Annotated in this window: 35 protein-coding genes; 12 read left to right on the top strand and 23 right to left on the bottom strand. The window is 69.8% G+C overall.

Annotation, left to right across the window (positions count from 1 at the left end):
• The 3 genes from VKZ50_03260 to VKZ50_03250 all read left to right on the top strand — a co-directional run.
• Positions 1–221 (top strand): peptide ABC transporter (locus VKZ50_03260; protein HLJ58731.1); only part of this gene is annotated, 221 nt, incomplete at its 5' end.
• A gap of 23 nt (positions 222–244) precedes the next feature.
• Entirely contained in the window at positions 245–1,162 is a 918-nt protein-coding gene (locus VKZ50_03255) for an ABC transporter permease (protein HLJ58730.1), read from the top strand.
• Positions 1,163–1,169: 7 nt separating this feature from the next.
• Entirely contained in the window at positions 1,170–2,015 is an 846-nt protein-coding gene (locus VKZ50_03250) for an ABC transporter permease (protein ID HLJ58729.1), read from the top strand.
• Positions 2,016–2,034: 19 nt separating this feature from the next.
• On the opposite strand, the gene VKZ50_03245 is transcribed toward VKZ50_03250, so the two are convergent.
• The 6 genes from VKZ50_03245 to VKZ50_03220 form a co-directional block, all read right to left on the bottom strand.
• Positions 2,035–3,411 (bottom strand): cytochrome b N-terminal domain-containing protein, encoded by a 1,377-nt coding sequence (locus VKZ50_03245; protein ID HLJ58728.1) that lies wholly within the window; start codon positions 3,409–3,411, stop codon positions 2,035–2,037.
• Positions 3,412–3,413: 2 nt separating this feature from the next.
• The gene (locus VKZ50_03240; GenBank protein HLJ58727.1) at positions 3,414–3,965 is read right to left on the bottom strand and encodes a ubiquinol-cytochrome c reductase iron-sulfur subunit; all 552 of its coding nucleotides are present in this window, start codon (positions 3,963–3,965) and stop codon (positions 3,414–3,416) included.
• A gap of 80 nt (positions 3,966–4,045) precedes the next feature.
• Entirely contained in the window at positions 4,046–4,750 is a 705-nt protein-coding gene (locus VKZ50_03235; GenBank protein ID HLJ58726.1) for a hypothetical protein, read from the bottom strand.
• A gap of 51 nt (positions 4,751–4,801) precedes the next feature.
• A complete protein-coding gene (locus tag VKZ50_03230) occupies positions 4,802–5,509 on the bottom strand; it encodes a molecular chaperone TorD family protein (protein HLJ58725.1) in 708 nt (235 codons plus the stop codon).
• 17 nt (positions 5,510–5,526) lie between these two features.
• The gene (locus tag VKZ50_03225; protein ID HLJ58724.1) at positions 5,527–7,929 is read right to left on the bottom strand and encodes a molybdopterin-dependent oxidoreductase; all 2,403 of its coding nucleotides are present in this window, start codon (positions 7,927–7,929) and stop codon (positions 5,527–5,529) included.
• 175 nt (positions 7,930–8,104) lie between these two features.
• Entirely contained in the window at positions 8,105–10,504 is a 2,400-nt protein-coding gene (locus tag VKZ50_03220; GenBank protein ID HLJ58723.1) for a molybdopterin-dependent oxidoreductase, read from the bottom strand.
• A gap of 237 nt (positions 10,505–10,741) precedes the next feature.
• Between VKZ50_03220 and VKZ50_03215 the strand changes: the two genes are divergently transcribed.
• Positions 10,742–11,065: a carboxymuconolactone decarboxylase family protein gene (locus VKZ50_03215; protein HLJ58722.1), complete on the top strand. Its 324-nt coding sequence runs from the start codon at positions 10,742–10,744 to the stop codon at positions 11,063–11,065.
• 167 nt (positions 11,066–11,232) lie between these two features.
• Here the strand turns inward: VKZ50_03215 and VKZ50_03210 are convergent, their stop codons facing one another.
• From VKZ50_03210 to VKZ50_03200, 3 genes are all read right to left on the bottom strand, one after another.
• Positions 11,233–11,643: a cupin domain-containing protein gene (locus VKZ50_03210; GenBank protein HLJ58721.1), complete on the bottom strand. Its 411-nt coding sequence runs from the start codon at positions 11,641–11,643 to the stop codon at positions 11,233–11,235.
• A gap of 213 nt (positions 11,644–11,856) precedes the next feature.
• Complete coding sequence (locus VKZ50_03205) at positions 11,857–12,834, bottom strand: dienelactone hydrolase family protein (protein HLJ58720.1); 978 nt, start codon at positions 12,832–12,834, stop codon at positions 11,857–11,859.
• 210 nt (positions 12,835–13,044) lie between these two features.
• Positions 13,045–14,256 (bottom strand): helix-turn-helix transcriptional regulator, encoded by a 1,212-nt coding sequence (locus tag VKZ50_03200; GenBank protein ID HLJ58719.1) that lies wholly within the window; start codon positions 14,254–14,256, stop codon positions 13,045–13,047.
• Positions 14,257–14,969: 713 nt separating this feature from the next.
• On the opposite strand from VKZ50_03200, the gene VKZ50_03195 reads away from it, so the two are divergent.
• From VKZ50_03195 to VKZ50_03185, 3 genes are all read left to right on the top strand, one after another.
• Positions 14,970–16,046 carry a helix-turn-helix transcriptional regulator gene (locus VKZ50_03195; protein ID HLJ58718.1) on the top strand — a complete coding sequence of 359 codons (1,077 nt, stop codon included), beginning with the start codon at positions 14,970–14,972 and terminating at the stop codon, positions 16,044–16,046.
• A gap of 372 nt (positions 16,047–16,418) precedes the next feature.
• Positions 16,419–17,423, top strand: coding sequence for a VWA domain-containing protein (locus VKZ50_03190; protein ID HLJ58717.1), 1,005 nt, complete (start codon positions 16,419–16,421; stop codon positions 17,421–17,423).
• Between the two features lie 283 nt (positions 17,424–17,706).
• Positions 17,707–18,228, top strand: a complete 522-nt coding sequence (locus VKZ50_03185; GenBank protein ID HLJ58716.1) for a cation transporter — start codon at positions 17,707–17,709, stop codon at positions 18,226–18,228.
• A 137-nt stretch (positions 18,229–18,365) separates the two neighbouring features.
• On the opposite strand, the gene VKZ50_03180 is transcribed toward VKZ50_03185, so the two are convergent.
• Positions 18,366–19,208, bottom strand: a complete 843-nt coding sequence (locus tag VKZ50_03180; GenBank protein HLJ58715.1) for a hypothetical protein — start codon at positions 19,206–19,208, stop codon at positions 18,366–18,368.
• A gap of 186 nt (positions 19,209–19,394) precedes the next feature.
• Between VKZ50_03180 and VKZ50_03175 the strand changes: the two genes are divergently transcribed.
• Both VKZ50_03175 and lexA read left to right on the top strand, forming a co-directional pair.
• Positions 19,395–20,123 (top strand): SDR family oxidoreductase, encoded by a 729-nt coding sequence (locus VKZ50_03175; protein HLJ58714.1) that lies wholly within the window; start codon positions 19,395–19,397, stop codon positions 20,121–20,123.
• Positions 20,124–20,314: 191 nt separating this feature from the next.
• Positions 20,315–20,929, top strand: coding sequence for a transcriptional repressor LexA (gene lexA, locus VKZ50_03170; protein ID HLJ58713.1), 615 nt, complete (start codon positions 20,315–20,317; stop codon positions 20,927–20,929).
• Between the two features lie 54 nt (positions 20,930–20,983).
• On the opposite strand, the gene hflX is transcribed toward lexA, so the two are convergent.
• From hflX to VKZ50_03150, 4 genes are all read right to left on the bottom strand, one after another.
• Positions 20,984–22,243 carry a GTPase HflX gene (gene hflX, locus VKZ50_03165; protein HLJ58712.1) on the bottom strand — a complete coding sequence of 420 codons (1,260 nt, stop codon included), beginning with the start codon at positions 22,241–22,243 and terminating at the stop codon, positions 20,984–20,986.
• 109 nt (positions 22,244–22,352) lie between these two features.
• Positions 22,353–23,537, bottom strand: coding sequence for an LL-diaminopimelate aminotransferase (locus tag VKZ50_03160; GenBank protein ID HLJ58711.1), 1,185 nt, complete (start codon positions 23,535–23,537; stop codon positions 22,353–22,355).
• Between the two features lie 15 nt (positions 23,538–23,552).
• Entirely contained in the window at positions 23,553–24,587 is a 1,035-nt protein-coding gene (miaA, locus tag VKZ50_03155) for a tRNA (adenosine(37)-N6)-dimethylallyltransferase MiaA (protein HLJ58710.1), read from the bottom strand.
• A gap of 69 nt (positions 24,588–24,656) precedes the next feature.
• Positions 24,657–25,457, bottom strand: a complete 801-nt coding sequence (locus tag VKZ50_03150; GenBank protein ID HLJ58709.1) for a hypothetical protein — start codon at positions 25,455–25,457, stop codon at positions 24,657–24,659.
• Between the two features lie 498 nt (positions 25,458–25,955).
• On the opposite strand from VKZ50_03150, the gene mutS reads away from it, so the two are divergent.
• Entirely contained in the window at positions 25,956–28,634 is a 2,679-nt protein-coding gene (mutS, locus tag VKZ50_03145) for a DNA mismatch repair protein MutS (protein HLJ58708.1), read from the top strand.
• Positions 28,631–30,394, top strand: coding sequence for a DNA mismatch repair endonuclease MutL (gene mutL / locus VKZ50_03140; protein ID HLJ58707.1), 1,764 nt, complete (start codon positions 28,631–28,633; stop codon positions 30,392–30,394). The genes mutS and mutL overlap by 4 nt, the downstream gene beginning before the upstream one ends.
• Before the next feature lie 64 nt (positions 30,395–30,458).
• Here mutL and iolB read toward each other — a convergent pair whose 3' ends face one another.
• Entirely contained in the window at positions 30,459–31,292 is an 834-nt protein-coding gene (iolB, locus tag VKZ50_03135) for a 5-deoxy-glucuronate isomerase (GenBank protein ID HLJ58706.1), read from the bottom strand.
• 232 nt (positions 31,293–31,524) lie between these two features.
• Here iolB and VKZ50_03130 point away from each other — a divergent pair, with 232 nt between their 5' ends.
• The gene (locus VKZ50_03130; GenBank protein ID HLJ58705.1) at positions 31,525–32,142 is read left to right on the top strand and encodes a GNAT family N-acetyltransferase; all 618 of its coding nucleotides are present in this window, start codon (positions 31,525–31,527) and stop codon (positions 32,140–32,142) included.
• Here the strand turns inward: VKZ50_03130 and miaB are convergent.
• From miaB to VKZ50_03090, 8 genes are all read right to left on the bottom strand, one after another.
• Positions 32,139–33,473 carry a tRNA (N6-isopentenyl adenosine(37)-C2)-methylthiotransferase MiaB gene (miaB, locus tag VKZ50_03125; protein ID HLJ58704.1) on the bottom strand — a complete coding sequence of 445 codons (1,335 nt, stop codon included), beginning with the start codon at positions 33,471–33,473 and terminating at the stop codon, positions 32,139–32,141. The genes VKZ50_03130 and miaB overlap by 4 nt on opposite strands.
• Before the next feature lie 104 nt (positions 33,474–33,577).
• Positions 33,578–34,051 carry a hypothetical protein gene (locus VKZ50_03120; protein ID HLJ58703.1) on the bottom strand — a complete coding sequence of 158 codons (474 nt, stop codon included), beginning with the start codon at positions 34,049–34,051 and terminating at the stop codon, positions 33,578–33,580.
• Positions 34,052–34,115: 64 nt separating this feature from the next.
• Positions 34,116–35,495, bottom strand: coding sequence for an MFS transporter (locus VKZ50_03115; GenBank protein HLJ58702.1), 1,380 nt, complete (start codon positions 35,493–35,495; stop codon positions 34,116–34,118).
• The gene (gene solA, locus VKZ50_03110) at positions 35,492–36,676 is read right to left on the bottom strand and encodes an N-methyl-L-tryptophan oxidase (GenBank protein HLJ58701.1); all 1,185 of its coding nucleotides are present in this window, start codon (positions 36,674–36,676) and stop codon (positions 35,492–35,494) included. The genes VKZ50_03115 and solA overlap by 4 nt, the downstream gene beginning before the upstream one ends.
• Positions 36,673–37,857, bottom strand: a complete 1,185-nt coding sequence (locus VKZ50_03105; GenBank protein ID HLJ58700.1) for an acyl-CoA dehydrogenase family protein — start codon at positions 37,855–37,857, stop codon at positions 36,673–36,675. The genes solA and VKZ50_03105 overlap by 4 nt, the downstream gene beginning before the upstream one ends.
• 160 nt (positions 37,858–38,017) lie before the next feature.
• Positions 38,018–39,229 carry an MFS transporter gene (locus tag VKZ50_03100; protein ID HLJ58699.1) on the bottom strand — a complete coding sequence of 404 codons (1,212 nt, stop codon included), beginning with the start codon at positions 39,227–39,229 and terminating at the stop codon, positions 38,018–38,020.
• 11 nt (positions 39,230–39,240) lie between these two features.
• Positions 39,241–40,482 carry a divalent metal cation transporter gene (locus VKZ50_03095; GenBank protein HLJ58698.1) on the bottom strand — a complete coding sequence of 414 codons (1,242 nt, stop codon included), beginning with the start codon at positions 40,480–40,482 and terminating at the stop codon, positions 39,241–39,243.
• A gap of 597 nt (positions 40,483–41,079) precedes the next feature.
• A partial coding sequence (locus VKZ50_03090; protein HLJ58697.1) for a hypothetical protein occupies positions 41,080–41,486 on the bottom strand: 407 nt, incomplete at its 5' end.

The raw sequence follows: 41,486 nt of genomic DNA, 5'->3' as shown, positions 1-41,486 counted from the left end.
CCAACCCCGCGTTCGACAAGCTGGCCGACGCCGCGCGGACCGCCCTCGACCCGGCCGCGCGCACCGGCTTGTACGCTCAGGCGCAGGCGATCCTCCAGACGGACGTGCCGGCGGTGGCGCTGTGGCAGGTGTACGCGTTGTACGGCGCGCGCAAGGACTTGCACTGGCAGCCGACGCCAGACCAGCAGATGTTCGTCTCCCAGATGCACCTCGCCAAGTGAACTCCTGCGCGTAGCGGCCGGGGATGGCGAGGTTCCTGCTCGTTCGCGTGGCCCACGCCGTCCTCGTGGTCTGGGGGGTCGCCACCCTCGTGTTTGTCGTCCTGCACCTCTCCGGCGACCCGACGCTGCTCATGGTCCCGCAGGGATCGCCGCTCTCAGCGATCACTCGGCTCCGCCACGAGCTGGGCTTCGATCAGCCGCTGTCCACGCAGTATGCCCGGTTCGTATCGAACCTCGTCCGCGGCGATCTCGGCGACTCGCTGTGGCAGGAGCGGCCGGCGATGAGCATCATTGAAGAGCGGCTTCCGGCCACAGCGGAACTCGCCGGCGCGGCGCTCGCCGTGGCGTTGGTGGCCGGCCTCGGCGTCGGTGTTCCCGCCGCGCTCTGGCGCGGCGGGTGGTTGGACCGGGCCGCGATGACGCTCGCGCTCCTGGGCCAGGCGATGCCCGCGTTCTGGCTCGGCTTGCTGCTGATCATGCTGTTCGCCGTCCGGCTCCACTGGCTGCCGCCGTCGGGGGCCGGCGGCTGGCCGCATCTCGTGCTCCCCGCGCTGACGTTGGGCTCCCTGCCGACGGCGACGTTCGCACGCATGACGCGCGCCGCGGTGCTCGAGGAAACGGGACAGGACTATGTTCGCACCGCCCGCGCCAAGGGCGCGTCGCGCCGCCGCGTCATCGCGGCGCATCTGGCCCGCAACGCCGCGATCCCGATCATCACGGTCGTCGCCCTGGAGATCGCCAATCTCCTCGGCGGCGCGGTCATCACGGAGAGCATCTTCGCTTGGCCGGGGCTCGGCCGGCTCGTGCTCGATGCGATCGCCGCTCGGGACTACACGGTCGTCCAGGCGGCGGTGTTCGTCGGCGCGGTCGTCTTCGTCTCCACGAGCCTCGTCGCGGACGTCCTGTACAGCGTGGCGGATCCCCGCATCCGGCTCGGGTAGGCCGTCGGTGCGACGACTTCGCCGCCATCCACAGGGGCTTGCCGGGCTCGCCGTGCTCCTCGCGGTCGCGGTGAGCGCCGTCGCGGCGCCCATCCTCGCGCCGCACGATCCCGTGCAGCAGGATCTGCTGCGACGCCTGCTACCTCCTGGCACGGCGCGGGATGGCGCGGCGTACCTGCTTGGGACCGACTCGCTCGGCCGCGACGTATTGTCGCGAATCATCTACGGCGCGAGAGTTTCGCTCACGGTGGCGATCGTCGCCGTCGGGATCGCTGGCCTCACCGGCGTCTCCGCCGGGGTGCTCAGCGCCTACTACGGGGGCGTGGTCGACGCCGGGTTGATGCGGCTGGCGGACGTGATTCTCTCCGTGCCGTTTCTGCTGTTGGCGATCGCCACCGTTGCGGTGCTGGGCCCCAACTTCCTCGACCTGATCTTCGTCCTGGGGTTGACCCGATGGCCGCGTTACGCGCGGGTCACGTACGCGCAGGCGCGCGCGCTGCGCGAGCGCGAGTTCGTTCAGGCGGAGGTCGCGGTGGGCGCGGGCGATGGGCGCATTCTGTTCCGCCACATCCTGCCGAACGTGCTCTCGCCGGTCATCGTGATCGCCACGCTCGAGGTCGGGCTGGTCATCATCTTCGAGGCGGCGCTGAGCTTCCTCGGGCTCGGGGTGCAGCCGCCGGTCCCGAGCTGGGGCGCCATGCTGAGCGAAGGGCGGGACTACCTCGCGAACGCCTGGTGGCTCGCGACGTTCCCTGGGCTTGCTATCATGCTGACGGTCCTCGCCGCGAACCTGCTCGGCGACGCCGCCCGGGATGCCCTCGATCCGCGCGGGCTCTCGGGGGCCGCGTTCTAGCCCGCCGCCCCCGCGTCGATCATTTCAGGGACTCGAGATAGTTCAGTAAGGCGTTTAGGGCCTCCGGGCTGATGTGCGAAAACGCCGGCATCCCAGTTGCGCCGTTCAGAATCGTCGTCTGCAGCTGCGCCCGCGTGAGGAGGCCGCCGATGTGGGACAGGTTGGGTCCGGCCGTGCCCCCCACCCCCGCGATCGTGTGGCAGCCGGCGCACCCCTGGGTTTGGAACTCGCGCGCGCCCGGGGGAACCGCTGCGCCGCCCGCCGCCGCAGGCGCCGGGGCCGACCCGGGCGAGCGCGCGCCGAGGTACGTGAGCCCCATCACCGCGACGATGGCGATCACCGCGGACGCCATTGCGATCGGCCGGCGGACCGGATGTCGCTCCGGCGAGCGATCGTAGAACGGCAGCAGCAACAACACCAGCACGACCCCGAGCACGATGAGGAAGATCCCGAGCGGTTCCCACTGCCCTTGCAGATACCAGAGCAGCTGGAAGAAGTCGAGGAAATACCACTCCGGGCGCGGCACGTACGTCGTCGCATTGGGATTGGCGGGCGGCTCCAGCGGGGTGCCGAGGGTCAGCGCCAGGGCCGAGACCGCAAGAAACAGCAAGAGGGCAAACACCGCGTCCTTCAGGATCGAGACGTAGAATGGGTGCCCGGCCTGCTTCTCCATCGCGTACTGCCGCTCGTACACCTCTCGCCGAGGCAGCCCGGCCGCGTCGGCGCCGAGGTCGAGCGGCCGACGGCGCGGAGGAGCGGCGATGCCCTGACGGATCACCATGAAGAGGTGCGCCGCCACGAAGAGCGCGAGTGCCGCCGGCAGCAGCCAGATGTGAAATGCGTAGAAGCGCTGCAGCGTGAGCGCGCCGACCGCCGTCCCGCCGCGCAGCACGCGCAGCGCCCAGTCGCCGACGAACGGCCCGGCACCGGCGATGTTCGTGCCGACGACGGTCGCCCAATACGCCTTCTGATCATACGGCAGCAGATACCCAGTAAACGCAAAGGCCAGCACCAGGAACAGCAGCACCACGCCGGTGATCCACGTGGTTTCGCGCGGGTACTTGTAGGCGCCGTAGGCGAACGTCCGGAGCATGTGCACGCCGATGACGACGACGAGTATGCTGGCGGACCACAGGTGGATGCCGGCCACGTACTTGCCGAACGGGACCTGCTCGTTGATGAACTTGATGCTCTCGTACGCGTGCTCGGTGGACGGTGCGTAGTAGACCGTCAGAAAGATCCCGGTCGCGAACTGGAGCACGAGAAGGAACAACGTCGCACTGCCGAAGACATGGAACCATCCGATGCCTTTCGGCACCTTCCGGTCAAGGAAGCCGTGCCACAGCGGCATCACGTTCAACCGCTCGTCCACCCACGCGACCGCTCGACGCCACATCGCTAGGTCCCCGGCAGTTCGAGGGCGCCCATGTACAGCACGCCTGCGTCCACCTTGACCGCGTAGCGGTCCAAGGGGCGTGGCGGAGGCCCCGAGAGAACGTGCCCGTCACCGTCAAACACGCCGCCGTGACAGGGGCACAGGAACCGCCCCGCGGCTTGATTCCAGCGCACCGGGCACCCCATGTGCGTGCAGTGGATGTCATAGATCGTGGCGCTGTCCGGTCCGGACCGCCGGACGTAGACGGTCACCGGCATGTCCGATTGGATCCATCCTTCCTGCACCGGCAGGCGCACGGTCGTGAGGACCGCGTCGCCCTGCGGCATCGGTCCGAGGTCGCCGACGCGCACCCACGGCTCGCGCGACCGCGGGGTCGGCGGAATGGACCGCCCCAATAGCCCCCACGACGACTTGCCGCGAACGGCGGGACCGAACAGGAAGACGACCAGGGGGACGACGAGCGCGGCCGAGATAAATCCCACGATCGCACCGAGCGCCGTCATCACAGCCTGACGCCGAGTCGATCGACCCTCCTGGGGCTCATCCTGCGCCATGCAATCCCGCCTCCTCGTTGCCCAAATCTCGCGCGCGGCCGGCCCGACGCCCGCCAGGTCTGCCCGAGGCGCGTAGCCCGCTACTGCGCTTTCGCGTGTGTTTGCAAATACTTCAACACGAGGGAGAGATCATCCCCGCTCAGCCCCGCGCGATCGGCCATGTTCTGAATATTGCCGGGCCATTGGTTGGCGGTGTATTGGTCCGTGGCGTAGAGCGAGTGACACGTGCTGCAGTGCGCCTCGTACACCTGGCGCCCGTGTGTCCACACCGTCTGCACGTCCGCGGTGAGCGCGTTGGCAGCCACCCACCCGCTGATTGTGACCTGCGTCCAGACGGTTCCGTAACTGTCCTTCGTCTGCGAACCGGTCTGCCGCTGCGCCTGATCGGGCGCGCTCAAATTGGCCAGCGCGATGCGCACGCCGACTGCGGCCACGACGGTGTTGCTGCCCGCCGCTGACCACCCCTGCACACTCACGTGCGCGTCGGTTCCCCGGCTTTCGGTCACCGACACCGGCGTGCCGGGAGTCAGCGTGCCGACGACGGCCCCGCCGGGGTCCTTTCGGAGTTGGGCCGTTCCGGCAGTGTAGGCCGTCTTCCCCGCCGCAGCGGGCGCCGCTGCCGCCAGGAGCGGCGCGGCCGTGGCAACCGGCGTCGCTCCCGTCGCATTGGCGCGAGCAGAGGCGTCCGCCCTTCCGGCCGACTCCATCCACCCCGCGCTTGACCCCACGAGCCCGACCGCGGCCACGACCATCGTCAGAACGGCCCATCGCTTCCCTACCGTCATGCGCACGGCTCCCTTCACGTAGTGTCGCCCCTCCGCGCTCCGGTGATGCGCTTACCCGTCGACGTGTTGCCCCGCGGGACCAGCGAGCGCACGACGAAGCCAGGTCTGATCACGCCGGAGATAACCCTCGAGCATCCCGGCGGCGGCGCGGTAGAAGTCCGTTGCGCCGGCGCGCTCAACATCCGCCGCCCACCGGGGCACCCACGGCAGCAGGTGCCCCTCGAGAAACTCCAGCTGGCGCCGCCATTCCGCAGCCTGAACCGGGTCGCGCTCCCCGCCGCGCGCCTCGCCCCGTTCGACCAGATACCGCATGATCGCCAACTCGACCGCGAGGTGGTCCGCCGGCGCGCCGAACTCTTCCCCGACCTGGATGCCCTCGCTCCGCAGCAACTCGGAAATCTGGGACAGTGCTTCCCCGTAGAATCGGCGGGTCGGGGTAGTGTAGACGGACTCATACGGCGGCGCGAGCCCCGGCCCAGGTCCGATGAACAGCCGGGCGTAGTCCACCGCGAGCTCCTCCACCGTCGCCGCGGGATCCTGACCGTCGGCCGCCGCAAGGCACTGCAGCAGCGCCGTGGCCTCCGCCTCGATGCCGCAGTCGACCGCGAGCTCCCGTAACGACTCTCGCGTACTCGTATTACACAGGCGCGCCCACCCTTCCTGGGTGAGTTCGCGCGCAAAGACCCCGGACAGCGTGGCGTAGAGCGCCGCCCGCTCCTCCGTCCCGGGAGCGCCGGCGTCCTGCAGGTCACGACTCATCTGGCCCCTCCGCGCTGTCACGCTCCCGGCGGCGGCGTGAATGCCGTCACCGCTGGCGGGGCGCCCACGTACTTCTCCACCTGAACGAGCGAAGAGTTCGACGGGTTCCCATCGGCCAACCGGGAGCTCGGCGCGTCGGTCGTGACCATGTTCACATTGCCGTGGCGGTCCAGCGTCCCCACCTGACCGGGCGTGAGCGGATCGTACCACCCTCCCTCCCGCATGGCCGCGACCCCACGACGCGTTCTCGCCGTGACCACCGCCCCGGCCAGTGTCTGCCCCCGATCGTTGAACACGCGCACGATGTCGCCGTTTGCGATGCCGCGCGACGCCGCGTCCGCCGGGTTGATCCAGATCGGCTCACGGCCGCTCACCTCGTATTGGCGACGCAGCCCGGTCTCGTTCAGTTGCGAATGCAGCCGGTCTTTCGGATGCGGCGTCACCAAGTGCAGCGGGTATCGGGCCGCCAGCGGGCTGCCCAGCCATTCGGCCCGCGGGATCCACGCCGGGTGCGGCGGGACATCATCGTACTTGAACGACGCGATCGTCTCCGAGTAGATCTCGATCTTGCCGGACGGGGTCGAGAGCGGTCGGTTGACGGGATCGGCGCGGAACCCCGCGTATGCGACCGCCTGGTTCGAGCTATCCGGCACCGCGAACTCGAGATAGCCGCGCTGCCAGAACGCGTCAAAATCGGGCAGCGTGAGCCCCCGGGCTTTCCCCGCCTGTTGTGCCGCGCCGTAGAACTGCCGCAGCCAGGCGATCTCGTCCTTGCCCTCGGTGAACTGCGGTCCGATGCCCAACCGTGTCGCCAGCGCCGCACAGATGTCGAAATCGTTGCGGGCCTCGAACAGCGGCGGCACGACCTGCTGCATCGCGATGATGAACTTGTCCGTCCCCACAAGGTCGTTGCGCTCGAGCGTCGTCGTGGCGGGGAGCACGATGTCCGCGTGTTTCGCCGTCGCCGTCCAGACGAAGTCGTGGACGATCGTAACCTCCGGGCGCTGCCACGCCTGGACCAGGCGGTTGGTATTCTGCGAGTGGTGGAACGGATTGCCGCCGGCCCAGTACACCAGCTTGATGTCCGGGTACGTGATCTGCCGCCCGTCGTAGTCGATCGTCTTACCGGGGTTCAGCAGGAGGTCCACCCACATGCTGACCGGCACGATGTCCTTGACCGGGTTCGCGCCCGCGGCGAGCCCGGGCACGCCGGGGGCGCTGCCGATCGGGGCCCCCAAACCGCTCGGGAAGTTGACCTGGGCGCCTCCGCCCGGCAGCCCAAACTGCCCGAGCATGGCCGAGAGGGTGATCATCATCCACACCGGCTGTTCACCGTAGGCGGCCCGCTGCAGGGAAAACCCGCCGACGAGCGCGGTGCGCGACTTCGCCATCCGGCGCGCGAGCGTCCTGATCGTTGCGGCCGGCACCTCCGCAATCGCGGCGGCCCACTCCGGCGACTTCGGCTCGTTGTCGGCCTTACCGGTCAGGTAGTCGGCGAACCGGTCGAATCCCACCGTGTACTTCGCGAGGAAGTCCTTGTCGTAGAGATTCTCCGTGTACAGGACGTGCGCAAGCCCCAGCATGAGTGCCGTGTCCGTGTTCGGACGAATCGCGATCCGCTCGGTCTTCAGGTACTGGTCCGTGTCGCTCTCCAGGGGATTCACCGACACCACGGGAGTCCGCTTGTCCCGCAACTGTGTCAGCCACCCCTTGTCGAGGTGCCGACCGTCCCCGGACACGATCTCGGCCGTGACTAGCGGATCGGTGGCGAACAGGACGACGAGGGTGCTGTTCTGCACGATCGTCGTCCATGCCGACGCGAGCGGACGGGGATCGCCCAGCACGTGCGGGGTGATCACCGGCAGCACCGGTGCGCTGTAGGTGTTCACATACGAGACATACCCGCCGAACAGGCCGAGCAAGCGCTGCAGCGTTTGGGTGGCGCCATTGAACTTGCCGGGGCTCTGCCACCCGTAACTGCCGCCATAGATCGCACGGTTGCCGTACTGGCTCTTCACCCGGCGCAGCTCACCCGCCACGAGATCCAGCGCGTCGTCCCACGACACGCGGACGAACGGCTCAGCCCCCCGCTTGGTGGTGTCGCTCCGCGACCGGTCCCGGTAGAACCCCTGCCGGATCATCGGATATTTGATACGGTTCGGCGCATAGAGGATGTCCGGGATCGCGGCGACCATGCGGTTCGGGTTGGAATCCCCCGCAAACGGCATCGTCCGCACCACGCGTCCGTTGACGACGTCTGCGGTGAACACCCCCCAGTGCGCGGCGTTCAGGCGCGTCACGGTGGTGCCCCCCGAAGCGGCCGCGGCCCCGGGCACGAGCCGAATCAGCGGCGCCGCCACGAGCCCGCCCACGGCGATGCCGCCCTGCTTCAGTAGTGCCCGTCTTGTCAACGTCTGCATGTCCGTCCTCCCCTATGGCGATCAGATTTGCGATCAGGTCGAGTGCGCCGCATGCTCTGGCCCGGCGCCAGGCCCGCTGGTAGTCCTGTTCGCGCACGAGGCGGGCCACCCGGCGCAGGGCGGCCCGCGGTGGTGCAGCGCCCCATCGACACCCTCCGCGCGTATTATGCCCGGGCTAGGCTCCCCGCGGCGGCGCAAACGCCGTCACCGCCGGCGGCGCGCCCGTGTACTTCTCGATCTGCACCAAGATCGAGTTGCTGGGGTTGCCGCCGGACATCCGCGAGCTTGGGGCGTCCGTGCTCACCGCATTCACGTCTCCATGCCCGTCCAGCGTACCTGGCAGGCCGGCCGTCAGCGGATCGTACCATCCCCCCTCGTTCAGCACGACGACGCCGCGACGCGTCCGGGCCGTCACGACCGCACCGGCCAGAGTCTGACCGCGGCCGTTGAACACCCGCACGATGTCGCCGTTCGCGATCCCACGCGCCGCGGCGTCCGCCGGGCTGATCCAGACCGGCTCGCGCGCCCCGACCTCGTACCGCTGCCGCAGCCGAGTCTCGTCCAGTTGCGAGTGCAGCCGGTCCTTCGGATGACTGGACAGGAGATGCAGCGGATACTGCGCGGCCTGCGGGCTGCCGAGCCACTCCGACGGCGGAAGCCAGGTCGCATGTCCGGGCACGTCGTCGTACTTGAACGACGCGACCGTGTCGGAGTAGATCTCAATCTTGCCCGACGGGGTGCCGAGCGCGTGATTGGCCGGGTCCGCCCGGAAGTCCGCGTACGCGACGACCTGGTTGGCCTGATCCGGCACCGGGAACTCGATGTACCCGCCCCGCCAGAACGTGTCGAAGTCGGGCAGGTCGAGTCCTCGGGCGTTCCCCTGCTGTTGAACCGCCGCGTAGAACTGCCGGAGCCACGCCATCTCGTCCTTCCCCTCGGTGAACTGCGACCCAAACCCGAGGCGCTCGGCCAACGCGGCGCAGATCGCGAAATCGTCGCGCGCCTCGAACAGCGGCGGCACGACCTGCTGCATCGCCATGATGAAGCGATCCGTGCCGAGGATATCGTTGCGCTCGAGCGTCGTCGTCGCCGGCAGCACGATGTCGGCGTGTTTCGCGGTCGATGTCCAGACGTAATCGTGCACGATCGTGACTTCGGGGCGGCGCCACGCCTGGATCACGCGGTTCGTGTACTGCGCCTGGTTAAAGTGGTTCGACCCCGCCAAGTACACGAGCCGGATGTCGGGATAGGTGATCTTCCGCCCGTCGTAGTCGACGGTCTTGCCCGGGCTGGCCAGCAGGTCGATCCACTGGTTCAGCGGCACATAGTCCTTCACCGGGTTCGTCCCCGTGGGCAGCCCCGGGACCGCGGGGGCGCTGCCGAGCGGCACGCCGAGCGCGCCGGGGAAGTCACACTGCAGGCCTCCCCCGGGCAACCCGATCTGCCCGAGCATCGCCGCCAGCGTGATCAGCATCCACACCGGTTGTTCCCCGTGCGAGGCTCGCTGCAGGGAATACCCGCCCATCAACATCGTCCGCGACTTGGCCATGCGCCGCGCGAGGGTCCGGATCGTGGCGGCCGGGACATCCGTGAGCGGCGCCGCCCACTCCGGCGACTTGGGTTGACCGTCCGCCTTGCCGGTCAGGTACTCGGCGAACCGGTCGAACCCCACCGTATACTTCGCGAGGAAGTCCTTGTCGTGAAGATTCTCCGTGTACAGGACGTGCGCAAGCCCCAGCATGAGCGCCGTGTCCGTGTTTGGACGAATGGCGATCCGCTCGGGCCGGAGGTACTGATCCGTGTCGCCCTCGACCGGATTGACCGAGACGACCGGAATCTTCGAGTCACGGAGCCGCGCTATCCACTCCATGTCGAAGTGGCCGACGTTTCCGCCGGAGCGCATCTCAGCATTGCGAAGCGGATCGTACCCGAAGCACACCACCAGCGTGCTGTTCTTGATGATCACCGGCCACACCGACGCCCTTGGCGCCGCGTCGCCCAACACATGCGGGGTGATCACCGGCAACACCGGAGCGCTGTACGAATTGATGCGATAGACGTACCCGCCGAACAGCGTGAGGAGACGCTGGACCGCGGAGCCCGCGGGGTGAAAATTGCCGGGGCTCTGCCAGCCCTGCGCGGAATAGATGGCACGGTTCCCGTACTGGCTCTTCACCCGGCGCAACTCGGCCGCTGTGATGTCGAGCGCCTCGTCCCACGACACGCGGACGAACGGTTCGACGCCCCGCTTGTTTGTGTCGCTCCGCGACCGGTCCCGGTAGAACCCCTGCCGGATCATCGGGTACTTGATGCGGTTCGGGGCGTACAGCACGTCCGGCATCGCCGTGATCATGCGATTCGGATACGGATCCTTCGCGAACGGCAGCGCACGCACGAACCGGCCGTTTGCCACCTCAGCCGTGAACGATCCCCAGTGCGCGACGCTCAGGCGCGTGCCGGCAGACGCCGGGACCGCCGCGTTCCCCGGCACCGCTCGGACGAGCGGCGCAGCCACCAATCCGCCGACCGTCACCCCGCTCTGCCAGAGGAACCTGCGCCTCGTGATTGTCTGCACGGTGCATCCCCCTTTCGGGCGCGCACTCGTGGGCGCACCCGCTCCTACGCCGAATGCTATCAACGCCTCCCCCTGACCGAGTATCCGTCCGGGACCCGATTTCCCGTCGAATCCCGGGCCGCCCGCCGGCGGCGGGTCGGCCCAACTGCGCGAAGAAGAGGCTCGCGCCGGGTTCGCGACGAACGCATGACCGCGTGGAGCGTGATACGTCGGCGCTCCCCGAAGAGGAGGTCAGCGATGGCGTTACCGAACGCGTACGAGGAGTTCAAGCATGCCTATCCCGCGGTCTGGCAGGCCTACGACCGGCTGGGAGCGGCGGCGCACGCCGCCGGGCCGCTCGACGAGAAGACCAGGGCGTTCGTGAAGCTCGCGATGGCGATCGGCCGGCAGATGGAGGGCGCCACGCATGCGCACGTGAGGCTGGCGCTCCGGGCCGGCGCCACGCCGGATGAGATCCGCCACGTGGTCCTGCTCGCGGTCACCACACTCGGCTTCCCGGCGATGATGACCGTGCGCACGTGGGTGGAGGAGTCGCTCGCCGCCGGAGCCGGGTCGAGGTAAGACGGTCACCTCGAACGTTTCTGGCACCCGGAATCTGGCACCGTGAGCCGGCGGCGTCGAGCGCCCCCGAGCCGTCCGCAGATGTCGCGTCACAACGACAACAAGGCGCGTATCGATTCCGCCGCCGTGCGGGCCCAGTCGGGAGATCCCGGGCCTGTGGCGGCGCCCTACTCCCTTGGAGCGCCCTTGCCTGGCGTGTCGTACGGCACCACGGTCTCCTGATCGTTCGGGTCCGTGCGCGCGAGAATACCTCGCACCGTGGCATGGTCGCTCGGATTGTACGCAAGGTGGGGCACGCCGGCCGGAATGTACAGGAATTGCCCGGCCTTCACCGTCACGTGCTCGCGGAGGCCTTCCCCGTACCACATCCCCGCTTCCCCTTCGAGGACGTAGATCGCGGTTTCGTGTGTATGGCTATGGGCCTTCGACGTGACACCCGGCGGAATCACCACCGTGTGCATGCAGATCCCTTTCGAGTCGGCCGTCTGCGCCGAGATTCCGGCGACGTAATCGAAACCCTGCTTGCCGTGGTACCCCTCGTTGGGAGAGATCACGACGCACGTCGGGGGCCGGAGCATCGCGAGCGTCCTCCTGTCGACTTGTCCTCGTGTCCTTCTTTCCCCATCCGGCGCCGCGGGGCCTGGTGACCCTCCACCGGACCCTGCGCGGCTCGCTCGCGAGCGTCACGTGGCCCGACCAAGGCCGCGCCTCACGCGTGGCGCGTGTGACCGTCGTGGGGCTGCGATCGGAAGATCACGGCGCGGGTCGAACCCCGGCGGTGACGAGCGTTTCTAGCTGCCCAGGTACTTCGCAAACCACGCGATGGTCTTGGGCCACGCGTCCGTGGCCGCCGCGGCGTTGTACGCGGGGCCGGTGTCGTTGAAGAACGCGTGGCCTGCGTTCGGCTCGACGACGATCTCGTACGTGACGTGGGCCTGCCCGAGCGCCGCGCGCATCGCGGGAATACCGGCGTCTACTCGCTCGTCGAGCGCGCCGTAGAACGCCAGCACCGCCGCCCGGATGTGGGCGACACCGTCGAGCGACGGTGGGTTCGGTCCGTAGAACGGGACGACCGCCTTCAGGTCGCCGTTCTGCATGGCGAGCTGCCACGTCAGCCCGCCGCCGAAGCAGAACCCCATGGCCCCGACTCGATCTCGCCGCACCGCCGCGAGGCGTTGCAGGTGACGCACGCCAGCGTCCAACATCGCGACGAGTTGCGCCGGGGGCGTCTGTCCGAGAAACGCGGTCACCTGCGCGAGGTCCTGGTACTTCGCGGTCCCGCCGATCGGCGACGCGAGATCGGGCGCCAGGGCGACGTAGCCGGCCTTGGCCACCCGCCTCGCAACGTCCATGTGGTGATCGAGCAGACCGCGATTCTCGTGGGTGATGACCACGCCCGGCGCCACGGACTTGCCGACCGGCTGGACCAGGTACCCGATCACGGAAGCACTCCCCGACGGGTAGCTGATCAACTGCGCGCGCACCGCGGGATCATCCGGCGGCACCATGGGCGCCTGTGCAACGAGCCTGGCGGGCGCGGGGGAAGCGGCGGCAGCCGCCAACTCTTCCGGGGATGCCTGCACGCCCACCGCGGCGAGCACCGTGCCGGCGAGCGCGGCCCCACCGGAAAACACCCCGATTCGTCTGAGGAACTCCCGCCGACTGAGGTGCCCGTGATGGTACTCTTCCGCCCACTCCTCCAGGACGTACTGCCCAAGATGCGTGAGTGCCGCCGCCGGACGGTCGCGGCGGTTCGAGATCCCATCCATTCGTCATGGCCTCCTGATGCGGAGTTCGCGCAGGCGTCGTGCGGCCTGTGTGTGCGTGCGTTTTCGGCCTGTCCGCGAGCCCACCCTGCCCGGGATCCACGACGTACGGAAAAACTCACACGACTGTTACGAGGCGCGCGAACGCAAGAGACGCGAGGGCGCCGGGTCGAGATCCGGCGGGACGCGCGCCGCGAGGTCACGGGAAGCGAACTAGTCCATCTGGTCTAGCGTCTCACCGGACGGTGTGTCGAAGCGGTCCCTCGGGTCTCCCGCAGCGGCCGGCGGTTCGACGTTCGATGCTGGGTGGTAGTCGAGAAACGACCGGCCGGTGTCCAGGCCCGAGGTGCCGTGGCCCGGCGCACCGGGCCGCGTGCAAGGGTCCGCGACGCGGAGAAACACCATACGCGCCTCCTCAAGGACCTGGGCGGCCTCTCCGATCCGACCCGCTCGCGAATGGAGTCCTCCGAGACTCACCAGGCTTTGGACCTCTGTGAGGTAGTCGCCCACACCTCGGGCGAGCGCGCACGCTCTCGTGAGTTCGGCGACGGCGTCCTCGGTGCGACCGGACCGGCGGGCGAGTTGGGCGAGCTGATAGCGCGCGGTCGCCTCGTGGGTCTTCGCCGCGATCAACCGTCTGAAGGCGAGGGCGTGCCGTGCCGCCTCCAGCGCGATGCGAACCTCTCCGGAGGCGTAGGTGCGCTCCGCTTGAGTCTCGTACGCGTGCACGACGCTGCGCGGGTCGCAGGCGCGCCCCAGCCCACCGAGGAGACGACTGAGTCCCTGCGCGTCCCCGCCCCACGCGGCGGTCAGCCGGGCGAGGGCGGCGACAAACAAGACGCCGACCTCAGGCCAGCGCCCGTTCAGCGCCTTCCACCCGGCTTCGAGCGCTGCGCGCGCCCGCTCGATGAGACCGTCGTCCTGGAGCGCCGCTGCGAGCGCGTAGTGGCTCCTTGCAATGGCCTCGGCGTGTCCAAACTGCTCGGCTTCAGCCCGCGCACGTGCGAGCTCGGCCTCGGCCTCGGGCGTCCGGGTTCGACCGATGCGAACGCTCAGCTGCTCCAGCCGCGCAAGCGCCAGACGCGCGGGGTCGTCGGCGCTCGACGCCAATTCGACCGCCCTCGCGAAGAGACGCTCCGCGCCCTCTTGATCTCCGGCGAGCTGCCGGAGCCCTGCGCGAGCCAGCACGTAGTCCACTTCGTGTTCGTCCGGCACGGCGTCCCCAACGAAGTACCGAAGCGGACGCCCAAGGCGTTGCGCGATGTGGAGCAGCACCCGGCGAGACGGACGCACATGCCCCCGCTCGATGCGGGAGATAGTGCGAGCTGCAACTTCCTTCCCGGCCAATTGCGCCTGTGTCAACCCAGCCGCCAGACGCGCCCGCCGGACGCGGTCCGCGAGCGGAAACGGTGCTGAAACGGTCACAGGTCACCCCCTCAGGTGGTTGGAGGTCGCGTTCGGTACCGATGGCCGATTGCCGTGAGCCTCGTGTCGCTGGGGATGACGGTGAGAACATATCGATGCGCCGACGGTGCGGCGCGACTGACGACGAGCTGCAGTCCGAGCTTCCGACGTACCGCCTATGCGCGCTCTCTCCGCCGGCGTGCTGACGTCGACTCCGACGAAGGCGCGGACGCGGTCGAAACAGGTACGGCCTGAGTTACCTGCATGGGCGCACAGCACCCCTTGAGACACGACAATGTCCTGACACCCAGCGTGATATGCAACACGACACCGAACATCCCCCCACCCAAGATATCAACCGGGGTGAAAACGCAAAGAGGGGATCGATTTTCAGCAGTCTTGGACCACGTAAGACGGCGGCCCCCGGGAGAATTGCGGACATGTTCGGACAACCGTGCCACACTTTGGAACGCTTCGGTCGCCTTTGCGCCTGCTGAGGTACAGTCAACTCTCGGCAATACTTGGGACAAGTTTACGGAGAATCTTCATCCTTGCCCCTACGGATCGGCGCAGCCCGTTGGAACCCGCCGCACACCAGCGAAGTGGTGGCGGGGCGGAGAGGGCGAAGATAATGTAACGTTGGCGGCTGTCCATATCCATGCAACAAATGTCCGAAAGACGACACCGCCGCTTGACCTGCGGCCTTCGCAATAATACTACGATGTTGGACGGAGATGTTAACGCACGTTTGGGGGACCGGGTCGGCGGTCGCCCTGGGGCCTTGCTCGTGTTTCATTGTCAGCGCGGCCCTTGTGTGGGTACGCGGGACGCGGCTGCATCGTGTCCGCCTCGCACGTGGCCTCCGCCTCGTCGACGTCACTGTCCCCGGATTGAGCGCGGCGTCGCTCAGCCGGATCGAACGGAGCGCGCGGTACCGCATGCCGCTCACGCGCGTCGTCGTCATCGCGCGCCGTCTCGGCGTAGAGGTCGACGACGCGGTCACCGAGCCCACCTGGGGCCGCCATGTCATCAACCTGGGATGGGCGCTCATGATTCAAAGCCGCGTCACGGACGCGCTCCTGGCGGCACGGTTGTGGGATGCGGTCATCGCGCCAAGCGTGTCTGCCGGGCTCGCGCTGGAGGCCGAACTATTGCAAGCGTGGGCCGAGGCGAACAGCGGGCTCGACACGTCGGCCGAAGCGTTTCGTCAGTTGGCCTCGAACGCCCAGCAGACCGGGATCCCCGGCCTGTCGATGAAGGCGGCGCTCTATGAGGGGATGATCCTCGACCGGGCCGGTGACGTCCCGAACGCGATCGAATTGCTGTCTAGCGTCTCGGGACGGGCAAGGGCCCAAGGCTACTACGACATCGCGGCAACCGCGAGTGGCGCCATCGGGCAGATCTGGCTTCGCCTCGGAGACATCGAACGGGGCCTCGAAGCTACCTCGATCGATCTCCCGGATCTGCAGCCGTTTCCCAAAGCGTATCTGGCGACGGCGCGCGGCACGCTGCTCGAGCGGCACGGACAGCTCGACGAGGCGGAGGCCACGCTGCTCGCCGCCACGGAAGCGGCAGCGGAAGTTCCGAATCCGGTGCTCGGAGCCGAAGCCCAGGAGGCACTGGGACGCCTGTACGCCACGCGCGGAGACCTGATCAAGGCGGACTCCGCGCTCCTCATGGCCATCGCCCTGTACACCCACGCCGGCCGCACGGCGGAGGCGATGAAGCTCCTCGCGGCCGCGATCCGGCGAATCACCGGCGCCGGATTGATGCTGCCGGCGCCGCGGCTGAGTCCCGAGGCCTCCGGGTAACCCAGAGCCGCCGCCAGCCTCGTCCCGGCGGCGCCCGAGCCTGATCGCACCATGCACGCAAGGCCAGCGGCGAGGACACCCGGTGCGGGTCCACACTCGTTGGAACTGGTCGCAATCCTACCGCACCGGGCGCTCCGTCGGCGCGGAGCACACCAGGGGATTCCGCCCCGCCCGCCGAACGTCGGCTCAACACCAGCAGTCAAGACCTCGGACGTGGGTTGTGTGGAACCGTAGCATGCGTCTCGAACAGACCAGTCGCGGATCGGGAACGGAGGCACGCCGTCCCCTCGCCGGGGACCCGCGTGCTCGGCACGTGAACCGATGGGCGCACGGCCACAGCTGCCAGCCGTCGCGGGGCTCGGAGCCACCGCCATGAGCTTCCTGTGGCCGAGCGCCCTGGTGCTGTATACACTGGTGCCGGTGCTGGTCGCTGCGTACGTGCGGATGCTGCGCCGCCCGTCGCGGGAACGGGTGACCTACTCAAGCCTCGATTTGATCGCGCAGGCCGCCGCGGCGGGCGGGCGCTGGCGCCGACACCTGCCGGCCGCGTTCTACCTTGTCACCCTCTGTGCCGTGATCTTCACGGTGGCCAGGCCGATGGCCGTGCTGCCGGTGCCCGACAACCGAACCGTCGTCATGATGAGTATCGACATCAGCCGGAGCATGAGGGCGACCGACGTCACCCCGAGCCGGCTCGATGCCGCCAAAGCCGCGGCCGTGAAGTTCGTCCGCGCGTTGCCCAAGGACACCAAGGTCGGGCTGGTATCGTTCAGCAGCTACGCGACGCTCATCACCCCACCCACCGCCGAGCACGATCAGGTGGTCCAGTCGATCAACAGCCTGCAGTTGGAGTTCGCGACGGCGATCGGGGACGGCCTGCTGGAAGCGGTGTATGCGCTGCCGGGGCGCCCGCGTTTGACCGACCGCAGCAACCCGTACGCGTCTCCGTCGCTTCCCACTGCACCGCCGGCGGACGCGGAGCGCTTGACGCCGGCCACCATCGTGCTCTTGAGCGACGGCCAAAGCAATCGCGGGGTCCCGCCGATGGAGGCCGCGGTGGTGGCGAAGCAGCTCAAGGTGAAAGTGTACACCATCGGGCTCGGCCGTCCCGAGGGAACGTTCCTGGAGCTCGGCGGGCGGAGCATGTTCGTACGGCTCGACGAGGAGACGCTGAAGGCCCTCGCCAGCGCGACCGGCGGGACGTACCGGCGGGTCACCACGGGCGGCGACCTGGACCGCGTCTATACGGATCTCGGGCGCATCATCGGCTGGGAACGGCGGCCGGTCGAGGTCAGCAGTCTGGCCGCCCTCGGCGTAACCGCGTTGTTCGTCGGCACGGTCGCGGTGTCGCTGCTCTGGATGCACCGGCTCGGGTAACTCCCTCAGAGGCCCGCGGCTTATGGGATTGCGAAGGGGTACCGCTCCTTCCGTTCCATCCTCCCATCGCGCCGTTTTGTCGACCGCGCGGCGGCGGGAGGTCTTTCACGAAGGCAGCGACGCCCTCGCGGGTACGAACGTCACCGGCTCGAGCGGAGTTGAGCAGAGTTGAATGGACGGTCCGGGGTGCGCTCGCATGGTTGAATCGATAAGCCCTGCCAACCGCGGTCGGTCGATAGCGCGAGGGTTGCTGTTGGAATACGCAACCCTAGGGTGGAATGTCGTGGGTACCGTCGTCGTGGTCGCGGCGGCGGTCGCCGCGCATTCCGTTGCCCTGATTGGCTTTGGCATTGATTCGCTCATCGAAATCTTCGCCTCCGTAGTCGTGGTCTGGCAACTCCAGGATGCCGGCCACGAGCGGGAACGGCCCGCCCTCCGGCTCATCGGCGGGGCATTCTTCGCGCTTGCCCTCTACATCTTGGTCCAGGCGACCCGCGTCCTCGTCCTGCGCGCGCACCCCCACACCTCGCTTCCCGGTGTTGCCTGGCTCGCCGCAACGTGTGTCGCGATGCTCCTGCTCGCCTGGGGGAAGCGGATCACGGGAACGCAACTGAACAATCCGGTCCTGAAAACCGAGGCGCACGTCACTCTCATCGACGCCTACCTCGCCTTCGCGGTCCTCGTTGGATTGCTGCTCAACGTGGTGGCTGGATGGTGGTGGGCCGATCCCGTTGCCGGGTTGGTCATTGTCTACTACGGGTTCACGGCAGGGCGCGACGCTTGGGTCCACAGCCACTCGACGTAGCGGGCACTGCCCCGGGTGCCCGGCCAATGTCGCGTGGCTCCGCCAAGTGTGTCTGGCGATGTGTCGCGCAGAAACCGGCCGGTTCCCGCCTCACCAGAAGAAGAGCGGGCCGCCCGGGCGTGGCTCGGCTGAGCGCGCTACCCGCCGCCCGGGGCTTCGAACCACCGCAGCCTCGTCCACCTCAAGTATCTGTCCGAGAGAAGCTCGAGCGATTTTCGCGCCGTAGAGAACTCCTCCGCCAGCGCCTCCAGCACGCGCCCCTCCTCTCCCGCCTCCGGCTGCGACGCCGCGAGCCGGTAGAATCGCCGTCCGTGCGCCTCGTACGTTTCCAGTGTCGGTGGCACGGCGCGCAGCTTCGCTGCCGGTCCGGAGAGCGCCCGGGCCCGCCGCAGCGAATCGGGGAACACGCCGCTCTGAAACAGCGCAATGTCCGCGATGCGCCTGAACAACCACGGCGCCTCGTCGCGGTCCACCCGCTCGGCGAGCACCAGCATATCCTCAAGACTTGAGGTACTGAAGCGGCGGCGAACGTAGCGGTCATGCCGGCGGACGAGCAGTGTGACGAACTCGTTCCGGACGAACGATGTGAGCAACCCGACGAGATAGTTCCACATCGCCGGCTCCGCGATGAAGCGCCGCACGCGCGGGGCGTCGAACACGGCCACGGTCTCGGCGGGCGTCCGCTCAAGCGTATACGGTCGCCCATGCAGGTCGCGGACGACGCGGCGGAGCAGGATCGTGAAAACGAAGCGCGGCGAGACCCGCAGGAGCACCTGCTCGTCCCCGAGCAGGCGCTCCACCAGACGATCGTCCTCCAGCATGACGTCGAGCAGCTCCGGTCGCGCACGCAGCGCGGCCGGAGTGTCCGCCGGGTCGCATCGCCCCCCCTCAACAGTTTCCCCGACGAATCGCAGATCCTCGTCCGTCAGTCCAAGGGTCTCCCGCATCTCGATGCCCCTCAGTCCTCCGACGCCCGCCATGGTACCGGTCCACCGGCACCTCCCTGCTCTTACGATTCCCTCCGCTGTCGAGTTTCGCGCACCTCCGCGTGCGACTCCTTCCGCGGATGGCGCCGGCTCACTCCCGCGCGGCCGAGTCCGGTGGGGCCGCCGCTCGAGAGGGACCCTGCGCCCCGCCAGCGTATCTTCTCGGACATGAGCCACGCGTTGGACAATCGGGTAGCCCTCGTCACCGGAGGCGGCACCGGCATCGGCCGTGCCATCGCCCTCGCCTTCGCCGGCAGCGGCGCCACCGTTGCGGTCAACTACAGCCGCTCGGAGGCCGACGCGGACGCGACGGCGCGGGAGATCCGCTCGCGCGGCGGCCGCGCGATCACCGTGCAAGCGGACATCGCGCGGTTGGGCGAGGTCGAGGCGATGATTGCGCACGTTGTCCGCGATCTTGGCAGGCTCGACATTCTCGTCAACAACGCGGGCACGACGACGTTCGTCGACCACGCGAACCTCGACGGCCTGACCGAGGACGTCTGGGATCGGATCCTGGCCGTCAACGTCAAAGGCACGTTCTTCGTGACGCGCGCCGCTGCAAAGGTCATGAACGAGGGCCGCATCATCAACATCGGCTCCGTCGCGGGCGTGAACGGGGCCGGCAGCTCGATCGCCTACGCGGCCAGCAAGGGTGCGATTCACGTGATGACCCGCTCGCTCGCGCGCGTGCTCGCACCGCGGATCACGGTCAACACGATCGCGCCCGGCCTGATCGAAACCCGCTGGCACGCGGGCCGGGAGACGACGAACGCCTACCGCGTGCCATCGTTTCCCTCCAAGCGCATCGGCCGCCCCGACGACATCGCCCACATCGCGCTGGCGCTGGCCACGGCCGACAACTTCATCACGGGGCAAGTCATCGTCGTTGACGGCGGAGCCACGGTCTAAGCACGGCACCACCAACAAACGATCGCATAGTCGTGAGGGCAGATGTGCGTCCACGCATCGGCCGCTCGCGCGACTTGGCTCAGACGCGGTTATCCACACCAATCCACAGCCGGCGAACATCTGTTTGCATTTGTCATCCGCCATGTGCTATAATCCGTGCGCCTGTACACGGGAGACCGGGGGGAGCGCACGTGGGCAAAGGGCTAACGAAACGCCAACGGGAGATCCTGACCTACGTCCTGGACAGCATGCAACAGCGGGGATACCCGCCGTCGGTTCGTGAGATCGGGACCGCGCTCGGACTGACCAGTAGCTCGACCGTCCACAGTCACCTCGCCGCGCTCGAGAAGAAGGGCTTTATTCACCGAGATCCGAGTAAGCCGCGGGCGATCGAAATCCTCAAGGACGGCGCGAGCCAGCCGCCCAAGCGCGTGGTCAATGTGCCGGTGCTGGGCCGGATCGCGGCCGGGCAGCCGATCCTCGCCGAGGAGAACGTCGAAGATGTGTTCCCGCTCCCCAAGGACTTCGTCCGCGAGGATGCGTCGTTCATCCTGCGGGTCCGCGGCGACAGCATGATCGACGCCGGGATCTACGAAGGCGACTATTTGGTCGTGCGCCAACAGGCCACCGCGAACAACGGCGAGATCGTGGCCGCGATGATCGGCGACGAAGCGACGGTCAAGCGCTTCTACCGGGAACGCGACCACATCCGGCTGCAGCCGGAGAACAGCGCGATGTCACCGATCATCGCGCGGGACGTGACCGTGCTCGGGAAAGCGATCGCGCTGATCCGCCGCCTGCCCTAGCCTCGGCACCCGGAAGATCCGACGCCGGCCACGCGCCGCAGGGAGTGCCGGGGGTCACAACGCGTCGGACACCAGCGGGTCCACCAGGTACCGCCGGAGCCGGCGAATCGTCGTCGACGGCAGGTCCACGTCCACGGCAACCCCGTCGCCCCGATCCTCTCGCGCGACCACACGCCCGCCTTCATAGATCGTCGCCAGCACGCCAGCATCGGCGTGGGGCACCAGCAGCTTCACGCGCCGCACGGGGTCCGGCAGGTGCCGCGAGATCGCGCGCAGGAGATTCAACAGCCCGACCCCTCGGAGGCCGGAGATCGGAATGCCATCAGGCACCTCGGCCACGATGTCCCGCAGCGCCTCAGACGACAACCGATCCGCTTTGTTGAGCGCGATGACGGTCGGGCGCCCCTCCGCCCCGAGCTCCCGGAGCACCTGCTCAACCGCCGCCCGCTGCTCCATCCACCGCGGATGCCCGGCGTCGATCACGTGCACCAGCATGTCGGCCTCCGTAACCTCCTCCAGCGTGGCCCGGAACGCAGCCACCAGGTCGTGGGGCAGTTTCTGGATGAACCCGACAGTGTCCACGAGGAGGATCGGCCGGTGGTTTGGCAGCACGACGCGGCGCGTCGTCGGGTCGAGCGTCGCAAACAGCTTGTCCGCGGTATACACGCCGGCGTGGGTGAGCGTGTTCAGCAACGTCGATTTGCCTGCGTTGGTGTAGCCCACGAGCGCGACCACGGGCAGCGCCGCGTCCCGGCGCGACTGCCGCTGTTGATGGCGGTGGCGGCCGAGCGCGGCGATCTCCCCGCGCAGTTCGGTGATCCGGGTCCGGATCCGGCGGCGATCCACCTCGAGCTTGGTTTCGCCGGGGCCCCGGGTCCCGATCCCTCCGCCCAAGCGCGACAGCAGCACGCCCCGTCCGGCAAGCCGCGGCAGGAGGTAGGTCATCTGCGCCAGTTCCACCTGGAGGCGGCCCTCGCGGGTTCGGGCGCGCTGCGCGAAGATGTCGAGCACGAGCGCCGTCCGATCGAGCACCTTCGTCTCGAGCGCTCGCTCGAGGTTGCGTTGCTGGGCGTGCGATAGTTCGTGGTCGAAGATCACGACCCCGGCACCGGCCGTCCGCGCGCGCGCTCGGACTTCCTCGATCTTGCCGGCGCCCACCCACGTGGCGGGGTCCGGGCGGGTGCGCCGCTGCACGACGGTATCGGCGACGACCGCGCCGGCTGTTTCGGTCAGCCGCGCGAGTTCCTGCAGGGTCTCCGCATCATCCTCGGCTCGCCCGGCGAGCCCGACGAGCACCGCGCGCTCCGGACCCACGCCATCGACGTCCGCAACCGCCCCGCCCGCGTCCAGATCGCGGTCGGCGCGGTCGAGGCCGCGACGAAGCTTGTGCCCGAGCGGTGCGCCGGTGGTTCGCGTGGCGGGCTTACCGACGACCGCGGGACTCGACCGGACGGCCCTCGGGCGCAGGGCCCAACGCCATCCCGATCCGGCGGATCGCCTCCACGAATCGATCGTCGGGCGCCGTGAGCGAGATCCGGACGTACCCCTCGCCGCGCGCGCCGTAGCCGGTGCCGGGTGTGACCACGACACCGGCGTGCTCGAGCAGGTGACCGGCGAAGCCGACCGAGTCGTACCCTGCGGGCACGGGCACCCACAGGTAAAACGTCGCGCGCGGCCGCGTTACATCGAGCCCCACCTGACGAAGCCCGGCCACGACCATGTCCCGGCGCTTCTGCCAGATCGCGACGCGCTCTCGGGTCGGTCCGTCGGGCCCGGTCAGGGCGGCGACGCCGGCCGTTTGGATGGCGACGAACTGCCCGCTGTCGATGTTGGTCTTGAGCGTCCCGAGCGCCCGGATCGCGTCGCGGTTACCGACCGCGAATCCCATGCGCCACCCGGTCATGCAGTACGTCTTGCTCAGCGAGTGCAGTTCGATGCCCACGTCCTTCGCGCCCGGCGCCTGAAGGAAGCTCGGCGGACGGTACCCATCGTAGCCGATTTCTGAGTAGGTGTTGTCGTGGACGACGAGCAGGTCCCAGCGCTTGGCGAACTCGACGGCCTCCGAGAAGAACGCGAGGTCCGCCGTTCCCGCCGTCGGGTTGTTCGGGTAGTTGAGAAACATCACCCTGGCACGCCGCGCGATCTCCGCCGGCACCGCGCCCAGGTCGGGGACCCACCCCCGCTCCGGGCTCATCGGCACGGGATAGGGTTCGCCCTCCGCCATCACGGTCGCCGTCGCGTACACTGGGTATCCCGGATCGCTCACGAGCGCCACGTCCCCCGGGTTGATGAACACCCACGGCACGTGCGCAAGCCCCTCCTTGGACCCGATCAACGCGAGCACCTCGGACTCCGGATCGAGCGTCACCCCGAAGCGCCGCGCGTACCAGTCTGCGACCGCTCCGCGGTACTGACGCGTTCCCTCGTACGGAGGGTACTGGTGCGTCGCCGGGTCGTGCGCGGCGCGCGTGAGGGCCTCGATGATGTGGTCCGGCGTCGGCAGATCCGGGTCACCGATGGCGAGGCTGATCACGTCCACGCCCTTCGCCCGGAGCTGCGCGCGCTTGCGATCGAGGTCGGCGAACAGGTACGGCGGAATCTTCTGCATTCGTCGCGATCTGCATCAAGACCTCCCGGGGTGCTCGTGGGGCGCCGTCGATCGGCCCTCCGTCATCATAGCAGAAATCTCGCCGGCGACCACGTCCGGCGACCGGTCGTCCACGTCGATCCACCGATAACGGGGATCGGCGCGGAGCCACGTCCCCTGCCGCTTCGCGTACCGGCGCGTGCTCTGGCGCAGACGCGTCGCCGCGTCGGCCAGCGTGGCGCGCCCGGCGACGTAGGGGACGAGCTCCTTGTAGCCGAGCCCCTGGAGCGAGGGCAACGCCGGCGAGTACCCGGTGTCGAGCAACCGACGGACTTCGTCGACCAACCCCGTCGCGAGTTGCCGGTCGATGCGCTGATCGATCCGCGCATAGAGCAACGCCCGGTCGAGCGTCAACGCGACCATCAGCGGACGACACGGCCGGTCCTCCGCCTCACGACCCCGGTGTTCGGGTGGACGCCCGGACGCCGCGTCGCGCCGCGTCGACCCGCTCCCGCGCGGGTCCCGCTGCAACGCAGAGAGCGGCGCGCCGGTGTGATAGTAGACTTCGAGAGCGCGGATGACCCGCCGCACGTTGCGCGGATGGATCCTCGCGCCCGAGGCCGGATCCACCTCGAGCAGCCGGCGGTGGAGCGTGCCGGCGCCACCGAGTCGCTCCTCCTCCTCAAGACGCGCCCGCAGCGCCCAATCCGGCCCGGCGGCGGGGATCGCCAGCCCATCCACGACGGCCCGCACGTACAGCCCGGTGCCGCCGACCAGCAGCGGGATCCGCCCGCGCCGACGGATGGCGTCGATCGCTGCGGTGGCGAGTCGCTGGTAGTCGGCAAGGGTGAAGATCTCGCCGGGATCGGCGACATCGATCAGGTGGTGCGGGACGCTCTCACGATCGGCGGCGGACGGCTTCGCGGTGCCGATGTCCATGCCGCGGTACACGGTCCGCGAGTCCGCGGACACGATCTCAGCGGGCATCCGGCGCGCGAGGGCCAGCGCGATCGCGGTCTTGCCCACAGCGGTCGGACCGGCGATCACGACGAACGCGGGGCCAACCATCATCCTCGCGGACATCGGGCGCGACGCGCGGGATGCCCCGGACCGCCCCGTCGCAGCCGGGCCGGCAGCGATCTATCGGGCGCCCCGCCCACCCCGACGGCCTCGACGGCGGCGGCGCGCCACACCGCTTGTCTGCGGGGCGCTGGCGTCTGCCGGTGCACCAGAACCACCCGTGCTCGCGCGCTCGCTACGCTCGCTGCCACCGGCCGCGGGCTCAGGCTGCGCTGGGCGCGCTCGGCTCCGCTGCATCGCGCCCGGCGTGTCCTCGCTTGGTTGCGCAGCAGATGCCGGGCGCCCGGGACGGTGGCGACGGTCGTCGAGCCAGATGAGCTGCCGGGGCGCTGAGCGGCGGTCGAACTCGTAGAACCGTCGATACATCGTCCGGGCGATCTCCACCGCGCGCGCGGCGTTTTCGGCCGAGAGCACGGCATCGGTGCGGGTCTCGCTCCCGCGATCGGATCGCTCGACCTCCTCGTACTCGCCCTTGTAGTGCGTGAGCATGTTGCGCCACGAGCGAAGCGTCGAGAGGGCCCGCATCTCGCTCCCGTTCTCGGCAAACGTATTGCCGGTCTTGCTCGCGAGCCGCGTCACTTCGACCCACTTGCCTTCCGGCGTCATGCGGTCGTAATACCGGTACCGACTCCCGAGCCGGTCACCGCCGACCATGCTGATGAACGCCTCGAGGGCGAAATACGACATTAGGATGGCCACGAGCGACTTCGTCCGCTCTCCCGGCCGGTCGGGCGTGGGGCCCTCGGCGCAGCGCTCCGCCTCGGCGGCGTGAGCTCGCGCCAGATCGAACATGGTCTGCTCGAGGTGCGTGCGCTCCCACGCCTCCTCGCCGTCGCCCGCGGCCGGAAGCGCCGGGCCCACGGTACGCCCCGCAGAGGACACCGGCACATCAGCAGCGCCCGGCGGCGAGGGAGCGGCGGCGGGTCCCGGGCGCGATCTCCGGCTCGTACGGCGACGGCGCCTGCCCAACGCGGGCTGCGCGGCGGGTGCGACCGCCTGCCCGGGGAGGGTGGCTTTCTCGGCTGGTGGAGGCGCGTCGGCGCGCGCGCGCGCCGCGTCCGCCGGCTGGCTCTCCGCAGGGCCGCCGGTCGGGCGCTCGAACGGCGCGCCCGGATGCGCGACTGCCTCGGGCGCGGCTGAGACCGGTTCCGCGGGAGCGGCAGGCTGTGCTGTCCGGCGTCGCGGGCCGCTGCGCCGTCGCCGTCGCTGAGGCGGCGGGACGTCAGGAGTGACCATGACCTTTTGTTCGCCGGTGGGGCGTCCGCCTCCCGCCACGGCGGACCCGGCGCGCGCGATCGGCGGCACCAGGCCCGCCGACCGACAGGACCGGGCGCCACCGCGCCGAAGAGGGCTCGGAAGATGAGCGAATTGACCCCGATGATGCGCCAGTACCAGGCGCTCAAGGACCAGCACCCGCACGCGATTCTCCTCTTCCGGCTCGGTGACTTCTTCGAGGCCTTTTTTGAGGACGCGCACGTGGTCGCGCGCGCGCTGGGGTTGACGCTGACGAGCCGGCCGGTCGCCAAGGGACAGCGGATCCCGATGTGCGGCATCCCGCACCACGCGCTGCACACGTACCTTCGCCGATTGATCGACGCCGGGCACCGCGTCGCGATCTGCGATCAGGTCGAAGACCCGTCGCACGCCCGCGATCTCGTGCGCCGCGAAGTCGTGCGCGTGGTTACACCCGGCACCGTCATCGAGGACGATCTGCTGACGGCGCGCGAGAACAACTTTCTCGCCGCCGCCACCACAAGCGGCGACGCGTGGGGACTCGCGCTCGCGGACCTTTCCACCGGCGAGTTCCTCGCCACGGAAGGTGCGGCGCCGCTTCGGCTCGAGGACGTGCTCGCCCGCTGGCGACCGCGCGAGATCCTCGTTCCCGAGGGCGCCAGCGACGACGTCCAGGTGAGCGAGGGCGCCACGGCCACCCCGTATGACGCGTGGCGGTTTGACCCGTCGATTGGAGAGCGGACGCTGCGCGAGTACCTCGAGGTCGCATCCCTCGACGCCTTCGACCTTCGCCGAGCGCCGCTCGCCACCGCGGCGGCGGGCGCGCTGCTACAATACCTGCGCGACACTCAGAAGGGGCCGCTGCCGCACTTGCGGGGCGTCCGGCTCATCCCGCCAACCGAAGGACTCGTGCTCGATGACGTCACGCGACGGGCACTGGGGCTGTGGCGGACGACGCGCGACGGGGGCGCGTCCGAGACGCTGCTCGACGTCCTCGACCTCACGGAGACCCCGATGGGCGGCCGCCTCCTTCGCCGGTGGCTGTCGCAGCCGCTCGTCGACGTGGACGCGATCGGGGCCCGCCAGGACGCGGTAGAAGCGTTCGCGGGCGACGGCGAAGCGCGCGAGGCGCTCCGGACACGCCTCCGAACACTCGGTGACCTCGAGCGCCTGACCGGACGCCTGGCCCACGAAACGGGGGGCCCCCGCGATCTCACCGCCCTGCGCGACACGGCCGAGGCGCTGCCCGGGATCGCCCCGGCCGCGCTCGGGATCCCCGTGGAGCCGGTCCGTCGGTTGCTCCCCGCGGTGACGGCGCCGCCCGCGCTCGCGGACCTGCTGCGCCGCGCGCTCGTGGACGCCGCCCCAATGTCGCCGAAAGACGGGGGCGTCATTCGCCCGGGCTTCGACGCGATGCTCGACGACCTGCAGGCCGGCAGCCGGTCGGCTCGGGAGTGGATGGCCAACCTCGAAGCCGCGGAACGCGCACGCACCGGGATCCGGAGCCTGAAGGTCGGCTACAACCAAGTCATGGGCTACTACATCGAGGTCAGCAAGGCGCACACGCGCAGCATTCCCCGGGACTACGTGCGGAAGGGTACGCTGGTGAACGCCGAGCGCTACCTCACGGCCGAGATGAAGGAGCGCGAAGCTCTCCTCCTGTCGGCGCAGGAGCGCATCAACGCGCGGGAATACGAGGTGTTTCGCGCGGTCCGCGACGAGGTCCGCACGCACACGCCCGCGCTCTTGACCGCCGCGAGAGCGGTTGCGGAACTGGACGTCTACGCCGCCCTGGCCGAAGCGGCGATCCGCCACGCGTACGTCCGCCCCCGGGTGACGAACGGCCGGGCGATCCGCATCACGGCCGGCCGCCACCCCGTGGTCGAGCAGGCCCTCGGACCGGAACGGTTCGTGCCCAACGACCTCGCGCTCGACACCGACGGCGCGGCGGCCCGAGAGGTCCTGATCGTCACGGGTCCCAACTTCGGCGGGAAGAGCACCTACATCCGGCAGGCGGCGCTCGCGGTCGTCCTGGCCCAGATCGGCAGCTTCGTGCCGGCGCGGGAGGCGGAGATCGGCGTCGTCGACCGGATCTTCACGAGGGTCGGCGCCACCGACGACCTCGCCGCGGGCCGGAGCACGTTTCTCTCGGAGATGATCGAGGTCGCCAGGATCCTCACCCAGGCGACACCGCGCAGCCTCGTCATCCTCGACGAGGTCGGCCGCGGCACCAGCACCTATGACGGCATGAGCCTGGCGTGGGCGGTGGTGGAAGACCTGCACGACCGCGTGGGCGCGCGCGCGCTGTTCGCCACGCACTATCACGAGCTGACCGAACTCGCGTCCCAACTCGACCGCGTCGCGAACCTGCAGGTCCTCGTCCGGGAGGATGGGCACCACGTCGTCTTCCTGTACCGCGTCGCGGGGGGCGCCGCCACGTCGTCGTACGGGATCCACGTCGCACGCCTCGCCGGGGTCCCGGAGCCCGTGATCCGGCGGGCCCGCGAGGTTCTCGCGGGGTTGGAGCGCGCCGCCGCGGGCGCCCGGCCGGTGCGTGGACGCCGCGGCCCATCGCGGGGCCAACAACTGGCGCTGGCGCTCCCGTCCCCGGTCGAGGAGGCGGTGCGCGCGGCGGACCTCGCGACGATGACGCCGCTCGACGCCCTCAATTTCCTCTCCAAGTTGCGCGCGATGCTCGACGTGCCGGGGGCCGCCGCGGATGCGAACCCGCCCCGCGGCGACGCCCCCGGAGGCACGGTGGTACCGTTCCCCGGACCGGGCGCGCCGCGCACCGGCGCGTCGTGAGCGCGCGCCCGCCCCGCGCCTCGATCACGGTACTGCCCCGCACCGCCGCCGAACGCATCGCGGCGGGAGAGGTCGTCGAACGGCCGGCGTCGGTCGTCAAGGAGCTCGTCGAGAACAGCCTGGACGCGGGAGCGCACCGGATCACGATCGAGATCGAGGACGCGGGCCGCCGATTGATCCGCGTCGGCGACGACGGCGAGGGGATTCCCGCAGATGAGCTCGCGACCGCCTTCGAACGGTTTGCAACGAGCAAGATCCGTTCCGCCGAAGATCTGACGCAGATCCGCACGTACGGATTCCGAGGCGAAGCGCTGCCGAGCATCGCCGCGGTCGCCAGGGTCGCCGTGGTCACCCGGGTCCGCGGGGACGACGCGGCCGCCCGGATCGCCGTGACCGGTGGCGCTCGCACCGACGTGATACCGGCCGCCGGCGGACAGGGCACCACGGTCACCGTCGAGGACCTCTACTTCAACACGCCCGCGCGCAAGGAGTTTCTGCGCTCCCCCGCGCGCGAGACCGCGGTGATCGTGGAGACCGTGGAGGCGCTCGCCCTCGCCGCCCCGGACGTGTCGCTCAGGCTGGTGGACGGCGGACGCGAGCTGTTGTGGGCGCCGGCCGAGCCGTTCGCCGCACGCGCACGCCGGCTGCTGGGGCCGCAGCTTGCGCCGCACACGCTGGAGGTGAACGGTTCGGGCCGGGCGGTGCGCCTGAGCGGGGTGATCGGCACCCCGCAGGTCGCGCAGCGCAGACGCACGCACCAGTGGTTTCTCGTGAACGGCCGACCGATCCGGAGCCCCCTGCTCGCGCGCGCGCTCGCCACCGCGTTCCATACCCTGATCCCCGACGACCGGTATCCGATGGCCGTGCTCAACCTGCGCATCGCTCCGGACGAGGTGGACGTCAACGTCCATCCTCGCAAGGCGGAGGTGCGATTCACGCGCGACGCCGAGATCTTCGACGACGTCGTGCGCGAAATCCGCCGCGCGCTGCACGAGACGTCGCTGCTGCACGTCGTCGGGCCAGATCACGGAGGCGCCCCGAGCGACGTGCGCGGCGACACGCCCCGGTTCGCCGCCGGTGCGGCCGCCGCGGATCTCGGCGCGCTCCCTGTCACGGGGGAGCGTGCCAGCCTCTTCGAACCAGAGACTCCGTGGGCGCCCGCGTCGGGCGTCGAGGCGTGGCCCGAGATCCGCCTGATCGGACAACTCGCGCTCACGTACCTCGTCGGGCAGGCGGACGGCGATCTCGTCCTGATCGACCAGCACGCGGCGCACGAGCGCGTGCTGTACGAGCGTCTCCTCGATCAGCGCGACGCCGCGGGCGTGCGCGCGCAGGGGTTGGTCGTACCGGTGGTGCTCGAGTTGAGCCGGGCCGAGATGGCCGTCCACCACGAGCTCGACGCGGCCCTGCGCGCATTGGGGTTCGAGCTCGAGCCGTTCGGCCCGTCGGCGGTTCGGCTCACCGCCGTGCCGGCGATCGCCGCCGCGCGCGCACCCGATGTGCTACTGCGCGCGTGCCTCCACGACCTGCGCGGCGAACCGGGGCCCCACGCCGGGCGCGACCTGGAGGAGCGCCTCGCGATCGCCACGGCGTGCCACACCGCGATCCGTGCCGGAGACCGGCTGGATCCGGCGGCGATGGCCGCCCTCCTCCACGACCTCGCGCGTACGCGCGACCCGTTCTCGTGCTTCCACGGACGCCCCACGATGGTGCGGGTGCGCGCCCAGGATCTCGAGCGGTGGTTCTACCGACGTACGTAGCGAGCAGAGCCCGAGACCGCCGCGAGTCCCGCCCCGGCATTACGCCCACCGCGCGCGGAATCCCTCAGCGGCGCGCGATGTCCCGCTCCTTGTCGCGCACCCACGCGTGCGCGGGATCGTCGCTCCAGGCACCGTACTTCGACTCATCCCCCGCCATCGCCCAGAGGTAGAACAGGTCGTACCCGGCTGCGGCGACGACCGGGTGGTACCCCCGCGGGATCACCAGCAGGTCGCCGCTCTCCACGCGGTAGACCTCGTCGATCGGATCGGGGGTCCCCGGTGCCGTGTAGAGCATCTGCAGCCCGAATCCGCCGTCGGGGCGCGCCAAGTAGAAGTAGACCTCCTCCATCGGCAGTTCGCCCGACGCCGAGCGGGTGTCGTGCTTGTGCGGCGGATAGCTCGACCAGTTCCCAGGCGGGTTGATCGTCTCGCCGACCATCAACCGCTGCGCGCCGCGCGCCGCGTCGACCACGTTGTAGACCGCGCGCTCCCAGTTCGCGGCCCCCGCGGTGCGGCGCTCGACGTCGCCCGGGCCGACCACCAGCGCGGGCGCGCGGGAGGCGCTCGATGCGTACACGACCGCCCCGACGAACCCGCCGTCCGCGGCGGCGAGCGTGGCGGACGTCCCGGGCGGCAGGAAGGCCGCCGACGGAGGATCGGTGAACACGCTCCGACGAGGCCCGAGGCGCATCGCGTCCGCGCGGCCCCCTGCCGTGACGGTACCGGCGCCCGAGAGCACGTACACCACCGCTTCACGATCACCGGTGACGATCTCGTGCGCGGCGCCGCCGGTCAACTCAACCACGCCGAACTCCATGTGGCGCAACCCGGCGGTCCCAGGAGCGGCCAGCCGCGTGTACCCCGGGCCGCGGCGGCGGGATTTGATCAGGTACGACATCGTGCACCCCCATGATCAGCACTTGTGCGCCACGCAACGGTCGCCGAGAAGATGACGCGCTCGCCCGCGTCCCGGCCAACCGTTTCGGCACACCCCTACGGGGCGAGTTCGATGCCGGTCTCGTCGCGGCCTCCTCCACGGGGTCGCGCTGGCCCGGCGCACGAACGCCGTCGTGTGGTACGATACGGCTGGCCGCGCGATGTGGCCCGGCGCGGTGACAGGGAGGACGATCGTGCTGCAGCGCGTGCCGGTCTTGCTCGAAATCCCCGAGGAACTGCACGGGCCGCGGGTGCTCGTGCGTCCGCTGCGCGCGGACGACGCGCCGGCCACGTGGGCGGCGATCGAGGAATCCCGCGAGCACCTCGCGGCGTGGCTGCCGTGGGTCGCGAGTCTACGGTCCGCCGACGACGAACGCGCCGTCATCGCCCACATGCGGGCGCGCTGGGTACTCCGGGAGGACCTGACCGTTGGCATCTTCGACCGCGGGAGCGGCCGCCTGCTCGGCGGGACCGGGCTGCACCGCATCAACTGGGCGGTGCGGGCGTTCGAGATCGGCTATTGGGTCCGGCTGAGTGCGCAGGGACACGGATACGTGACCGAGGCGGTGCAACTCATGACCGCGCTCGCGTTCGAGACCCTGTCGGCCAACCGGGTGGAGATCCGGTTGGACCCGAGGAACGTGCGCAGCCGCAGGATCCCGGAGCGGCTTGGATTCGTCCTGGAAGGCACGCTGCGCTGTTCCGCGCTCGACGCCTCCGGCAACCCGTCGGACCGCCTGATCTTTGCGCTCGTCCCCGGGGACTACGCCACGCGTGGCTGGACCACACCGCGCGCCGATCGCCTCGCCTAAACCGGCACCGCCACCGCCCGCCCGCGGAGCACCCAGGACCCTGCGTCGACGATCTTCGCCGGCACGATGCGCCTCACCAATTCGGGGCCGCCGTCGAGCGTGACGATCTTGTTCGTACGCGTCCGGCCGAGCACGCCGCCGCGGGTGCCCGGCTCCTCGACGAGCACGTCCTGCACGGTGCCGACCAATCCGGCGTTGACCTCGGCCGCAATGCGTTCCTGCATCTGGTTTAGCGCATGCAAGCGCCGGCGCTTTGTCTCCTCGGGGACTTGGTCGGCGTACCCCGCGGCGGGCGTTCCCTCGCGCGGCGAGTACATGGCGGTGTTCACGGCGTCGAACCGGACGGTTTCCACGAGGCGCAGGGTCCCGTCGAACTCGTCCTCCGTCTCGCCGGGAAACCCCACGATGACGTCCGTCGTGATGCTCGCCCCGGGCATCGCCTGCCGGATCGTCTCGATCGTGGCCTGGTACTGCGCGGTCGTGTACGCCCGGTGCATTCGCTTGAGGAGGGCGTCGTGCCCCGCCTGCACCGGCAGGTGGATGTGTTCGCACGCCTTCGGCAGCGCCGCCACCGTCTCGATCAACCGGCGCGTCATGTCCCGCGGGTGGCTGGTCGTGAACCGGATGCGCTCGATCCCGGCGACCTCGTGGACCAGACACAGGAGATCCGCGAGATCCCGGCGCGGCGCAAGGTCGTGCCCGTAGCTGTCCACGTTCTGCCCGAGCAGGGTCACCTCGCGGAACCCGCCGCCGGCGAGCGCCTGCACCTCGGCGACCACGGCCTCGGGCGCCACGCTGCGTTCGCGCCCGCGCACATACGGCACAATGCAGAACGTGCAGAACTTGTTGCAGCCGTGGATGATGTTCACGAAGCCGCGCACGCCCCCGGCGCGCACCGCCGGGAGCACCGGCAGCGGCCGCTCCTTGTCCGAGCGGTCCCACACCTCGTACACGGGCATGCAGCCGTCCTGAGCTGCGCGGAGCAACTCCGGCAATCGGTGGATGTTGTGCACGCCGAAGACAAGATCGAGCCACGGCGCCCGTTTGCGCACGCGGTCGCGGTCCTTCTGCACGAGGCACCCGGCCATGCCGAGAATCAGCCCGGGCCGCCGGCGCTTGAGCGCGCGCAACTCCCCAAGCCGCCCGTAGGCCTTGTCGTCGGCCCCCTCGCGCACCGTGCACGTGTTCAGGAGGATCACGTCGGCGTCCGCGGGATCGTCGGCCCGCTCGTAGCCGAGGCCGGCGAGCAGGCCGGCCATCGCCTGCGAGTCCCGGACGTTCATCTGGCAACCCTGGGTGATGATATGGTACCGCCGGGGCGGCGTGTCCATCGTGTTCACCTGTGCGCTCCGCCGTTGCTCCGTCCACGAGGGAGCGTACCATAATCCCGCGCCCGGCGCACGAGCGGGGGTTCCACCCTGGGGCGCGCGAGCGCCTAGAGGTTGAAGTCCACGAGCGCCGTCACACCGACGCCGTAGACGCGGTGCAGCTTGCCCGGAATCGGCGTGAGGCTGTCGACCGGGATGAGCGCGCGCAGCCGCACCACGCCGGTGAACGTGCCCTCGATCTGCGCGACCGCCTGCACCTGATCGAGCGCCGCCTTCGGCCCCTGGACCTGCGCCGCTCCGATGTAGGCGCCGCCCGAGCTACCGACGTTGATGCCGACGCTCAAGATCGGGACCACCTTCGTCAGCTCCTTGTTCGCCGCGCTGTTGTTCAGCATCAATGTGTTGATCGCGCTGTTGATCTGCGGGCCAAACTGCTTGACCACGTAGCCGATGCCGAACAGCTTGATCAACGACCCGATGTTGACGTTGGGGAGTTGCGCCAGCGCCGGCGATGCGACCGCCCCACCCAGAAACGCGACGACCACCAACGCTGCGACCCGGTGCCTCCACCAGTTTGCCATGTCGACGATCCACCTCCCGCGCACCCAGACGCGCCGGTTTCTCCTGGCACTCATTCCGGACGGCTCACGGGGTGCCCTGCCCCGCCGTGGCCGGCCGCGCGTCGCCCACGCCGGTAATGTCCTCGAGCGACCGGCCCGCGGTCTCCTCGCCGAACACGAGGACGATCGCAACCGCCGCGGCCAGCGCCACCACGTAGACCCCGATCGCGGCGTGCCCGCTCGACCAGCTCCCGATCATGAGGCCGAGGAGCGCCGGCGACAGAATCCCGGCGGTGCGGCCGGCCGCGGACGCCCACCCCGTGGCGGTCGCGCGAATGCGCGTCGGGTACAGCTCGGCCGCAAACGACAAGATCACCGGCCACGCCGCGAGGACCCCCCCGCCCATCAGAATCCCGCCGAGCACCAGCATGCTCTCCCCGCGCGCAGCCGCGAGCACCGCGGCGCCCACGCCGCCCAAGACGAGCGCCCCGACGATCACCGGCTTGCGTCCGGCCCGATCCACGAGCAACGTCGCGATGGTCGTGGGCACGATCATCGCGCAGGAGAACAACAGCGACACACGTTCCGCATGCGCCGCCCCGGACGCCTGCAGCATCGTCGGCAGCCACGACACCGGCCCGTTGTAGGCGCCGATCATGACCCACCAGACGGTCCAGACCATGATGGTGGCGCGCCGGAACCGCGGGCTCCACAGCTCCCGGAGGCGCGCCGCCAGGGAGACGTGCGACGCATGCTCCTGCGCCGGCAACTCGATCTCGGCACCGAACCGCTCGCGCAGCAGTCGCGCCAGCACGTCGGCCTCGAGCCGGCGACCGTGGGCCAGGAGGAAGCGCGGCGACTCCGGCACCAGCCAGGGGCCGACGACTGCGAACACGAGCGGCACGGCACCGACCGCGAACACGACCCGCCAGCCCAGGCCGTGGGCGGCGACCGCGCCGGCGGCTGCCGCAACGATCCACCCGATGGTCCAGATGACCTGCGTCCACCCCATGAGCGCCCCGCGGATCTCTCGCGGCGCGAACTCGCCGACCATGCTCGTCGCGACGGGCGCAACGCCGCCGAAGCCCACGCCGGCGAGGAACAACAGCGCCACGAGCCATCCGAGCGAGGGAGCGAACGAAGCGGCGCCGGTGGCGATGGCGCTCAGGCCGACCGTCAACCCGTACCCGGCCCGCCGCCCCATCCAGTCCGCGGCGTGCCCCATCACCACCCCGCCGAGCAGCTGCCCGGCCCCCGCGCCCGCGGTCAGCAGCCCGGCCTGCCCGGGAGTCAGTCCCCAGGCCGCACGCAGTCCGGGGAGCGCGAAGCTCAGCACGCCGAGGTTGAGGCCGTTGCTGGCGAACGCCAGACCCGCGAGCAGCGTGACGCGCCGGTGAAGGCTCCCCGACCGCACCGCCGTGGCCGCGAGGCCGGCCACGGACGCCGACCGCGACGTCGCCGTCATGCCGGCGCCCGGCGCGCCTCGTGGAACCGATCCGCCGACAGAAACCCGATGGGGTGCGCCGTGCGGCCGGCCGTCGCGAGGTCGGCCAAGATCTCGCCCACGACCCCGCCGAATTTGAACCCGTGGCCGCTGAACCCCGCCGCGTACACGAGCCGCGGGTGGACGGCGCTCCGATCGATGACGAAGTGAGCATCCGGGGTCATGGTATAGAGGCACGTCTCGGCCGCAACGAGCGGCCCGTCGAGGCCGGGCAGCAGGCGCCGCAGCAGCCGGCGGACGGCTTCGACTTCCTCGGCCGTGACGTCGCGCCGTACCGTCTCCGGCGTGCACGGATCGCTCCAGTCACCCGTGTTGTGAATCGCCACCTTGAACCCTGGTCCGGCCGCGGCCGGGAGGCCGTAGAGATGCACCCCGTCGATCACCCCGATGAACAGCGGGCACCGTTCAGGCGCGAGCGAAGCGGCGTCCTCCGGGCTCACGGGCTCGAACCAACAGGCGACCTGCCGGAACACCTCGAGCGGCAGCCCGAGGCGCGCGAGCACGGACGGCGCCCACGGCCCCGCCGCGATCACGAGCGTGTCGGCCTCGTAGCGGCCGCGTGACGTCTCCACGGTCGCGTGCGACCCGTCCGCCTGCCAGGCGCGCACGGGCTCCTCGAAACGCAATTCTGCGCCAGCGCGGGCCGCGGCCTGTTGCAGCGCGCGCACGCATCGCTCGGGGAAGAGAATGCCCGCCTGCGGCTCCCAGAGCCCGGCCACCCCGTCGTCGGGCGTGAACGCCGGGAACCGACGCCGCACCTCGCGCGCCGTGAGCTGCTCGTACGGCAGGTCGTGCTCGCGCGCGCTCCGCAGCACCCCGGCGATCACCGGCGCCTCCGGCGGCCCGAGCATCAGCCCGCCGGTCGGCAGCAGCAGCGTCTCGCCGGTCTCGCGCGCCAGATCGTCCCACAACCGGTACGCGCGGTCAAGCAGCGGTACGTAGGCGGGGTCTTCAAAGTAGGCCTTGCGGATGATCCGCGTATGCCCGTGCGACGCGCCGAGCCGGTGCCCGGACGCGTGCGCGTCCACGGCGAGGACGCGGCGCCCGCGCCGGGCGAGGTGCCACGCCGCGGCACTACCCATCACCCCGAGGCCGAGGACGATCTCGTCGTACGGCCGCGCCGTCTCATCGCCTGGCGTCATGTCGATGCGCCGAACGCGTCGAATCCGGTGATGTCGCGGCCCAGGATCAGAGTGTGCACGTCGTAGGTGCCCTCGTAGGTGTCGACCGTCTCCAGATTGGCCGCGTGGCGCATCGCGTGGTACTCGAGTGTGATCCCGTACCCGCCAAGGATCGACCGGGCCTCCCGCGCGATCGTGAGCGCGATCCGCACGTTGTTGCGCTTGGCCAGGCTCACCTGCGTGTACCGCATCGTCCCGGCGTCCTTGAGCCGGCCGAGGTGGTACACGAGCAACTGGGCTTTCGTAATCTCCGTCAACATGTTCACCAGGCGCTCCTGGATGATCTGGGCCGCCGCGATCGGCCGCCCGAACGCCACACGTCCCCGTGCATACGCGAGCGCTTCTTCGTAGCACGCCACCGCCGCACCCACCGCGCCCCACGCGATCCCGTATCGCGCCTGCGTCAGGCAGCGCAGGGCCGCGCCCAGGCCCACGGCTTTCGGCAGGACCGCGTCCGCCGGGACCTCGACGTTGTCGAGCACGAGCTCGCTCGTGACCGACGCGCGCATCGAGGCCTTCGTGTGGATGTCGTGGACGCTGAACCCCGGGAGCGTGGGATCCACGAGGAAGCCGCGGATCTCGTCCTGTTCGTCCTTGGCCCACACCACCGCGACATCGGCCATCGACCCGTTCGTGATCCACATCTTCGTTCCGGTCAGGACCCACCCGCCGGCCCGGCGGCGCGCCCGTGTCTGCATCGCCGCCGGATCGCTCCCGGCCGTGGGCTCCGTCAGGCCGAAACACCCGATCTTCTCGCCCGCCGCCATCGCGGGCAACCACCGCCGGCGCTGCTCCTCGGTGCCGTACTCGTAGATCGGGTACATCACGAGCGCCCCCTGCACGGACGCGAACGAACGGACGCCGCTGTCGCCGCGCTCGAGCTCTTGGAGGATCAACCCATACGCGACGTTGTTCATGCCGGCGCAGCCGTACTCCGCAGGGAGGTTCGCCCCATAGACGCGAAGCGCTCCGAGCGCGGGGATTAGATCCCGTGGAAACTCTCCGGCGAGCCACGCCCGACCGATCCGCGGGATCACCTCCCGATCCACGAGTCGGGCGATCGTGTCGCGGGCCAGCCGCTCGTCCTCGCTCAACAGGCGCTCGACCCCAAAGTAGTCCACGCGTTCGGCGACCGCCGGCATGAGACGCTCCTTCGTTCGGCCCGCCGCGGTGGAGGCTGCGCAGGCACGGCAACGGTTTCCGGTTGGTTCCGCGGGAGCGGCGGCCGATCCTGTTACAAGCGCCGCGGGAGCCGTCGCGTCTGCTCCGCCACGGACCGCCGTCGCGGAACACACGGCGACACTAGCCGCCGGGTTCGGGGATGCCGCGCGCCCCGAGAAGGGCGAACCCCATCACGCCGATCAACACGACCCACCCGACGGTGTACGACGTCGCGTCCACGAGCCAGCCGAACAGCGGCGGCGAGAGCATGGTCGCGACGTAGAGCACGGTCATGCTGACCCCCATCGCGGTCGCGCCGAGGTTACGACCGGCCAGCTCCGTGATCAACGTGCTGTACAAACCGTTCCACCCGAGCAGCAGCACGCCGCCGACCAAGGCGACGGCCGCCACCTCGGGCAGCCTCGCCGGTGCAGGCAGCACCAGCAGCGCCGCCGGGAACACCGCGCCTGCGCCCACGCACCACACAAGCGCCGGCACGCGCCGCCCGCCGTAGCGGCGGTCGGACAACGCCCCCCAGGCCAGACGGCCGAACACCCCACCGAGATTCACCGCGATCAACAGCCCCGCCGCGACGTGCTTGCTCCAGCCAAACCGGTCCACCATGTAGAACGCCAGGTAGTCCTGATAACAGAACTGGCCGATCACGAGCAGCATCGCCACCCAGGTCATGCGCCAGACGCCCGGCGTGCGGAGGATCTCCCACACGAGAGCCGCGAGCGCGCGGACGGGCGGGACCGCGGCGCCCGGCCGGGCCATGCCCTGCAGGCCGACCCAGCAGAGCACGCCCGGGACCGCGCACGCGATCGCGACGGCGACCAAGGCGGTCGGCCATCCCCACGCGGTCGCGATCGTCGGCACGATCATCGCGGCAAACAGGCCTCCGATCGGCAGCCCGGACTGGCGGACCCCCATCGCGGTTCCCCGTCCGGCGGCGGTGAACACCTCAGATACGACTTGATTCCCTGCGGTCTGGCCGCTCCCGTATCCGAGGCCCGCCACCGCGAGCAGGAGGGCGAGCGGCCAGAACTGGTGCGCGCTCGCGGCCACGGCCGTCACGGCGGCTGTGAACACGGCGCCGCCGGCGAGTACGGCGGGTTCGCCCCACCGGTCGGCGAGCACGCCGAGCGGGATGAACAAGAGCAGCGCGCCGAGGTCGAACGCTCCCAGGAGCACGCCCACCTGCGCCAGGGACAGGCGCAGGGCGTCGCGCCAAAACGGCGCGAGAATGGGCAGCCCAAACCGGATCGATGTCAGCCCGGCCTGCTGCAGCGTGGCCAACGCGAGCACGCGCCAGGCGGCGCGGACAGGCGCGGCGCGTTCGACGCCCTCCATCGGGAGACCGGCTACCCCCCCAAGACGAGTTGGCGGACCGTGAGCACCGCGAGCCCGAGCGTCAGCAGGACGGTGCCCCACCCCACCAGGTTTGCCGTCAACCCGTTGCGGTGGGCCCGGACGACGCGCGGGTCGTTCGCAACCATCAGCAGCACGATGAACAGGGGCGCCAGGAGGAACCCATTCACGACCTGCGACCAGAACATCAGCGCCACAGGCGAAATCCGCAGCAACGGGGTCGCCGCCCCGACGAGCAGCGACGCCGTGAGCAGCACATAGAACCCCCGCGCCTGCCCCACTTTGCGATCGAGCCCCCCGCGCCACCCCAGCATCTCAGCGAGCGCGTACGCCGAACACGCCGCCATCACCGGTACGGAGAGAAACCCGCTCACGACGATCCCGACCGCGAACAGGGCCGCCGCGGCGGAGCCCGCGAGCGGGGCCAACGCCGTGGCCGCCTGCGTGACGGTCTCGATGCCCGCGCCGCGCCCGTAGAGCGTCGCCGCGGCCACGAGGATGATGAAGTAGAAGACTAGGTTCGCGTACGTCATGCCGACCGCAACGTCGACGTTCTCGGTGCGGAGTTCACGGACGGTCAGGCGGGCTTCCACCGTCTCGGTCGTCTGCCACAGGAACATGTACGGGGTCAACGTGGCCCCGAGCAGCCCCAACGCCGCCTCGAAGAACTTCGGCATGAACTGTGCCGACGGGACCACGGTGGCCCGCAGGACCTGATGCCAGTTCGGATGCACGATGAACCCGGTGATCACATACAATAGAAACAACGGCGTGAGAATCAACAGGAACCGACTGAGCGTGCGGTAGCTCGCGAACACCAGGGTGTACCCGATCACCACGGTGATCGGCACGATCCACCACGCCCACGAGATGCCGGTGAGGAGCTGCGCGCCAGAGGCGGTTCCCGCAAGGTCGGCGCCGATCGTGAGGGCGTTCGTCGCAACGAGCGGCAGCACGATCAGCGCCGCCGCGGCAGGTCCATAGCGGGCGCGGAGAACGCGCGACATCCCTCGCTTCGTCACCGCGCCCACCCGCGTCGACATTTCCTCAAGGTAGTACAGCATGGGCGTCGAGAGTAGCATCAGCCACAGCAGGCTGAAGCCCGTGGTGGCGCCGACCTGGATGTACGTGATCACGCCGGACGGGTCGTTGTCGGCGGCGCCGGAAACGACGCCCGGCCCCATGACCGTCACGAACTGTTTCCAGGTCCGGCGGTGGTGGTGCACGCGGGTCACAGCGACGCTCGAGGGGACCTCCGCCACACCGGGAGCAGTTCCTGGCGATGGACCGCCGTCCCTGCCCACGTCCGGGGTCTCGGACATAACATAACGGAGGCGCGCGGGCGCGCGCCTCCGTGTCTCAACCCTACCCCAGTCAGTCTCCGCGGGACCCAGGTCTCGCCTTTTGAGGACGCATCCTCAGCGTGGCAGACGACCAGGGGTTCACGCAGGGCCGGCGGTGGATCGACCGTGCCGCCGTCCCGTTAGGCCTTCGGCGGCGTCTCCTTGCCGTCGGCCGTATTGCTGCGCGACAGGCGGCTCGCTCGTCGCATCATCCGCCTCCCTTCTTCAGGGTCCACGGCCGCCGCGTGCACGGCCCGAGTCACACCTTCATTGTACCCTCACTAGCCCGGGTGTCAACGCGCGGCAGCCTTGACCCCGGTCATCTACCCCCGGATCGGACCGCATCTTGCCGCTGGCACAAGCGGCGCTCCCGCGCACGAGGCGCAAGACTATCGCACGTCCCCGGACGCCCCCCCGCAACGGGACTACGCCGACCGCAGCCCGCACGCCCCCGGTGCGGCCGGGCGGCCGGAGCCGCCCGCCGTCCCCTCAACGGGTCCCGGTCGCCGACGGCGGGAACACCCGGTAGTCGAGTGTATAGGTCACGTGGAAACTCAACCCGACCGGGAACACCGTGTCGTTCCATGCCGAATAGTTGACGCAGACCGTTCCCGGTCGCAGGTGGAGCCGCGACAGCGTCCCCGTAAACTGACGGGCGGACGTCCCGTCGACGCGCCCGAACGCCTCCGGGCTCTGGGCCGGGGCGCCCGTCCCCCAGGACAGCCACGTCTCCACGTGCAACGCGCCGTCGACGTGCAGCGATACGCCAACCTCGTCGAGCAATGCGGCGCGCGGCGGAGGCGCCACGCACCCCGCGCCCACGCGCTCCTGTCTCGCTCGAGGACCGATCCCTCCGCTCGCAAACACCAGCGCCACCGGTTGCGGCGACGTCAACG

This window comes from bacterium, from assembly GCA_035295165.1.
Classification (GTDB): domain Bacteria; phylum Sysuimicrobiota; class Sysuimicrobiia; order Sysuimicrobiales; family Segetimicrobiaceae; genus JAJPIA01.
The sequence above is the reverse complement of the archived record's forward strand: the minus strand, read 5'-3'. Positions and strand labels throughout refer to the sequence as shown.

Coding starts and splice junctions, on each gene's coding strand:
- VKZ50_03255 (HLJ58730.1), top strand. CDS start 245: ATGGCGAGGTTCCTGCTCGTTCGCGTGGCCCACGCCGTCCTCGTGGTC.
- VKZ50_03245 (HLJ58728.1), bottom strand. CDS start 3,411: ATGTGGCGTCGAGCGGTCGCGTGGGTGGACGAGCGGTTGAACGTGATG.
- VKZ50_03240 (HLJ58727.1), bottom strand. CDS start 3,965: ATGGCGCAGGATGAGCCCCAGGAGGGTCGATCGACTCGGCGTCAGGCT.
- VKZ50_03235 (HLJ58726.1), bottom strand. CDS start 4,750: ATGACGGTAGGGAAGCGATGGGCCGTTCTGACGATGGTCGTGGCCGCG.
- VKZ50_03230 (HLJ58725.1), bottom strand. CDS start 5,509: ATGAGTCGTGACCTGCAGGACGCCGGCGCTCCCGGGACGGAGGAGCGG.
- VKZ50_03225 (HLJ58724.1), bottom strand. CDS start 7,929: ATGCAGACGTTGACAAGACGGGCACTACTGAAGCAGGGCGGCATCGCC.
- VKZ50_03215 (HLJ58722.1), top strand. CDS start 10,742: ATGGCGTTACCGAACGCGTACGAGGAGTTCAAGCATGCCTATCCCGCG.
- VKZ50_03210 (HLJ58721.1), bottom strand. CDS start 11,643: ATGCTCCGGCCCCCGACGTGCGTCGTGATCTCTCCCAACGAGGGGTAC.
- VKZ50_03205 (HLJ58720.1), bottom strand. CDS start 12,834: ATGGATGGGATCTCGAACCGCCGCGACCGTCCGGCGGCGGCACTCACG.
- VKZ50_03195 (HLJ58718.1), top strand. CDS start 14,970: ATGTTAACGCACGTTTGGGGGACCGGGTCGGCGGTCGCCCTGGGGCCT.
- VKZ50_03190 (HLJ58717.1), top strand. CDS start 16,419: ATGAGCTTCCTGTGGCCGAGCGCCCTGGTGCTGTATACACTGGTGCCG.
- VKZ50_03180 (HLJ58715.1), bottom strand. CDS start 19,208: ATGGCGGGCGTCGGAGGACTGAGGGGCATCGAGATGCGGGAGACCCTT.
- VKZ50_03160 (HLJ58711.1), bottom strand. CDS start 23,537: ATGCAGAAGATTCCGCCGTACCTGTTCGCCGACCTCGATCGCAAGCGC.
- miaA (HLJ58710.1), bottom strand. CDS start 24,587: ATGATGGTTGGCCCCGCGTTCGTCGTGATCGCCGGTCCGACCGCTGTG.
- mutS (HLJ58708.1), top strand. CDS start 25,956: ATGAGCGAATTGACCCCGATGATGCGCCAGTACCAGGCGCTCAAGGAC.
- iolB (HLJ58706.1), bottom strand. CDS start 31,292: ATGTCGTACCTGATCAAATCCCGCCGCCGCGGCCCGGGGTACACGCGG.
- miaB (HLJ58704.1), bottom strand. CDS start 33,473: ATGGACACGCCGCCCCGGCGGTACCATATCATCACCCAGGGTTGCCAG.
- VKZ50_03120 (HLJ58703.1), bottom strand. CDS start 34,051: ATGGCAAACTGGTGGAGGCACCGGGTCGCAGCGTTGGTGGTCGTCGCG.
- VKZ50_03115 (HLJ58702.1), bottom strand. CDS start 35,495: ATGACGGCGACGTCGCGGTCGGCGTCCGTGGCCGGCCTCGCGGCCACG.
- solA (HLJ58701.1), bottom strand. CDS start 36,676: ATGACGCCAGGCGATGAGACGGCGCGGCCGTACGACGAGATCGTCCTC.
- VKZ50_03105 (HLJ58700.1), bottom strand. CDS start 37,857: ATGCCGGCGGTCGCCGAACGCGTGGACTACTTTGGGGTCGAGCGCCTG.
- VKZ50_03100 (HLJ58699.1), bottom strand. CDS start 39,229: ATGGAGGGCGTCGAACGCGCCGCGCCTGTCCGCGCCGCCTGGCGCGTG.